Annotated in this window: 51 protein-coding genes (2 of these 51 only partly in view); 27 read left to right on the plus strand and 24 right to left on the minus strand. The window is 66.9% G+C overall.

Annotation, left to right across the window (positions count from 1 at the left end; all coding sequences use genetic code 11):
* Positions 1–1,193, minus strand: the 5' portion of a protein-coding gene (locus OEJ36_RS03530; protein WP_263400398.1) for a multiheme c-type cytochrome. Its footprint begins 1,132 nt before the window's first position; the window shows 1,193 of its 2,325 coding nt (coding positions 1–1,193); the start codon lies at positions 1,191–1,193; the stop codon falls past the left edge of the window.
* Positions 1,194–1,317: 124 nt separating this feature from the next.
* Positions 1,318–1,590 carry a hypothetical protein gene (locus tag OEJ36_RS03535; RefSeq protein WP_263400399.1) on the minus strand — a complete coding sequence of 91 codons (273 nt, stop codon included), beginning with the start codon at positions 1,588–1,590 and terminating at the stop codon, positions 1,318–1,320.
* 359 nt (positions 1,591–1,949) lie between these two features.
* Between OEJ36_RS03535 and OEJ36_RS03540 the strand changes: the two genes are divergently transcribed.
* Positions 1,950–2,657, plus strand: coding sequence for an XRE family transcriptional regulator (locus tag OEJ36_RS03540; RefSeq protein ID WP_263400400.1), 708 nt, complete (start codon positions 1,950–1,952; stop codon positions 2,655–2,657).
* A 57-nt stretch (positions 2,658–2,714) separates the two neighbouring features.
* On the opposite strand, the gene OEJ36_RS03545 is transcribed toward OEJ36_RS03540, so the two are convergent.
* Positions 2,715–3,644 (minus strand): LysR substrate-binding domain-containing protein, encoded by a 930-nt coding sequence (locus tag OEJ36_RS03545; protein ID WP_021218231.1) that lies wholly within the window; start codon positions 3,642–3,644, stop codon positions 2,715–2,717.
* Between the two features lie 188 nt (positions 3,645–3,832).
* Between OEJ36_RS03545 and OEJ36_RS03550 the strand changes: the two genes are divergently transcribed.
* The 9 genes from OEJ36_RS03550 (at position 3,833) to OEJ36_RS03590 (ending at position 14,242) form a co-directional block, all read left to right on the plus strand.
* Complete coding sequence (locus OEJ36_RS03550; protein WP_263400401.1) at positions 3,833–5,437, plus strand: 5-guanidino-2-oxopentanoate decarboxylase; 1,605 nt, start codon at positions 3,833–3,835, stop codon at positions 5,435–5,437.
* 31 nt (positions 5,438–5,468) lie between these two features.
* Entirely contained in the window at positions 5,469–7,049 is a 1,581-nt protein-coding gene (locus OEJ36_RS03555; RefSeq protein ID WP_263400402.1) for an amidohydrolase, read from the plus strand.
* A 14-nt stretch (positions 7,050–7,063) separates the two neighbouring features.
* On the plus strand, positions 7,064–7,867 hold the full coding sequence (locus tag OEJ36_RS03560; protein WP_263400403.1) for an ATP-binding cassette domain-containing protein: 804 nt from the start codon (positions 7,064–7,066) through the stop codon (positions 7,865–7,867).
* Positions 7,868–8,047: 180 nt separating this feature from the next.
* The gene (locus OEJ36_RS03565) at positions 8,048–8,824 is read left to right on the plus strand and encodes a transporter substrate-binding domain-containing protein (protein WP_263400404.1); all 777 of its coding nucleotides are present in this window, start codon (positions 8,048–8,050) and stop codon (positions 8,822–8,824) included.
* A 34-nt stretch (positions 8,825–8,858) separates the two neighbouring features.
* A complete protein-coding gene (locus OEJ36_RS03570; protein WP_263400405.1) occupies positions 8,859–9,572 on the plus strand; it encodes an ABC transporter permease in 714 nt (237 codons plus the stop codon).
* A gap of 8 nt (positions 9,573–9,580) precedes the next feature.
* On the plus strand, positions 9,581–10,270 hold the full coding sequence (locus OEJ36_RS03575; RefSeq protein WP_021218237.1) for an ABC transporter permease: 690 nt from the start codon (positions 9,581–9,583) through the stop codon (positions 10,268–10,270).
* 40 nt (positions 10,271–10,310) lie between these two features.
* Complete coding sequence (locus OEJ36_RS03580; protein WP_263400406.1) at positions 10,311–11,492, plus strand: pyridoxal phosphate-dependent aminotransferase; 1,182 nt, start codon at positions 10,311–10,313, stop codon at positions 11,490–11,492.
* A gap of 84 nt (positions 11,493–11,576) precedes the next feature.
* The gene (locus tag OEJ36_RS03585; RefSeq protein ID WP_263400407.1) at positions 11,577–13,322 is read left to right on the plus strand and encodes an amidohydrolase; all 1,746 of its coding nucleotides are present in this window, start codon (positions 11,577–11,579) and stop codon (positions 13,320–13,322) included.
* Positions 13,319–14,242 (plus strand): CobW family GTP-binding protein, encoded by a 924-nt coding sequence (locus OEJ36_RS03590; RefSeq protein WP_263400408.1) that lies wholly within the window; start codon positions 13,319–13,321, stop codon positions 14,240–14,242. The genes OEJ36_RS03585 and OEJ36_RS03590 overlap by 4 nt, the downstream gene beginning before the upstream one ends.
* Before the next feature lie 5 nt (positions 14,243–14,247).
* Here OEJ36_RS03590 and OEJ36_RS03595 read toward each other — a convergent pair whose 3' ends face one another.
* Positions 14,248–15,306, minus strand: coding sequence for a polyamine ABC transporter substrate-binding protein (locus tag OEJ36_RS03595; protein ID WP_263400409.1), 1,059 nt, complete (start codon positions 15,304–15,306; stop codon positions 14,248–14,250).
* Between the two features lie 197 nt (positions 15,307–15,503).
* On the minus strand, positions 15,504–16,880 hold the full coding sequence (locus OEJ36_RS03600) for a glutamine synthetase family protein (protein WP_263400410.1): 1,377 nt from the start codon (positions 16,878–16,880) through the stop codon (positions 15,504–15,506).
* 276 nt (positions 16,881–17,156) lie between these two features.
* Between OEJ36_RS03600 and OEJ36_RS03605 the strand changes: the two genes are divergently transcribed.
* From OEJ36_RS03605 to OEJ36_RS03645, 9 genes are all read left to right on the plus strand, one after another.
* Positions 17,157–17,909 carry a gamma-glutamyl-gamma-aminobutyrate hydrolase family protein gene (locus tag OEJ36_RS03605; RefSeq protein ID WP_263400411.1) on the plus strand — a complete coding sequence of 251 codons (753 nt, stop codon included), beginning with the start codon at positions 17,157–17,159 and terminating at the stop codon, positions 17,907–17,909.
* 42 nt (positions 17,910–17,951) lie between these two features.
* Positions 17,952–19,310: a glutamine synthetase family protein gene (locus tag OEJ36_RS03610; RefSeq protein WP_263400412.1), complete on the plus strand. Its 1,359-nt coding sequence runs from the start codon at positions 17,952–17,954 to the stop codon at positions 19,308–19,310.
* Between the two features lie 64 nt (positions 19,311–19,374).
* Positions 19,375–20,745, plus strand: coding sequence for an aspartate aminotransferase family protein (locus OEJ36_RS03615; RefSeq protein WP_021218247.1), 1,371 nt, complete (start codon positions 19,375–19,377; stop codon positions 20,743–20,745).
* A gap of 148 nt (positions 20,746–20,893) precedes the next feature.
* Entirely contained in the window at positions 20,894–21,994 is a 1,101-nt protein-coding gene (locus OEJ36_RS03620) for a polyamine ABC transporter substrate-binding protein (protein WP_263400413.1), read from the plus strand.
* A gap of 58 nt (positions 21,995–22,052) precedes the next feature.
* The gene (locus OEJ36_RS03625) at positions 22,053–23,147 is read left to right on the plus strand and encodes a polyamine ABC transporter substrate-binding protein (protein WP_411860958.1); all 1,095 of its coding nucleotides are present in this window, start codon (positions 22,053–22,055) and stop codon (positions 23,145–23,147) included.
* Positions 23,148–23,221: 74 nt separating this feature from the next.
* On the plus strand, positions 23,222–24,313 hold the full coding sequence (locus OEJ36_RS03630; protein WP_263400414.1) for a polyamine ABC transporter substrate-binding protein: 1,092 nt from the start codon (positions 23,222–23,224) through the stop codon (positions 24,311–24,313).
* Positions 24,314–24,459: 146 nt separating this feature from the next.
* Entirely contained in the window at positions 24,460–25,602 is a 1,143-nt protein-coding gene (gene potA, locus OEJ36_RS03635) for a polyamine ABC transporter ATP-binding protein (RefSeq protein ID WP_111263689.1), read from the plus strand.
* Between the two features lie 23 nt (positions 25,603–25,625).
* Positions 25,626–26,507, plus strand: coding sequence for an ABC transporter permease subunit (locus OEJ36_RS03640; RefSeq protein WP_263400441.1), 882 nt, complete (start codon positions 25,626–25,628; stop codon positions 26,505–26,507).
* Complete coding sequence (locus OEJ36_RS03645) at positions 26,504–27,388, plus strand: ABC transporter permease subunit (protein WP_021218253.1); 885 nt, start codon at positions 26,504–26,506, stop codon at positions 27,386–27,388. The genes OEJ36_RS03640 and OEJ36_RS03645 overlap by 4 nt, the downstream gene beginning before the upstream one ends.
* Positions 27,389–27,535: 147 nt before the next feature.
* Here OEJ36_RS03645 and OEJ36_RS03650 read toward each other — a convergent pair whose 3' ends face one another.
* From OEJ36_RS03650 to OEJ36_RS03705, 12 genes are all read right to left on the minus strand, one after another.
* Positions 27,536–28,372, minus strand: a complete 837-nt coding sequence (locus OEJ36_RS03650) for an ABC transporter ATP-binding protein (RefSeq protein ID WP_263400415.1) — start codon at positions 28,370–28,372, stop codon at positions 27,536–27,538.
* On the minus strand, positions 28,360–29,163 hold the full coding sequence (locus OEJ36_RS03655) for an ABC transporter permease (RefSeq protein WP_021218256.1): 804 nt from the start codon (positions 29,161–29,163) through the stop codon (positions 28,360–28,362). The genes OEJ36_RS03650 and OEJ36_RS03655 overlap by 13 nt, the downstream gene beginning before the upstream one ends.
* Before the next feature lie 11 nt (positions 29,164–29,174).
* Positions 29,175–30,158, minus strand: coding sequence for an ABC transporter substrate-binding protein (locus OEJ36_RS03660; protein WP_263400416.1), 984 nt, complete (start codon positions 30,156–30,158; stop codon positions 29,175–29,177).
* 415 nt (positions 30,159–30,573) lie between these two features.
* The gene (locus tag OEJ36_RS03665) at positions 30,574–31,956 is read right to left on the minus strand and encodes an aspartate aminotransferase family protein (protein ID WP_263400417.1); all 1,383 of its coding nucleotides are present in this window, start codon (positions 31,954–31,956) and stop codon (positions 30,574–30,576) included.
* 16 nt (positions 31,957–31,972) lie between these two features.
* Positions 31,973–33,406, minus strand: a complete 1,434-nt coding sequence (locus OEJ36_RS03670; protein ID WP_263400418.1) for an APC family permease — start codon at positions 33,404–33,406, stop codon at positions 31,973–31,975.
* Between the two features lie 122 nt (positions 33,407–33,528).
* Positions 33,529–34,581 (minus strand): ABC transporter substrate-binding protein, encoded by a 1,053-nt coding sequence (locus OEJ36_RS03675; RefSeq protein ID WP_263400419.1) that lies wholly within the window; start codon positions 34,579–34,581, stop codon positions 33,529–33,531.
* 146 nt (positions 34,582–34,727) lie between these two features.
* Positions 34,728–36,218 (minus strand): aldehyde dehydrogenase, encoded by a 1,491-nt coding sequence (locus OEJ36_RS03680; protein ID WP_263400420.1) that lies wholly within the window; start codon positions 36,216–36,218, stop codon positions 34,728–34,730.
* A 577-nt stretch (positions 36,219–36,795) separates the two neighbouring features.
* Positions 36,796–37,263: a GNAT family N-acetyltransferase gene (locus OEJ36_RS03685; protein ID WP_263400421.1), complete on the minus strand. Its 468-nt coding sequence runs from the start codon at positions 37,261–37,263 to the stop codon at positions 36,796–36,798.
* 98 nt (positions 37,264–37,361) lie between these two features.
* Positions 37,362–38,525 (minus strand): acetylornithine deacetylase, encoded by a 1,164-nt coding sequence (gene argE / locus OEJ36_RS03690; protein WP_263400422.1) that lies wholly within the window; start codon positions 38,523–38,525, stop codon positions 37,362–37,364.
* Positions 38,518–39,195 (minus strand): DUF1028 domain-containing protein, encoded by a 678-nt coding sequence (locus tag OEJ36_RS03695; protein WP_263400423.1) that lies wholly within the window; start codon positions 39,193–39,195, stop codon positions 38,518–38,520. The genes argE and OEJ36_RS03695 overlap by 8 nt, the downstream gene beginning before the upstream one ends.
* Positions 39,196–39,205: 10 nt before the next feature.
* Entirely contained in the window at positions 39,206–39,634 is a 429-nt protein-coding gene (locus OEJ36_RS03700) for a RidA family protein (protein ID WP_021218265.1), read from the minus strand.
* Positions 39,634–40,980, minus strand: coding sequence for a flavin-containing monooxygenase (locus OEJ36_RS03705; protein ID WP_263400424.1), 1,347 nt, complete (start codon positions 40,978–40,980; stop codon positions 39,634–39,636). Before OEJ36_RS03705 ends, OEJ36_RS03700 begins: the two co-directional genes overlap by 1 nt.
* Before the next feature lie 375 nt (positions 40,981–41,355).
* Between OEJ36_RS03705 and OEJ36_RS03710 the strand changes: the two genes are divergently transcribed.
* A complete protein-coding gene (locus tag OEJ36_RS03710) occupies positions 41,356–42,285 on the plus strand; it encodes a LysR substrate-binding domain-containing protein (RefSeq protein WP_263400442.1) in 930 nt (309 codons plus the stop codon).
* A gap of 124 nt (positions 42,286–42,409) precedes the next feature.
* On the opposite strand, the gene OEJ36_RS03715 is transcribed toward OEJ36_RS03710, so the two are convergent.
* Genes OEJ36_RS03715 through OEJ36_RS03735 form a run of 5 tightly spaced genes read right to left on the minus strand, consistent with a single transcriptional unit; the run spans position 42,410 to position 47,494 of the window.
* Positions 42,410–43,507: a P1 family peptidase gene (locus OEJ36_RS03715; RefSeq protein WP_263400425.1), complete on the minus strand. Its 1,098-nt coding sequence runs from the start codon at positions 43,505–43,507 to the stop codon at positions 42,410–42,412.
* Complete coding sequence (locus tag OEJ36_RS03720) at positions 43,500–44,363, minus strand: ABC transporter permease (RefSeq protein ID WP_263400426.1); 864 nt, start codon at positions 44,361–44,363, stop codon at positions 43,500–43,502. Before OEJ36_RS03720 ends, OEJ36_RS03715 begins: the two co-directional genes overlap by 8 nt.
* Positions 44,360–45,265, minus strand: coding sequence for an ABC transporter permease (locus OEJ36_RS03725; protein WP_263400427.1), 906 nt, complete (start codon positions 45,263–45,265; stop codon positions 44,360–44,362). The genes OEJ36_RS03720 and OEJ36_RS03725 overlap by 4 nt, the downstream gene beginning before the upstream one ends.
* Before the next feature lie 11 nt (positions 45,266–45,276).
* Complete coding sequence (locus tag OEJ36_RS03730) at positions 45,277–46,392, minus strand: ABC transporter ATP-binding protein (protein WP_263400428.1); 1,116 nt, start codon at positions 46,390–46,392, stop codon at positions 45,277–45,279.
* 43 nt (positions 46,393–46,435) lie between these two features.
* The gene (locus OEJ36_RS03735; protein WP_263400429.1) at positions 46,436–47,494 is read right to left on the minus strand and encodes a spermidine/putrescine ABC transporter substrate-binding protein; all 1,059 of its coding nucleotides are present in this window, start codon (positions 47,492–47,494) and stop codon (positions 46,436–46,438) included.
* Between the two features lie 197 nt (positions 47,495–47,691).
* Between OEJ36_RS03735 and OEJ36_RS03740 the strand changes: the two genes are divergently transcribed.
* The 7 genes from OEJ36_RS03740 to OEJ36_RS03770 all read left to right on the plus strand — a co-directional run bounded on the left by OEJ36_RS03740 (position 47,692) and on the right by OEJ36_RS03770 (position 55,241).
* Positions 47,692–48,525, plus strand: a complete 834-nt coding sequence (locus tag OEJ36_RS03740; protein ID WP_021218273.1) for a MurR/RpiR family transcriptional regulator — start codon at positions 47,692–47,694, stop codon at positions 48,523–48,525.
* A 202-nt stretch (positions 48,526–48,727) separates the two neighbouring features.
* Positions 48,728–49,777 carry an ABC transporter ATP-binding protein gene (locus OEJ36_RS03745; protein ID WP_263400430.1) on the plus strand — a complete coding sequence of 350 codons (1,050 nt, stop codon included), beginning with the start codon at positions 48,728–48,730 and terminating at the stop codon, positions 49,775–49,777.
* The gene (locus OEJ36_RS03750; RefSeq protein ID WP_263400431.1) at positions 49,774–50,688 is read left to right on the plus strand and encodes an ABC transporter permease; all 915 of its coding nucleotides are present in this window, start codon (positions 49,774–49,776) and stop codon (positions 50,686–50,688) included. Before OEJ36_RS03745 ends, OEJ36_RS03750 begins: the two co-directional genes overlap by 4 nt.
* On the plus strand, positions 50,685–51,473 hold the full coding sequence (locus tag OEJ36_RS03755; protein WP_021218276.1) for an ABC transporter permease: 789 nt from the start codon (positions 50,685–50,687) through the stop codon (positions 51,471–51,473). The genes OEJ36_RS03750 and OEJ36_RS03755 overlap by 4 nt, the downstream gene beginning before the upstream one ends.
* 17 nt (positions 51,474–51,490) lie before the next feature.
* Complete coding sequence (locus tag OEJ36_RS03760; RefSeq protein WP_263400432.1) at positions 51,491–52,534, plus strand: extracellular solute-binding protein; 1,044 nt, start codon at positions 51,491–51,493, stop codon at positions 52,532–52,534.
* Positions 52,535–52,811: 277 nt separating this feature from the next.
* Positions 52,812–54,170, plus strand: a complete 1,359-nt coding sequence (locus OEJ36_RS03765) for an APC family permease (RefSeq protein ID WP_263400433.1) — start codon at positions 52,812–52,814, stop codon at positions 54,168–54,170.
* A 39-nt stretch (positions 54,171–54,209) separates the two neighbouring features.
* Entirely contained in the window at positions 54,210–55,241 is a 1,032-nt protein-coding gene (locus OEJ36_RS03770; RefSeq protein ID WP_263400434.1) for a histone deacetylase family protein, read from the plus strand.
* Positions 55,242–55,399: 158 nt separating this feature from the next.
* On the opposite strand, the gene OEJ36_RS03775 is transcribed toward OEJ36_RS03770, so the two are convergent.
* Complete coding sequence (locus tag OEJ36_RS03775; RefSeq protein WP_263400435.1) at positions 55,400–55,747, minus strand: NirD/YgiW/YdeI family stress tolerance protein; 348 nt, start codon at positions 55,745–55,747, stop codon at positions 55,400–55,402.
* A 92-nt stretch (positions 55,748–55,839) separates the two neighbouring features.
* Positions 55,840–56,468 carry the 3' portion of an SdiA-regulated domain-containing protein gene (locus OEJ36_RS03780; RefSeq protein ID WP_263400436.1) on the minus strand. 289 nt of this gene lie beyond the right edge of the window, so 629 of the gene's 918 nt are visible here — the last part of the coding sequence; its start codon lies beyond the right edge, outside the window; its stop codon occupies positions 55,840–55,842.

Here is a 56,468-nt window from a genome sequence, read left to right on the forward strand (position 1 = left end):
TCCACGCATTGGGAGCCAGGCTGGCCGGCGGCATGGTGCAGGTGCTCGGGGGCCTCGTAGTCGCGGGCCTTCAGGCCCTTGTCGTCGATGCCGGCCACGGTGCTCTTGCCGCTGGGGTTGTGGCATTGGGTGCAGAGGCCGTTGCCCTCCACTCGTACGCCGCCGCTGTGGGGGGCGTGGCAGGTGCTGCAGCTGAGCCCGCGCGCGTACATGCGGCTCTGGGTGAAGGAGCCGTACTCGTAGACCTGTTCCTTGAACTTGCCGTCCAGCTCGTACAGCTCGCGGGTCAGCGCGCTGGGCAGGTAGTCGTCCATCAGGCGCTTGCCGAAGGCGTGGTCGCCATCCAGGGGCACGCGGCGGGCGTGGCAGCGGGCGCAGGTTTCCACCTGCAGGCGGTTGCTGGTGCGGGCCAGGTCCAGGGTGAAGCCGGCCTGGGAGTGCAGGCCCTTGAAACGCGCCCATTCCAGGTGCAGGGAGGCCGGGCCGTGGCAGGCCTGGCAGCCGACGCCGGGGGCGGCCCAGTGGCTGGCGTAGGTACCGGTGGCGTCGTCATAGCCACGGACGTAGCCGGTGCTGTGGCAGTCGATGCACTGGAAGTTGGCGTTCTGCGACGGCTTGCTCCAGTGCTGCGGGTTGCGGAAGTCGACGCCCTGGCCGGACGCGAGGTGGAACCAGGCCTTCTTCTGCGTATCCCAGGCGATGCCGAAGGCTTGCAGGCGCCCGCCGGGGAGCTCCAGCAGGTACTGCTGCAGCGGCTCCACGCCAAAGGCGTAGGCCACCTTGAAGTCCGCCGGCTGGCCGTCGGGGCCGGGGGTGTTGACCCAGTAGCCGTCGTCCTTGCGGAAGAAGCGCGTGCTTTCCCCTTCGGCCTCGAAGCGGGCGTCGTCGAAGTCCCCCTGCACCGAGCGCGGCGAGGCGTCCTGCATCGCCAACTGATGGTGCGAGCCCTTCCAGGCTTTCACCTGGGGCGAGTGGCAGGTGCCGCATTGCTGCTCGTCGACCATCTGCGCCGGTCCCTGGTCCGCCAGGCTCGGCCCCGGGCCCCGCGTCGGCACGTAGGGCTTGCCGCCCTGCACCCACAGCCAGCCGCCCAGGCCCACCAGCAACAGCAGCGCGGCGAGCACGGGCAGGACGTAACTGGGGCGGCTGGGCGGAATCGCGGGGGAATCGGGGGCGTTCGGGTGTTTCGGCATGCAGACGTCCGCTGTGGTGCATGGACTCACGGAAGCACGCAGCTTCCGTGAATGCGCCCGAAGCTGTCAAACCAGCGCAAGGCGTGCGGCGCTGCGCTTCGTCGTTCTGCAGCCTGGGCGCTGCTCAGTGGCAGAGCCCCAGCAGATGCGGCCGGTAGTGGCTCCCGGGCTCCGCGCTGATAGTGCAGAGAAAACTCAGCGTGGCCGGGGCGTTCAGCCAGGTCATCTGCTCGAACAGGCGAGGGTCGGCGGTCACCTGCTGCACCAGGTAGCCCCGGTGCTGGTCACGCTCATCCTCGTTTTCGGGCTGCCGGGCAATGACCGCAAAACACTGGTCCTGCCCCTCGACGACGTGGCGATAGAGGCCGAGGCAAAGAACGGTGAGTTGAAACTGCATGTCGCATCTCCTTATTGCGCGAGGGTGCCTTTGGGCACCTGCCCATCCGGGCCGATAGCATGTAAAAAACCTCCCTCCGCCCTGCGCGTCCATGTGGGGGCCATTGGACCGAGCCGACGGCCTGCGCTCTTTCTGGCGCTTGGCCGTTCTGGCGGCCGGGCCACAAGTGGATCATGGCCGCGCGCTCGGGCGGAGGGAGGGAAACCCGGGGCATCCCGCGAGCCACCTTCGGAGCGGCGTCCGAACGCGGGTGCAGAGGAGTGCCCTGGGTGCGAATAATACATAGGGTATTTGCGTCCTATGGCTTGTATTACACTGGGTCACTGGCCGCCGGCAATACGGCGCGTAATGTCGCGCCCATGAAGAAATGGAACCTGCTGGCCAAGGCCAGGATGAAAGATCTCGGTGTCACCCAGGAGCAATTGGCCGAACGCCTGCACGTGACCCAGGGCGCCGTGGCGCACTGGCTGGGAGGGCGGCGGGAGCCCGGGTTGACCCGTATCAACCAGATACTCGGCGCGCTGCACATGCCTCCGCTTAGCATTGGCGGGCAGGCCGTGCAATCGTCCACGGCGCCCGACGATGGCAGGCAGGACGCAGACGCCCCGGATGGCGTGGCCCCTATGACCATCAGAGAATCGGATTCATCCCGCTACGAGTACGAGATCGAGCTTCCGCTGCTGCGCGAGGCCGAGGGCGATTCGGACCCGCTCAACGCGCTAGAGGAACTGGACTACTCGGGAATTCGCTTCAGCCGACATGCCTTGAAGCAGCGGCAGATAGAACCGGAACAGGTGGCCTGCGTCATCGTCAGCGGCGACAGCATGGAACCTGTCTTTCCCGACGGCGCGGTCCTCGGCATCGACCGTGGGCGTTGCGAGGTGGTGGATGGCAAGGTCTATGCCCTGGTCGACGAGGGCATGCTGAGGATCAAGGTCCTGCACCGTCTTCCGGCCGGGCAGATCCGCCTGCGCAGCTACAAGCGCGAGGAATACCCCGACGAAGAGCGCCCCCAGGCCGGCATCAAGGTCATCGGGCAGGTGTTCTGGTCCTCGGTGCTCTGGTAACCCGTTCGCCCGCCCATCCTTCCCAACCGTTGCGCCTCCCCCGCGCCCTGGCCTGCCTCAGCGGGCGTGATCCAGCAGCGCGTCATTGCGTTTCTTCAGCCCCGGGATACTGACCTGCAACTGGTGCTTCACCCAATTGCTGAAGGCCTGCACGGCGGGGCGTTCGGCTTTCAGCGGGTCGGCCACCAGGTAATAGCCGCGGTGGGAGTCGATGCTGGTTTCGAAGGGGCGCACCAGCAGGCCACGGGCCAGGGCGTCGCCGCTGAGCAGGTTGTCGCCGATGGCCACGCCCTGGGCGGCGATGCAGGCCGACTGCGCGCAGTGGGCATCGGAGAAGACGATGCCGGTGGAGGCGTCGATGTTCGAGGCGCCCGCCGTGGCCAGCCAGACCCGCCAGTCGGTGTGATCGTTCATGTGCAGCAAGGGCAGGGCACCCAGTTCCTGGGGGCTCTTGAGCCCGCCCTGGGCGTTGATCAGGCGCGGGCTGCACACCGGGAAGAAGCGCAGCGCGACGATCTGCTCCACCCACTGGTCCGGCCAGTCGCCGATGCCGTAGGCGATGAACAGGTCGGCACTGGTGTTGCTGGTGTCGTCTGGCGCCCGGGGCGAGATCACCTGCAGCTGCACCTGGGGGTATTGGCGGTGGAAGGCGCCGATGTGGTGGCACAGCCAGTAGGTGGCGAAGCCCGGGTTGCAGCTCACGCAGAGCCGGCCGGAGACCTGCTGCTCGTCGAGCCCCAGGGCCGCCTCCTGAAGCGTGGAGAGCGCCCGGTGCACTTCCCGGGCGTAGCGCACGCCCTGGTAGGTGAGGCCGATGCCACGGCCGATGCGCTCGGTCAGGGCGAAGCCGAGGCTCTGCTCCAGGCTGCTGACCTGGTGGCTGATGGCACTGCGGGTGAGGCTCAGCTCGCGGGCGGCGGCGGAGACGCTGCCCAGCCGGGCGATGGCGTCCAGCGCACGGATGGCGGTCATCGAGGGGAAGCGCATGGGGTCTCCTTTCGGGAGCGTGGCCAGGGGTTTGAATGTTGAGCTGAATTGAACAATACGGCAAAAACAATTCGATTGTTGTAGCGCGAGATTCACCAATACTGGGGGCCATTCCGCCGCGCCTTTTTGGCCCGGCCAGCCCTCCGGCCCTGCGCCGGGAGCCCATACCAATAACAAGAGGTGCTCGCATGACCAGTTGCGCCCAGGCGCTCGTCCAGTTGCTCGAAGGCTATGGCGTGGAGACCGTTTTCGGCATCCCCGGCGTGCACACGGTGGAGCTCTATCGCGGCCTCGACGGCAGTCGCCTGCGTCATATCAGCCCGCGCCACGAACAGGGCGCCGGCTTCATGGCCGACGGTTACGCCCGTGCCAGCGGCAAGCCGGGGGTGTGCTTCATCATCACCGGCCCAGGCATGACCAACATCCTCACCGCCATGGGCCAGGCCTATGCCGACTCGGTGCCGATGCTGGTGATCTCCACCACCAGCCGCCGCGAGCACCAGCGCCTGGGCCATGGCTTCCTCCACGAGCTGCCGGACCAGCGCGCCATGGTCGCCGGCGTCTGTGCCTTCAGCCACACCCTGCAGCGCCCCGCCGAGCTGCCGGAAGTGCTGGCCCGGGCCTTCGCCCTGTTCCGTTGCGCCCGGCCCCGCCCGGTGCATATCGAAATCCCCCTGGATGTGCTGGAGCTGCCCGCCGACGGCCTCGACCTGCGCCCCCGTGCGCTGCCCCAGGCCGCCGCCCCGGCGCCCGCTGCCGTGGCCGAAGCCGCTGCCCTGCTGCTGCAGGCGCGCAAGCCGCTGATCCTCGCCGGGGGTGGCGCGCGCGGTGCCGGCGATGCCCTGCGCACCCTGGCGGAGCGCCTGCAGGCGCCGGTGGCGCTGACCACCAATGCCCGTGGCCTCCTGGCGCCGACCCACCCGCTGCTGCTCGACGGCGTGCAGTCATCCGCCCATGGCCGCGCCCTGTTCGCCGAGGCGGATGTGGTGCTGGCGGTGGGCACCGAACTGGGGGAGACCGACTACGACTTCTTCGGCCTCGGGCCCTTCTCGCTCGCGGTGCCGGTGATCCGCCTGGACATCGACCCGTTGCAGATCCTCGGTGTGCAGCGGGCCGAAGTCGGCCTGCTGGGGGATGCTGCTCTCGGCCTGCACGCGCTGCTGGAGGCGCTGCCCGAAACCCTGCGCGACAGCGACTGGGCCCTTGCCGGCGTGCGCCGGGTGAATGCCGCTGAACGGGAGGGCTGGAGCCCCCGGCAGCGAGCCATGCAAGCGCTGCTCGATACCCTGCGTGACAGCCTGCCGGCCCCGGTGCTGGTGGGTGACTCCACCCAGCCGGTGTACCAGGGCGCCCTGGGTTACCGCGCCCCGGCTCCCGGCAGCTGGTTCAACGCCGGCACCGGCTACGGCACCCTCGGCTACGCCCTGCCGGCGGCCATCGGCGCCAAGCTGGCGCTGCCCGCGCGCCCGGTGCTGGCCTTGGCCGGCGATGGTGGCGTGCAGTTCTCCAGCGCCGAGCTGATCGCCGCCCGCGAGGCGGGGATCGGGGTGCTGCTGGTGCTGTGGAACAACCACTGCTACGGCGAAATCCGCGACCACATGGTGGCCCGCGAGGTGCCGCCCCTGGGCGTCGACATCCTCGCCCCGGACTTCCCCGCCCTGGCCCGGGCCTGCCACGTGCAGCACCACGCGGTGCGCAGCCTGGATGGCCTGCGCGAGTTGCTCGGCAGCCTGGCCGACACCCGCGAACCGCACCTGATCGAGCTCGACGCCGCCGACTTCCTGCCGGCCTGAGCCCGTCGCCCTGACAACGAGGATTCCGCACATGCCCCACAAGCAGTTCGCCCTGGATTGGGTCGAGCGCCACGGCCAGCAGCTGTCCGACTGGCACCAGGTGATCTGGCATTTCGCCGAGCCGGCCTTCCGCGAGTACAAGTCCTGCGCCTGGTACGTCGAGAAGCTGCGCGAGGAAGGCTTCACCGTGGAAGAAGGCAGCGGCGGCATGCCCACCGCCTTCTGCGCCACCTTCAGCCATGGCGAGGGCCCCCTGCTGGCGACCTACGCCGAGTACGACGCGGTGCCGGGCAACTGCCAGGCCGCCACCACCCGGCAGATGCCCAGGGACGGCCTGTCGCGCTTCGCCCCCGGCCACACCGACCCCCATTCGGCGCTGGGCATCAGCGCCCTGGGTGGGGTCCTGGCGGCCAAGGCGGCGATGCTGGAGTTCGGCATCCAGGGCACCCTCCGCTTCTTCGGCGAGCCGGCGGAAAAGCTGCGCGCCTCCAAGCCGGTGCACGCCGCCAAGGGCTATTACGACGACCTCGACGCGGCCATCAGCTTCCACCCCACCTACATGCTGCCGCTGAACAACACCACCACCTGGGACACCCACTGCGGCATCGCCTACGCGTACATCTACAGCTTCACCTGCGCTGACCCGCAGAACTGGATCGCCGCCGACAGCTACAGCCCGATCCCGCAGAACCACCTGGCCGCGCGGGCGCCGGGCGCCAACGACGCGCTGGTGCACTTCTACACCCTGAACGAGAGCCTGCGCCGCTCGACCCTGCCGTTCACCGGCCTGTGGAGCTACAACGAGGCGATCCTCACCGCCGGCCAGGCCACCGCCGACAACCTGCCGCCGCACCTGGCGCAGATCCAGTACCTGCTGCGCTGCGATTCCATCGAGCAGGCCGAGACCGTCGCCAAGGTGATGGACAACAACGCCGCCGCTGCCGCGCTGGCCACCGGCTGCCAGTGGAAGAAGACCTGGGTGTGCAAGTCCCGTGGCGGCCTGGCCAACCACGTGCTGGCCCAGGCCACCTACGACAACCTCGCCGCCATCGGCGCGCCGCGCTGGGGCGAGGAGGCCATAGCCGTGGGCCGCGAGATCCAGGCCAACCTGGGCCTGGAGCCCATGGACCGGCCCTTCCTCCCGGCCACCGAGGAACTGATCGAGCCCCAGGAATGCGAGCGCCAGCTGCGCCTGCAGATGCCGGCCTGGCAGAAGCACCTGACCTCGGACGACTACCCCGAATACACCTGGCATTGCCCCACCGTGCGCCTGCTGGTGGCCCGGCCGATGCTCTCGGCCCCTGCGGGCTACGTCTACCCGGACTGGGTCGCCAACGCCCTGGGTGGCATCCGCGAAACCATCGACCCGATGGTCCAGGTGGCCGCCAGCACCATCGCCGCGACCCTGGTCGACCTGTTCACCCGGCCCGAGCTGTTGGCGGCGGCCAAGGCCGAGTTCGAGCAGCGCACCGGCGGCGGCATCGGTGGCGAGCAGTGGCAGGCGCCGCTGCTGCCGAAGGACTTCCAGGCACCCCATCGCTTCCGCTGGCCGGAGTACATCCGCACGGTGCGGGGCGAAGAGTGGTGGATTCCCGCACGAGACGACGAATGATGGGGAGCAACGAGATGAACACGATACCTGCCGCCGCCCTGGCGCCGACTTCACCCGTGGTCGCCATCGACGACCTGCACAAGAGCTACGCCGAGCACCATGTGCTCAAGGGCATTTCCCTGGAGGCCCGCGAGGGCGACGTGGTGTCGCTGATCGGCGCCAGCGGCTCGGGCAAGAGCACCCTGCTGCGCTGCATCAACCTGCTGGAAATCCCGGATGCCGGCAGCCTGCACATCAACGGCGAGAAGGTGGCGCTCAAGCGTGACCGCGCCGGCCACGGTCGCATCGGCGACCCGCGCCAGGTGGAGCGCCTGCGCACCCGCCTGAGCATGGTGTTCCAGAACTTCAACCTGTGGCCGCACCGCACGGTGCTGGAGAACGTCATCGAGGCGCCGGTGCATGTGCTCGGCGAGAAACGCCAGGACGCCATCGGCCACGCCGAGCAACTGCTGGAGCGGGTGGGGCTGGCGGAGAAGCGCGACGTCTACCCGGCCTTCCTCTCCGGTGGCCAGCAGCAACGCGTGGCCATCGCCCGGGCGCTGGCGGTACGGCCGCAGGTGCTGCTCTTCGACGAGCCGACCTCGGCCCTCGACCCCGAGCTGGTGGGCGATGTGCTGCGGGTGATCCGCGGCATCGCCGAGGAGGGCCGCACCATGATCCTGGTCACCCACGAGATGGCCTTCGCCCGGGACGTTTCGAGCCAGGTGGTGTTCCTCCACCAGGGCCGCATCGAGGAACAGGGCCCGCCTTCCCAGGTGCTGCTGGACCCGCGCAGCGAGCGCTGCCGGCAGTTCGTGATGGCGCAGGACAACCGCTGAACCCTTTTTGCAGGCCGTTGAAAAACGTAGACGAGGCAGCCGATGCAAGGCGAAAACGGCCGAGAAAGCGCAGTTTACGTGAGGTAAATGAGCATTTTGAGGGCGTTTTCAACGCCGCAGCGGCCACGCAGTTAGTTTTTCAACAGCCTGCCAACAATAAACATAACGAGGGACCCCCCCATGAAAAACAGCCTTCTCGCTTTTTTACAGGCCGCCTTGCTGGCCAGCGTCGCCAGCGCCGCCGTGGCCCAGGAAAAGATCGTCTTCGGCATCGCCCTGGAGCCCTACCCACCCTTCTCCTTCAAGAGCGGCAAGGGTGAGTGGAGCGGCTTCGAGCCGGAGCTGATCCGGGCCGTGTGCGAACGCCTGCAGGCGCAGTGCCCGCTCAACGAGATGGCCTGGGACGGCCTCATTCCCGCGCTCAAGGCGCAGCAGGTGGATGTGGTGCTGAACTCGCTGTCGATCACCCCCGAGCGGCGCCAGGTGGTGGACTTCAGCGAGCCCTATTTCTTCACGCCCGCCCTCTGGGTCGCCGACAGCAGCCTGGACGTGCAGCCCACCCCCGAAGGCCTGAAGGGCCTGATCATCGGCGTGCAGGGCTCGACCACCCACTCCGCCTACGCCAAGCAGTACTTCGGCAAGGACTCCACCGTGCGCTACTACAACGACCAGGACGACATCCTCGCCGACCTGCGCAGCGGCCGCATCGACATCATGCTCGCCGACCAGTTGGCCGTGGAGCCGCTGCTCGACCTGCCGGACAATTCGATGCTCGCCAGCAAGGGCGTGGCACCCCATGACCCGCTGTTCGGCGAGGGCGTGGGCGCTGCGGTGCGCAAGGGCAACGATGCCCTGCGCGAGCGCCTGAACCAGGCGCTGCAGGCGCTGCGCGACGACGGCACCTACGACGCCATTCGCGGGCGCTACTTCAAGGCCGACATCTCGGCCCGGCAGTGATGCGCACTCGGCCCTTTTCCTCGCAGGTGCATTCATGACCGCTATCGAAATCCAACGGCTGCTGTTCGCCGATGGCTGGCTGCAGGCCCTGGCCCAGGGCGCCGTGAAGACCCTGGGCATCTCGGTCGGGGCCTTCGTGCTCGGCCTGTCCCTGGGCCTGGTCGTCGCCCTGGTCAAGCTCTGGGGGCCGCGCTGGCTGGTGATCTGGGCCAACTGCTACACCACGCTGTACCGCGCGGTGCCCGAGCTGCTGCTGATCCTACTGCTGTACTACGCCGGCTCCGACCTGCTCAACCTGCTGATGGCCGCCATGGGCCAACCGCCGGTGGAGGTCAATGGCTTCCTCGCCGCCATCGTGGTGCTGGGCATCGTCCAGGGCGCCTATTCGGCGGAGATCATCCGTGGCGCCATCGAGGCCATTCCCGTGGGCCAGATCGAGGCCGGGCGGGCCTACGGCATGAAGCCCTTCATGGTGCTGCACCGGGTGCTGGTGCCGAGCATGCTGCCCCACGTGGTCGCCGGCCTGTCCAACCTGTGGCTGGTGCTGGTCAAGGACAGCGCGCTGATCAGCGTGGTGGGTTATAGCGAGCTGCTGGGCGCCGGTCGCCAGGCTGCTGCGTCGACCAAGCACTACCTGATGTTCTACCTGGCGGTGGCGGCCTTCTACTACCTCATCACGCTGGTCTCCAGCCTGGTGTTCCGGCGCTTCGAGGCACGCTTCGAACGCTGGATGCCCCGGCTCGCCTAGGAGGGCTCATGGACTTCACCTGGTTGAATGGCTTTACCGGTGAGCTGACGCGCGGCGCGGTGCTGACCCTGCAGTTGCTGCTGATCTCGGCCTTCTTCGGCTTCCTGCTGGCGATGGCCGTGGCCCTGGCGCGGCTGTCGCGCAACCCGCTGCTGTCGGGTGGTGCGCGCTTCTACACCAGCGTGCTGCGGGGCACGCCGCTGCTGGTGCAGATCTACATCCTCTACTACGGCGTCGGCAGCGTCTTCGCCACTTTCCCGCTGATCCGCCATAGCCTGCTCTGGCCCTACCTGCGCGAGGGCTTCTGGTACGTCGCCTTCGCCCTGACCCTGAGCGTCGGCGCCTATGTCGGCGAGGTGTTGCGCGGCGGCCTGCGCGCGGTGCCGCGGGGCGAGCTGGAGGCGGCGCGGGCTTATGGCATGCGCCCCTGGCAGGTGCTGCGCCGGGTGTGGATGCCCCGCGCGCTGCAGATGCTGCGCCCGACCCTGGCTGGCGAGAGCGTGATGTTGCTCAAGTCCACCGCCCTGGCCTCCACCGTGGCGGTCACCGACCTGCTCGGCGCGGCCAACCTGGTCCGCTCGCAGACCCTGCGCGTCTACGAGCCGCTGCTGGTGGTGGCGGTGGTCTACATCGTCCTGGCCTTCCTTATCGAACAGGGCTTCGCGCGCGTCGGCAGGACGCCGCAGCGCCAGGCCTGAACCCATTTGCACGCCGGCGCGAGCCGGCGAGGAGCACTGCATGAACTACTCATCCCTGGTCCAGCGCATCAGTGGCGAAACCGTCAGCGCCTGGGATATCCACTACGCCGCCTGTGAAGCCCAGGAGCGGGGCGAGGACGCCATCGTGCTGAGCATCGGCGACCCGGACTTCGCCACCGCCGAGCCGATCTGCGCCGCCGCCGTAGAGGCCCTGGGCCAGGGCGACACCCACTACAGCGCGGTGATCGGCCGCACGCCGCTGCGCGAGGCCATCGCCGCCAAGCAACGCACGCTGCTGGGCATCCCCGTTAAAGTGGACAACGTCGCAGTGGTGGCCGGGGCGCAGAACGGCCTCTACGCCACCGCCATGTGCCTGTTCGAGGGCGGTGACGAGGTGCTGGTGCCGGAGCCGATGTACCTGACCTACGCCGCCAGCATCCAGGCGTCCGGCGCCCGCCTGGTGAGCATCGCGCAGCCGGCGGAAGGGGACTTCCGCCTTACCGTCGAGGCGCTGGAGGCGGTGCTTACCGAACGCACCCGGGGCATCGCCCTGGCGACGCCGAACAACCCCACCGGCAACGTCTACACCCTGGAGGAGCTGGAGGCAGTGGCGGAGGTCGCCCGGCGCCATGATCTCTGGGTGCTGTCCGACGAGGTCTACGGGCAGCTCACCTACGACCGCCCGCACCGCAGCATCGCCACCCTGGAGGGCATGGCCGAGCGCACCGTGGTGCTCAACAGCCTGTCGAAATCCCACGCCATGACCGGCTGGCGCGTGGGCTGGGTGGTGGCCCCGAGCGAGCTGATCGGCCACCTCGACAACCTGATGCTGTGCATGATCTACGGCCTGCCGGGCTTCATCCAGGCCGCCGCGCTGAAGGCCCTGGAGCTGGACGAGGAGATCGTCGGCGCGGCCCGCACGCTGTATCGCCGCCGCCGCGACCTGGTGGCCAGCGCGCTGGCCGATGTGCCGCTGCTGCACTGCAAGGTGCCGGAGGCCGGCATGTTCATGCTGGTGGACGTGCGCGGCACCGGCCTCTCGGGGATGGACTTCGCCTGGCAGCTGTTCCGCGAGACCGGGGTCTCGGTGCTCGACGCCGAAGCCTTCGGCGCCAGCTGCCGGGGCTTCGTGCGGCTCTCGTTCACCGTCTCCGATGCCGAGCTGGAAGAGGCCTGCCGACGCATCGCCGGCTTCATCGAGCGCCTGCAACGCCAGCGCTGACCCACCGCAACCCCTGACCGAACCAGGCTCACGGCGCATTCCTGCGCCGGGCCTGGCCACGCCCGAAAATCACAAGGTGCCGCCATGACTGACGCCGACAACTTCACCTCGACCCATTCGGCCACTGGCCATTTTGCCGACCTGATCCTCGATAACGGTCGCATCTGCACCATGGACCCGGCGCAGCCCTGGGCCGAGGCGGTGGCCATCCGCGATGGCCGCCTGCTCGCCGTGGGCAGCCGCGCCGCCGTGCAGGCCTACAAGGGACCGGCCACCCGCGTGCATGACCTGGGCGGCGCCTTCTGCATGCCCGGCCTGCACGACATGCACACCCACCCGGACCTGGCCCTGGCGCCGCGCTACAGCGATGACCTGGACGTCGGCATCGAAGACCCGACGCCCGCGCAACTGGAGGCAGCAATCCGTGCCTATGCCGATTCCCACCCCGGCGATGGCTGGATCCACGGCCAGTACTGGGTGCGCTACACCTTTCGCGAGGCGGGGCTGGTGCCCGGGCGGGCCTGGCTCGACCAGGTAATGCCGGACCGCCCGGTGGCGCTGCTGGACCGCATGTGGGGCACCATGATGGTCAACTCCAAGGCCTTGCAGCTGGCCGGCATCGATCGCCACACCCCCGACCCGCGCAACGGCTACCTGGAGCGCGATGAACTCACCGGCGAACCCACCGGCCTGATGATCGATGGCGCCTACGCGATGATCCACGCCGCCATGCCGCCGACTCCGGTGGCGGTACTGCGCCGGGCCTACCGCGATGGCGTGCATTTCCAGAGCACGCGGGGGGTGACGGCGAGCAAGTACGTGCATGTCTGCGAACACCGTTTGCAGGCGCTGAAGGAACTGGATGACGCCGGTGAGCTGACGGTGCGCATCGAGGCGGCGATCAGTTGGCAGGACGATATCTTCCCGGTGCGCCGGCGCTGGGAGCTGCTCAGCGGCGAGCGTCACTACTACCGCAGCGCCCGCCTCAGCGCCAACGCGGTGAAGTTCCACTTCGACGGCACCGTGGAGCCGCGCTCGTCCTTCCTGCTCACGCCCTGGCCGAACGAGTCGGACTGGCGCGGCAAGCTCAACCTCACCCCCGAGCACATCACCGACATGCTGGTGGACATGGACAGCCGGGGCATCCGCGTGATCGCCCACTGCACCGGCGACGGCGCCTCCGACGTGTTTCTCGATGCGGTGGCCGAGGCGCGGCGGCGCAACGGTTTCAGCGGCGTGCGCCACCAGTGCGCCCACAGCACGCTGCTGCACCCCGGCAACCTCAAGCGCTTCCAGGAGCTGCAGGTGATCGCCGAATTCTCGCCCGCTGCCTGGTACCCGACGCCCTTCGCCACCGGCGCCCGTTCGGGCTATGGGCAGGAGCGCCTCAAGCGCATCTACGACTTCAAGGGCGTGCTGGAGGCGGGCGGCACGGCGGTGTTCGGCACCGACTGGCCGGTGGCGTCCATCGACCCCTGGCTGGCGCTGGAAACCATGGTCACCCGGCAGAACCCCTGGAACGACGACCCGGCCTGCTTCGGCGAGCCGATCACCCTGCAGCAGGCGCTGCGCGTAGCCACCAGCAACGGTGCCATCGCCATGGGCCTGGAGGGCAGCACCGGCAGCCTGGAAGCGGGCAAGGCGGCGGACCTGATCGTGCTCGACCGCGACCTGTTCGCCCAGCCGGCGCGCAACTACATCCACCGCACCCAGGTGCAGCTGACCTTCGTCGAGGGGCAACTGGTCTACGACCGCGAGGAGGCGCTGGCCGGGCTTGGCCTGAAGGCGGTCTGGAGCGGCGAGCCGCCGGTGATCGAGGCACAGCAATGATGGACGAGCGCATCGCGGTCACGGTGGTGGCGGGCTTTCTCGGCGCCGGCAAGACCACCTTGCTCAATCGCATGGTGCAGCGCGCGGGGGATAGCCGGCTGGCGGTGATCGTCAACGACTTCGGTGCGCTGAACATCGATGCGGCGCTGGTGGCCGAGGTCACCGATGCGGTGTACAGCCTGCAGAACGGTTGCATCTGCTGCACGGTGCAGGAGGACCTGCTGGCCCAGCTCGCCAGCCTGGCGCGGCTGCAGCCGCGCCTGCAGCGCATCGTCATCGAGTGCAGCGGCGTTTCCGACCCGCAACGCATCGTGCAGACCCTGGCTTATCCACAGCTGCGCAGCCTGCTGCGGCTGGACCTGGTCATCACCCTGGTGGACGCCACCCGGCACCTGGAACTGGACGGCGAATACGCGCGGCTGGCCCGTGCCCAGGTAGCGGCAGCCGATGTGCTGCTGCTGAACAAGACCGACCTGGTGGACGCGGAGGAACTGGAACGCCTGCGCGAAGCACTGCCGGCGCGGGCGTTGCTGCATGTCGGGGTGCAGGCCGATCTGCCGGATGCGCTGTGGCTGGACGCTGGCGCGCCGAGCCGTACGCCTGGCGCACTGACGCGGGTGGCGACGGCGGACCATGGGCAGTTGTTCGAATCCTGGGTCTGGGAAGGCGAGGGGCGCTTCGAGTCCCAGCGCCTGAGGGCCTGGCTGGCGGGCCTGCCGGACGCGCTGTTCCGCCTCAAGGGCTGGGTGCGCCTGGAGGCTGGCGAGGGGCCGTTGTGGTTGCAGCAGGTGGGCCGGCGCAGCCAGTTCAGCCCGGTGAGCGGGGCGGTGGACGACGGCATGCGCCTGGTGTTCATCGCCCGGCGTGGGTTCGCCGGGCGCGAGGCGCTGGAGAGCGGCTTGCGCGCCTGCCTGCGCTGACGGGATCAGTGGCCGTCGCGGAACTCGGCCCAGACCTGGTCACGGGTGGCGCCAAGCTTGTCGGGCAGGGACTCCAGGGCGAACAGGCGGCGCTTGGTTTCCTTGTCCGGGTAGAGGCCGGGCTGGTCACGCAGGCCGGCGGCGAGGAATTCGCGGGCGTCGGCATTGCCGTTGGGGTAGAGGGTTTCAGTGGTGATCTGCGCGGCGACCTTGGGCTGCATCATGAAGTCGATGAAGCGGTGGGCGAGGTCGGCGCGGTTGGCGCTGGTGGGGATGGCGAGGTTATCGATGAACAGCACCGAGCCCTCGTCAGGCACCACGAAACGCACTGGCTGGCCGGCGGCCGCAGCGTTGAGGGCGTCGCCGACCCAGGCCATGGCGACGCACAGCTGGCCCTTGTTGAGGTCTTCGATGTAGCGCTCGCTGTCGATGTAGCGCAGGTTCGGGCGCAGGCCGGTGAGCAGCTCGGCGGAACGCTTGAGGCGGCTGGGGGCGGTGCGGGCGAGGGTGCGGCCCTGGTAGGTCATGAGGATGGACAGGGCCTCGTCCGGGGCGTCGAGCACGCTCATGCCGCAGCTGGCCAGGCGCTTGCTCTGCTCCGGCTCGAAGAGCACGCTCCAGCTCGGCGGCAGCGGGCCGCCATAGGCCTTCTCGGCCTGGGGCGTGTTCACCGCGAGGCCCACGGCGCCCCAGAGGTAGGGCACGGCGTGCTGGTTGTTGGGGTCGACGGCGGCGAGCTTGCTCAGCAGCTGCTTGTCCAGGTGCTGGCGGTTGGGCAGGCGGCTGAAGTCCAGGGCCTGCAGGCGCCCGGCCTTGATCAGTTCGGGGAGGTTGTTGTGGGAGGGCACGACGATGTCGATGGCCTCGCCGCTTTCCATGATCTTCTGCAGCTCTTCGGCGCTGGAGAAGGTGTGGTAGTCCACGCGGATGCCGGTCTGCTGCTCGAAGTCCTTGAGCACCTGGGGGGCGATGTAGTCGTTCCAGTTGTAGACGCGGATCGTGTCTTCAGCGTTGGCCAGGGTCGGCAACAACGCGAACAGCAGCGGTGCGAGGAAGCGGGGCATGGAGTCCTCCCTGATGGTTGACGCCGCATTATTGCGGCGTGAATGTTTCAGCAGGTTGATGCATGTCAGCGGCTGGGCCTCTCTGGATCGGGCCTTTGCGCGGTTCTCACAGCGCCCTTCCGAGATCGCGGGTGGGAGGAAGGGGTGAATCGCAGGCAAAAAAACGCCGGCCCTGGGGCCGGCGTCTTTCGACTCGCTTACACGGTATGCAGATACCAGTTGTATTCGAGGTCGGAGATGGAGTGTTCGAATTCCTCCAGCTCGCTTTCCTTGCACGCGACGAAGATGTCGATGTAGTCCGGGCTGATGTACTTGGCCAGGATTTCGCTGTCGTCCAGCTCGCGCAGGGCATCGCGCAGGTTGTTCGGCAGGCTCTGCTCCAGCTGCTCGTACGAGTTGCCTTCGATGGGGGCGCCGGGTTCGATCTGGTTGGTCAGGCCGTGGTGCACGCCCGCCAGGATCGACGCCATCATCAGGTACGGGTTGGCATCGGCACCGGCTACGCGGTGTTCGATACGCACCGCATCCGCACTGCCGGTGGGCACGCGCAGGGCGACGGTACGGTTGTCCAGACCCCAGCTCGGTGCGTTCGGCACGTAGAACTGCGCGCCGAAGCGGCGATACGAGTTCACGTTCGGGCAGAGGAAGGCCATGGAAGCGGGCAGGGTCTCGAGCACACCGCCGAGCGCATGGCGCAATGCGGCGTTCTGCTCGGGATCCTCGCTGGCAAAGATGTTCTTGCCATGCTTGTCCAGCAGCGAGATATGGACGTGCAGACCGTTGCCGGCCTGACCCGGGTAGGGCTTGGCCATGAAGGTGGTGTCCATCTCGTGGTCATACGCGATGTTCTTCACCAGGCGCTTGAGCAGCACGGCGTAGTCGCAGGCCTTGATCGGGTCCGCCACGTGGTGGAGGTTGACCTCGAACTGGGCCGGGGCGCTTTCCTTGACGATGGCGTCGGCCGGGATGCCCTGGACCTTGGCGCCTTCGAGGATGTCCTGCAGGCAGTCGGCGTATTCGTCGAGGTCATCGATGAGGTACACCTGGGTGGACTGCGGACGCTTGCCGGAGATGGGGGAGCGCGGCGGCTGCGGACGGCCGTTCACGTTCTCCTGGTCGATCAGGTAGAACTCGAGCTCGAATGCAGCGCAGATGGTCAGACCGAGTGCGTCGAATTTCTCGACGACCTGGCGCAGGACTTCACGCGGGTCGGCGAAGAAGGGCTCGCCTTCCATTTCGTGCATGGTCATCAGCAGTTGCGCGGTGGGGCGCTTCTGCCAGGGCTCGTCGCACAGGGTGCCGGGGATCGGGTAGCAGATGCGGTCGGCGTCGCCGATATCCAGGCCGAGGCCGGTGCTCTCAACGGTGGAACCGTTGATATCGAGGGCAAATAAGGAAGCGGGGAGGTTGATGCCTTTTTCGTAAACCTTGTGGAGGCTGGCGCGTTCGATTCGCTTGCCTCGTACTACTCCATTCATATCTGCGATCAGGAGGTCGACGAACTGGACCTCAGGATGTTCCTTAAGGAACTCGTTCGCTTCTTGAAGCTGAACGGCACGCGGGGGTACCGACATGATGCAACACCTTTCTTGTTAAAAATATCAATCACACGTTCGCTGGGGTGTGAGTCAATCGGAAACCCCTAACGATGTCAATAGCGCCCCATTTTGCCCTAAAACAGGGCCATATGGCCAATTTTGGGGCGTTTAGAGGGCTTGGAACCCCTCTCGGGACCATGGGCGGCGGGGCGCTCAGCGAGGTGTGTTCGATTTTTTACAGCCCTATTGTGTAAAAAAATGAACAACGCTAAGCTCGGTCGCAACCCATAACAGCAATAAAACGGGTGTCTCATGTCTCGCCTGCCGTTCATCGGCGTCACCGCCTGCACCAAGCAGATCGGTCTGCATCCCTACCATATAGCGGGTGACAAGTATCTTCGTGCGGTAGCCCTTGGCGCCGGCGGGGTTCCGCTGATTATTCCGGCTCTCGGCGAGCTCCTCGACACGACATCCCTTCTGGCCAGTCTAGACGGCTTGCTGTTCACCGGTTCACCTTCCAACGTCGAACCCCATCTTTATTCAGGCCCGGCCAGCGAGCCCGGCACCCTCCACGACCCGCAGCGCGATGGCACCACGCTTTCGCTGATGCGCGCCGCCGTGGACGCCGGTGTGCCCGTGCTTGGCATCTGCCGGGGCTTCCAGGAAATGAACGTGGCCTTCGGCGGCACCCTGCATCAGAAGGTGCATGCGGTTGTAGGCTTCATGGATCACCGCGAGCCGGCCGATGAGCCGCTCGAGGTGCAGTATGCAACCCGCCACCCCGTGCAGATCCAGCCGGGCGGCATCCTCGCGGGCATCGGCTTGCCTGCGGAGATTCTCGTAAATTCCATTCATGGCCAGGGCGTTGAACGTCTGGCGCCGGGCCTTCACGTAGAAGCGCTGGCGCCTGACGGGTTGGTCGAATCCTGCTCGGTCGTCGGCGCGAAGAGTTTCGCGCTCGGAGTACAGTGGCACCCCGAGTGGCAGGTTCGTTCCAATCCCGATTATCTCGCCATCTTCCAGGCCTTTGGTGAGGCTTGCAGGAAGAGGGCGGGGCAACGCTGAGCTCAGCTATACCAGTTGCAGCTCTCACACCCTGAGGTCTTTATGACTACCAAGTTGGACCAGCTCACAAGCTGGTTGAAAGAACGCAAAATCACCGAAGTTGAATGCTTGATCAGCGATCTTACCGGCATTGCCCGGGGCAAGATTTCGCCGACCAACAAGTTCCTCGACGAGAAGGGCATGCGCCTCCCCGAGAGTGTGCTGCTGCAGACCGTCACCGGCGACTATGTCGAGGACGACGTTTATTACGAGCTGCTGGACCCTGCCGACATCGACATGGTCTGCCGCCCGGACGAGAACGCCGTGTTCCTCGTGCCCTGGGCGCTGGAACCTACCGCGATGGTGATCCACGACACCTTCGACAAGATGGGCAACCCCATCGAGCTGTCGCCGCGCAACATCCTCAAGAAGGTGCTCAAGCTCTACGCCGACAAGGGCTGGCGCCCGATCGTCGCGCCGGAGATGGAGTTCTACCTGACCAAGCGCAGCGACGACCCCGACTACCCGCTGCAGGCGCCGATCGGTCGTTCCGGCCGTCCGGAAACCGGCCGCCAGTCCTTCTCCATCGACGCGGCGAACGAATTCGACCCGCTGTTCGAGGACATGTACGACTGGTGCGAAGCCCAGGACCTGGACCTGGACACCCTCATCCACGAGGAAGGCCCGGCGCAGATGGAGATCAACTTCCGTCACGGCGAAGCCCTGTCCCTGGCCGACCAGATCACCGTGTTCAAGCGCACCATGCGCGAGGCCGCGCTGAAACATAACGTCGCCGCCACCTTCATGGCCAAGCCGATCACCGACCAGCCGGGCAGTGCCATGCACCTGCACCAGAGCGTGGTGGACATCAAGACCGGCAAGAACATCTTCTCCAATGAAGATGGCTCCATGAGCGAGCTGTTCCTGCACCACATCGGTGGCCTGCAGAAGTTCATCCCCGAGCTGCTGCCGCTGTTCGCCCCGAACGTGAACTCCTTCCGCCGCTTCCTGCCCGACACCTCGGCGCCGGTGAACGTGGAATGGGGCGAGGAGAACCGCACCGTGGGCCTGCGCGTTCCCGATGCCACCCCGCAGAACCGCCGCGTGGAGAACCGCCTGGCCGGCGCCGACGCCAACCCCTACCTGGCGATCGCCGCCAGCCTGCTGTGCGGCTATATAGGCATGGTCGAACAGATCAAGCCGAGCGCACAGGTGAAAGGCCGTGGTTACGAGCGTCGCAACCTGCGTCTGCCGCTGACCCTCGAAGACGCCCTCGAGCGCCTGGAGAACTGCAAGGCCCTGGAGAAATTCCTGGGTGCCAAGTTCATCAGCGCCTACGTCGCGGTGAAACGCGCCGAGCACGAGAACTTCAAGCGGGTCATCAGCTCCTGGGAGCGTGAATTCCTGCTGCTTTCCGTCTGATCCAAACGGCGTGCCGCGTTCGTGGCGCGGCACGCCAACCCAGATTTGCATAGAGGTGTAGATAATGAAGAGCCAAGTGACCAACCCCCAGACCCTTGAGTGGCAGGCACTCAGTCGCGACCACCACCTGCCGCCGTTCACCGACTATCAGGCGTTGAATGCCAAGGGCGCGCGGATCATCACCAAAGCCGACGGCGTCTACATCTGGGACAGCGAGGGCAACAAGATCCTCGACGCCATGGCCGGCCTGTGGTGCGTCAACGTCGGCTACGGCCGCGAGGAACTGGTGCAGGCGGCCACCCGCCAGATGCGCGAGCTGCCCTTCTACAACCTGTTCTTCCAGACCGCCCACCCGCCCGTCATCGAACTGGCCAAGGCCATTTCCGAGCTGGCGCCCGAGGGCATGAACCACGTGTTCTTCACCGGTTCCGGTTCCGAGGCCAACGACACCGTGCTGCGCATGGTCCGCCACTACTGGGCGACCAAGGGCCAGCCGAAGAAGAAAGTGGTCATCGGCCGCTGGAACGGCTACCACGGCTCCACCGTCGCCGGCGTCAGCCTCGGCGGCATGAAGGCGCTGCACGAGCAGGGCGACCTGCCGATCCCGGGGATCACCCACATCGCCCAGCCCTACTGGTTCGGCGAGGGTGGCGACATGGCCCCCGAAGAGTTCGGCGTCTGGGCCGCCGAGCAGTTGGAGAAGAAGATTCTCGAAGTCGGCGAGGAGAACGTCGCCGCCTTCATCGCCGAGCCCATCCAGGGCGCGGGCGGCGTGATCGTGCCGCCGGAAACCTACTGGCCGAAGATCCGCGAGATCCTCGCCCGCTACGACATCCTGTTCATCGCCGACGAAGTCATCTGCGGCTTCGGCCGTACCGGCGAGTGGTTCGGCAGCCAGTACTACGGCAACGCCCCGGACCTGATGCCCATCGCCAAGGGCCTGACCTCCGGCTACATCCCCATGGGCGGCGTGATCGTCCGTGACGAGGTGGTCGAGGTGCTCAACCAGGGCGGCGAGTTCTACCACGGCTTCACCTACTCCGGTCACCCGGTGGCCGCTGCGGTGGCGCTGGAAAACATCCGCATCCTCCGCGAAGAGAAGATCGTCGAGAAAGTGAAGGCGGAAACGGCACCGTATTTGCAACAACGCTGGCAGGAGCTGGCTGACCATCCCCTGGTTGGCGAAGCGCGTGGGGTCGGCATGGTTGGCGCCCTGGAACTGGTCAAGAACAAGAAGACCCGTGAGCGTTTCACCGATCTGGGCGTGGGCATGCAGTGCCGCGAGCACTGCTTCCGCAATGGCCTGATCATGCGTGCGGTTGGGGACACTATGATTGTTTCGCCGCCGCTGGTGATCAGTAAGGACGAGATCGACGAACTGGTGACCAAGGCCCGCAAGTGCCTCGATCTCACCGCGAGTGCAGTTCTGGGTTGAGCAATTGGGCGAGTTTGCAAACAATCGCATCCCGCGAGCTGTTGTAAGCGCGCCCCTGACCTTGCCAGACTGCGCCAGTGCGTTGGCCAGGCTCACCGGGCGGTGGCAACGCCGCTCGGACACTTAAACAACAAATGGAGCTACCCGCATGTTCAAAACCTTCGGCAAGACCTTGCTCGCCATGACGCTCGCTGGCGCTGTGGCCGGTGTGGCGCAGGCAGAAGACAAGGTGCTGCACGTCTATAACTGGTCTGACTACATCGCTCCGGAAACCGTCGAGAAGTTCACCAAGGAAACCGGCATCAAGGTCGTCTACGACGTCTTCGATTCCAACGAAACCCTTGAAGCCAAGCTTCTTGCCGGCAAATCCGGTTACGACATCGTGGTGCCGTCCAACAACTTCCTGGCCAAGCAGATCAAGGCCAAGGTCTATCAGCCGCTGGACAAGTCCAAGCTGCCGAACTGGAAGAACCTGGACCCGGACCTGCTGAAGACCGTTGAAGTGTCCGACCCGGGCAACCAGTACGCCTTCCCCTACATGTGGGGCTCCATCGGCATCGGCTACAACGTCGACAAGGTCAAGGCCGTGCTCGGCGACAAGGCTCCGGTGGACTCCTGGGACCTGCTGTTCAAGCCCGAGAACATCGAGAAGCTGAAATCCTGCGGCGTCTCCTTCCTCGACTCGCCGACCGAGATCCTGCCGATCGCCCTGCACTACCTGGGCTACAGCCCGGTCAGCCAGGACCCCAAGCAGCTCAAGGAAGCCGAGGCGCTGTTCCTCAAGATCCGTCCGCACGTGACCTACTTCCACTCCTCCAAGTACATCTCCGACCTGGCCAACGGCAACCTCTGTGTGGCCGTGGGCTACTCGGGTGACGTGTACCAGGCCAAGTCCCGCGCCGACGAGGCCAAGGCTGGCGTGAAGGTCGCGTACAACATTCCGAAGGAAGGTGCCGGCACCTTCTTCGACATGGTCGCGATCCCCGCCGACGCCGCCAACCCGGACGCCGCCTACGCCTTCATGAACTTCCTGATGAAGCCGGAAATCATGGCCGAGATCACCAACTTCGTGCAGTTCCCGAACGGTAACGCCGCCGCCACCCCGCTGGTGGACGAGGCGATCCGCACCGACCCGGGCATCTACCCGAGCAAGGAGACCATGGCCAAGCTCTACGCCTTCCCGGACCTGCCGGCCAAGGTGCAGCGCGTGATGACCCGTACCTGGACCACCATCAAGTCGGGCAAGTAAGCCGCCACCCACCCTCCGGCGCTCGCCGGAGGGTGAACCACCCCAAGAGGACCTCCTCATGCGCAATCGCCCCTGGCTGTACGGGTTGCTGGCCAGTTTCTTCGTCGTGTCCATGACACAGGCGCAGGAGCGTGTCGTGCATGTGTACAACTGGTCCGATTACATCGCCCCGGACACCCTGGAGAACTTCCAGAAGGAAACCGGGATCAAGGTGGTCTACGACGTCTTCGACTCCAACGAAACCCTCGACGGCAAGCTCGCCACCGGGCAATCCGGCTACGACGTGGTGGTCCCCACCAACCACTTCCTGGCCAAGCAGATCAAGGCCGGCACCTACCAGAAGCTGGACAAGTCCAAGCTGCCGAACCTCTCCCACCTGGACCCTGCCGTGCTGAAGAACCTCGCAGGCGGCGATCCGGGCAACGAATACTCCGTGCCCTACATGTGGGGCACCAACGGCATCGGCCTCAACGCCACCAAGGTGCGCGCCATCCTCGGTGCCGATGCCAAGCTCGATTCCTGGTCGCTGCTGTTCGACCCCGACGTGGTCAAGCAGCTCACCCCGTGCGGCGTCGCCCTGATCGATTCCGGCGATGAAGTCATGCCGCAGATGATCAACTACCTCGGCGGCTCGCCCCATACCCACGAGCGTGCCGACTACGACAAGGCCACCGCCCAGCTGCTCAAGGTGCGCCCGTACATCACCTACTTCCACTCCTCCAAGTCCATCGGCGACCTGGCCAACGGCGACATCTGCATCGCCTTCGGCTACTCCGGCGACATGCTCCAGGCCGCCAGCCGCGCCGAAGAGGCCGGGCGCAAGGACGAGATCATCTACGTCATCCCCAAGGAAGGCACCGCCATGTGGGCGGACATGCTGGCCATCCCCCGGGACGCCAAGCACGTGGAAGAGGCGCATATCTTCATCAACTACCTGATGCGCCCGGATGTGATCGCCAAGATCAGCGACTACGTTTCCTATGCCAATGCCAACAAGGATGCGACCGCGCTGGTGGATGCCAGCGTGCGCGAGAACCCCGGCGTCTACCCCTCGCCGGAAGTGATGGCCAAGCTCTACGTGGCCCGGGAGCGCCCGCGCGATGTCCAGCGCTGGCTGACCCGTGACTGGACCCGGATAAAAAGCGGTCGTTGAAGCGACAACCCGATAAGAAACTCCGCAGCGCGCCCCGGTGCGCCAGCGGCCCGGCATATCAAGAGGATTAAAGTGTGCGAGTTTCCTTCTGCAAAACCCTGATCACCGCCGCCGTGCTGACCCTGGCTTCACAGGCCCACGCCGAGCAGACGGTGCACATCTACAACTGGTCCGACTACATCGGCGAGACCACCCTGGCGGACTTCCAGAAAGAGACCGGCATCAAGCCCGTCTACGACGTCTTCGACTCCAACGAAACCCTCGAAGGCAAGCTCCTGGCCGGTCGCACCGGGTATGACGTGGTGGTCCCCTCCAACCACTTCCTCGGCAAGCAGATCAAGGCCGGCGCCTTCCAGAAACTGGACCGCAGCCAGCTGAAGAACTGGGACAACCTCGATCCCGCGCTGCTCAAGCGCCTGGAAGCCAACGACCCCGGCAACCAGTACTCCGTCCCCTACCTCTGGGGCACCAACGGCATCGGCTACAACGCCGAGAAGGTCAAGGCCGTGCTCGGCGTCGACAAGATCGACTCCTGGTCGGTGATCTTCGAACCCGAGAACATCAAGAAGCTCAGCCAGTGCGGCGTGGCCTTCCTCGACTCGGCCGACGAAATGATTCCGGCCATGCTCAATTACCTGGGCCTGAACCCCAACAGCAAGAACCCGGACGACTACAAGAAAGCCGAGGCCAAGCTGATGGAGGTACGCCCCTACATCACCTATTTCCACTCCTCCAAGTACATCGGTGACCTGGCCAACGGCGACATCTGCGTCGCGGCGGGCTTCTCCGGTGACATCTTCCAGGCCGCCGCGCGCGCCGAGGAAGCCGGCAAGGGCGTCGAAATCGCCTATGCGATCCCGAAAGAGGGCGGCAACCTGTGGTTCGACATGGTCGCCGTGCCGGCCGATGCCGCCAACGCCAAGGAAGCCCACGCCTTCATCGACTACCTGCTGCGCCCCGAAGTCATCGCCAAGGTCAGCGACTACGTGGGCTACGCCAACCCGAACACCAAGTCGGGCGAATTCATGAATCAGGAAGTGCGTGACGACGCGTCCGTGTACCCGCCACAAGCGGTGCTGGACAAGCTGTACGTCTCGGAGGAACTGCCTCCGAAGGTGCAACGGCTGATGACCCGTAGCTGGACCAAGGTCAAGTCGGGCAAATGATCGGGGGCGGGCCGCGCGGCTTGGGGTTGCGCGGCCCCGCACCAGAGCGGGCGACGAGCGGGTCAGGACGCGCGTCTCGCGCCTAACGAGCGATACTCAACGCAACCGGCCATAATGGTCGGCTAGCAAGAATTGGGAGTGTGGTAATGGCAATAGCCTCCGGTGCCTACAAGAAAGCCCTCGAGGGCAACCAGCAACCCAAAGAGGTGCTGGTCAAGATCGACCGGGTGACCAAGCAGTTCGACGAGACCCTTGCGGTGGACGACGTTTCGCTGACCATCAACAAGGGCGAGATCTTCGCCCTGCTGGGTGGTTCCGGCTCGGGCAAGTCGACCCTGCTGCGCATGCTGGCGGGTTTCGAGCGTCCGACTGAAGGTCGCATCTTCCTCGACGGCGTCGATATCACCGACATGCCGCCCTACGAGCGGCCGATCAACATGATGTTCCAGTCCTATGCGCTCTTCCCGCATATGACTGTTGCGCAGAACATCGCCTTCGGACTCAAACAAGACCGTCTGCCCGCCGCCGAGATCGACGAGCGCGTCACCGAGATGCTCAAGCTCGTGCAGATGACCCAGTACGCCAAGCGCAAGCCGCACCAGCTGTCCGGTGGCCAGCGTCAGCGCGTGGCCCTGGCCCGTTCGCTGGCCAAGCGTCCCAAGCTGCTGCTGCTCGACGAGCCCATGGGCGCCCTGGACAAGAAGCTGCGTTCGCAGATGCAGCTGGAACTGGTGGAGATCATCGAGCGCGTCGGCGTGACCTGCGTCATGGTGACCCACGACCAGGAAGAGGCCATGACCATGGCCCAGCGCATCGCCATCATGCACCTGGGCTGCATCGAGCAGATCGGCAGCCCGGTGGACATCTACGAAACCCCCATCAGCCGCCTGGTGTGCGAGTTCATCGGCAACGTCAACCTGTTCGACGGCGAAGTGGTGGAAGACCTCGAGGCCCACGCCCTGATCGCCTGCCCCGAGCTGGAGCGTCCGATCTACGTCGGCCACGGTGTGACCACCTCGGTGCAGGACAAGCGCATCACCTACGCCCTGCGCCCCGAGAAGCTGCTGGTCACCACCGAGCAGCCCACCTGCGAGTACAACTGGTCCCGCGGCAAGATCCACGACATCGCCTACCTCGGCGGTCACTCGGTGTTCTACGTCAAGCTGCCCGGCGGCTCCATCGTCCAGTCCTTCGTCGCCAACGCCGAGCGTCGCGGCGCGCGTCCGACCTGGGACGATGAAGTCTTCGTATGGTGGGAGGACGACAGCGGGGTGGTGCTGCGCTCATGAAAATATCCAGACTGAAGAAACGCCTGCCCACGGGCCGGCACGCGGTGATCGGGATTCCGTTCGTCTGGCTGTTCCTGTTCTTCCTGCTGCCCTTCGCCATCGTGCTGAAGATCAGCTTCGCGGAAGCGGACGTGGCGATCCCGCCCTACACCGAGATCTACACCTGGGCCGACAACCAGCTGCAGCTCGTCCTCAACCTCGGCAACTACTTCATGCTGAGCGAGGACGAACTCTACCTGGCCGCCTACCTGGGCTCCCTGAAGATGGCCTTCTTCAGCACCCTGCTGTGCCTCCTGATCGGCTACCCGATGGCCTACGCCATCGCCCGTGCCGGCAAGGAAGCCCAGACCGTGCTGCTGCTGCTGATCATGATGCCGACCTGGACCGCCATCCTCATCCGCGTCTACGCCTGGATGGGCATCCTCAGCAACAACGGCCTGCTCAACAGCTTCCTGATGGGCATCGGCCTGATCAGCGAGCCGCTGCAGATCCTCAACACCAACACCGCGGTCTACATCGGCGTGGTCTATTCCTACCTGCCGTTCATGATCCTGCCGCTGTTCGCCAACCTGGTGAAGCACGACCAGAGCCTGCTGGAAGCCGCCTCGGACCTCGGTTCGAGCAACTTCAACAGCTTCTGGAAGATCACCGTGCCGCTGTCCAAGAACGGCATCATCGCCGGCAGCATGCTGGTGTTCATCCCGGTGGTGGGCGAGTTCGTCATCCCCGAACTGCTCGGCGGCCCGGAGACCCTGATGATCGGCAAGGTGCTGTGGCAGGAGTTCTTCAACAACCGCGACTGGCCGGTGGCGTCCGCGCTGGCAGTGGTGATGCTGGCGATCCTCATCGTCCCGATCATCCTGTTCAACCGTAACCAAGCCAAGGAACTGGAGGGCAAGGTATGAAGCGCTTCAGTTTCTCCAACGTGATGCTCTGGGTCGGCCTGCTGTTCATCTACCTGCCGATGCTCATCCTGGTCATCTACTCGTTCAACGCCTCCAAGCTGGTAACGGTCTGGGGCGGCTGGTCGGTGAAGTGGTACGTCGGCCTGCTGGACAACTCCCAGCTGATGAACTCGGTGATGCGCTCCCTGGAGATCGCCTGCTATACCGCCATCGCGGCGGTGGCGCTGGGCACCCTGGCGGCCTTCGTCCTGACCCGTATCCCGCGCTTCCGTGGCCGCACGCTGTTCGGCGGCCTGGTCACCGCGCCGCTGGTCATGCCCGAGGTCATCACCGGTCTGTCGCTGCTGCTGCTGTTCGTGGCCATGGCGCAACTGATCGGCTGGCCCCAGGAGCGTGGCATCGTCACCATCTGGATCGCCCACACCACCTTCTGCTCGGCCTACGTGGCCATCGTGGTGTCGGCGCGCCTGCGTGAGCTGGACCTGTCCATCGAGGAGGCCGCCATGGACCTCGGGGCGCGTCCGTGGAAGGTGTTCATCCTGATCACCATCCCGATGATCGCGCCGTCGCTGGCGGCGGGCGGCATGATGTCCTTCGCCCTGTCCCTGGACGACCTGGTGCTGGCGAGCTTCGTTTCCGGCCCCGGTTCCACCACCCTGCCGATGGAAGTGTTCTCCGCCGTGCGCCTGGGTGTGAAACCGGAGATCAACGCCGTGGCCAGCCTGATCCTGCTGACCGTGTCGCTGTTCACCTTCTTCGCCTGGTACTTCAGCCGCCAGGCCGAAGAGCGTCGCAAGCGCGCCATCCAGGAAGCCATGGAATCCATGGCCGCCGAAGCCGCGTCCAGCAACAAGCGCGGTGGGGCCAGCCAACCGGCCTGAGCCTCGCGGTAACGGAAAAGGCCACCCTCTGGTGGCCTTTTCATTTCCGCTTCCGTATTCAGCGACAACCGTAGCCCGGGCTTCAGCCCGGGAGCGCCAGGTGAACTGGCGCGCCGCCTCTACTTCGGTTTTCCTGATCCCGGGCGGTCAGTGCATCTCTTCGAGGTCGTCGTGGAGCAGGCCGAGGATCTCGCGCTTCATCTCGATGAAGGCGCGGTCCATCACCATGTCCAGCTCGCGCGGGCGGGGGATGGGCACGTCGAGCTCGCGCTTGATGTGGCCGGGGCGGGCGCCCATGACGTAGATGCGGTCGCCCAGCAGGATGGCTTCGTCTATGTCGTGGGTGACGAACACCACGGTCTTCTTGCTGTGCTCCCACACCCGCAGCAACAGCTTCTGCATCTGCATGCGGGTCTGGCTGTCGAGGGCGCCGAAGGGCTCATCCATCAGCAGGATCTGCGGGTCGTTGGCCAGTGCGCGGGCGATGGCCACGCGCTGCATCATGCCGCCGGAGAGCTGCTTGGGGTAATGCCCGGCGAAGGGCGCCAGGCCCACTTCGGCCAGGTAGAAGTCGACGATCTCCTGGCGCTCGCCCTTGGGCATGCCCTTGCGCTTGAGGCCGAACTCGATGTTCTCGCGCACGTTGAGCCAGGGGAACAGGGTGTAGCCCTGGAACACCATGCCGCGATCGGCGCCGGGCCCGTCGACCCGCTTGCCGCCGACATGGATCTCCCCCGACGTGGGTTCGGCCAGGCCGGCGGTGAGGTACAGCAGGCTCGACTTGCCGCAGCCGGAGGGGCCCACGAGCACGGCGAACTGCTGGTCCGGCACGCTCAGGGAGACGTTCTCCAGCGCGGCGAAGGTCTTGCCGCCCGGGCTCTGGTAGCGCAGGCAGACGTTCTCCACCCGCAGGCGTTCGTTGGGGGTTGCGGCCGCAGCGGGGGCGGCCATGGCTTGATCGTGCATGGCTGCTACTGCGCCCATGAGGCCACCTTCAGTCGGAGGAGTCGGAACAGTTGATCGGTCACCAGCCCGAGCAGGCCGATGATGGCGATGGCGAGGAAGATCACGTCCACCTGGAAGCCGCGCATGGCCTTCAGGCTGATGTAGCCCAGGCCGCTGCTGGCGGCCACCAGTTCGGCCACCACCAGGTAGGTCCAGGCCCAGCCCATGGTCACCCGCAGGGTGTCCAGCACGCCGGGCAGGGAGGCCGGGCCGAGCACGTGGAGCACCACGTCGCGGCGGCTCGAACCCAGGGTGTAGGAGGCGTTGATCAGATCCCGCGAGACGCCCTTGGAAACGTCCGCGATCATCACCAACTGCTGGAAGAACACGCCGAAGATGATCACCGTCACCCGCTGCTCCAGGCCGATGCCGATCCACAGGATGAACAGCGGCACGAAGGAGGTCACCGGCAGGTAACGAACGAAGTTCACCAGCGGTTCGAGGAAGGCCTGGACGATGCGGAAGCTGCCCATCAGCAGCCCCAGCGGCACCGCCACCAGGGACGACACCGCGAAGCCGATGAGCACCACCTCGACACTCGCCAGCACGTGCTTGCCGAGGGTGCCGTCGCCGGCCAGCCGCGCGGCCGCTTCCAGCACCGCGCCCGGGGTGGGCAGGAACATCGCCGGCACCACGCCGCCGTAGGAAAGCCCGGCCCAGAGGCCGAGCACCAGCAGCCAGCCGAGGCTGCCCGCACCGAGTATCAGCTTCGCCGGCAGCTCGACCTTGGGGGTCAGGCAGCGGTTCAGCCAGGAGTGTCGAGAAGGCATGGTCGGCTCCCTTACTGGCTGACGAAGCGGGTGTCGACGAGGTCGTCGTAGCTGACCTCGTAGCGCTTGCCCTGCAGGGCACTCCAGGTCTCGTTGGCCAGGCGGATCACGCCCTTGATGTCACCGGGCTTGCCGGGCACGCCAAGCAGCTTCTCGCTCATGGCCTGGTCATAGAAGCGCACGCCCTTGGCGGCGTTGGACAGCTCCACCGGATCGGCCAGGTAGCCGCCGACGCCCTTGGCCATGATCTCGTGGGCCTTCTCGGGGTTGTCCTGGGTGAACTGCACGGCCTTGTACAGGCCCTTGACCAGCGCCTTCACGTCCTCGGGCTGCTTGTCGATCACATCGCAGGACAGCGCCACCACGTCGACGATCACGCCGGGGGTCGTGCTGCTGTCCACCAGCACCTTGCCTTCGCCCTTCTGGCGCACCAGCGACAGGTGCGGCTCCCAGGTCACGGCGGCGGGCACGCGGCCGGCGATGAAGGCGGTGGCGGCGTCGTCGGCCGTCATGTTCTGGATGTCCAGGTCGGCCATGGTCATGCCGTTGTGCTTGAGCAGGTACGACAGCCAGAACTGCGAGACCGAGCCCTCGTTCACCGCCACCGACTGGCCCTTGAGGTCCTTCAGGCTGGTGACGTCCTTGCCCACCAGCACGCCGTCGCCGCCGTAGCTTTCGTCCAGCGCGGCGACCGCCTTGAAGCAGAAATCCTTGGAGCGGTACTTGAGCACCTCGTCGATGGTGGAGGCCGAACCGGACAGCTTCCCGGAGGCCTGGGCCGCCATGTACATCGAGGCTTCCTCGATGGTGGTCAGTTCCAGGTCCAGGCCCAGCTCCTTGAAGTAGCCCAGGTCGCGGGCCAGGTACAGCGTGCCGTAGCCGACCCAGGTGGTATGGCCGATGGACAGGGTGCCCGCCTGGGCGCCGGCGGCGCCGACCGCCAACGCGGTGCAGGTGAGGGGAAGGGTGAAGCGACGTAGCAAGGACTTGATCATGGAACACTCCCGCATTAGTTGTTGGAATTGCTGGGCAGTACGGGCCATTGGCCGAATTCGTTCCGCGCCCCGGGCCTGCATGGGCTCGGGGTCCTGTTCTGCTGCGGCCCCTTCCATGGGCCCTGTGTCGTTCGGTGCGTCTGATGCGGCGCATCGCCGTGGAGCGGGACCGGGTCATCGCGGCGCCGGCCTCGAGGGCCGCCACCTACGCTGTACTCGGTCGTAGGGTGGGCTTCAGCCCACCGTTTCCTCCTGCACCGGGGCCTGGAGATGGCCCCGGTTTATCTAGCCGTTGGGAAGGACGGGGCACGGCTGTGGCTCCGTCGCGGGTCAATACATCGCTGGTGGGCTGAAGCCCACCCTACGGTGCTGAAGCGGAGCGCCGCCCGGCCCACCCTACGGTGCTGTCTAGAGGTCAGCCGCGGCCGATCTCCTGGGCCGTGCGCTCCACCGCGCGGCGGGTCTTGTCGATCAGCTCGTCGATGTCCGCGCGGGTCGCCACCAGGGCGGGCGCCATGATCATCCGGCCCAGGGTGGAGCGGATGATCACGCCCTCCTCGAAGCCGAGGGTGCGGCAGCGCCAGGCGATGTCGTTCTCGTTGTCGAAGCGCTTGCGCGTGGCCTTGTCCTCGACGAACTGCAGGGCCGCCACCAGGCCGGTGCCCTGGATCTCGCCGATCAGCGGGTGCTTGCCGAACACCTCGCGCAGGCACTGCTGCAGGTAGGGGCCGGTGTCGTTCTTCACCTGGGTGACCACGCCCTCGTCGCGCAGCGCCTTGAGGTTGGCGATGGCCACGGCGGCGGCCACCGGGTGCCCGGAGTAGGTCAGGCCGTGGGCGAACACGCCGCCCTGTTCCACCAGCACCTCGGCGATGCGCTTGCCCAGCACCAGGCCACCCATGGGGATGTAGCCGGAGGTCAGGCCCTTGGCGATGGACAGGGTGTCGGGCTGGAAGCCGAAGTGCTGGTGGGCGAACCATTCGCCGGTGCGGCCGAAGCCACCGATCACCTCGTCTGCGCACAGCAGCACGTCGTACTGGCGGCAGATGCGCTGGATCTCCGGCCAGTAGCTCTCCGGCGGGAAGATCATCCCGCCCGCGCCCTGGAAGGGCTCGGCGATGAAGCCGGCGACATTGTCGGCACCCAGTTCGAGGATCTTCTCCTCCAGCTGGCGGGCGCAGCGCAGGCCGAATTCGGCTGGGGTCAGGCCGCCGCCCTGGGCGAACCAGTAGGGCTCGTCGATGTGGGCGACGTCGGGGATCAGCCCACCCATCTCGTGCATGAACTTCATCCCGCCCAGGGCGGTGGCCGCCAGGGTGGAGCCGTGGTAACCGTTCCAGCGGCCGATCATCACCTTCTTCTGCGGCTTGCCGAGGATCTGCCAGTAGCGGCGCACGGTGCGGATCAGCACCTCGTTGGCCTCGGAACCGGAGTTGGTGTAGATGGCGTGGCTGTAGTGGGCCGGCAACAGGCTGAAGAGCAGCTCGGAGAGCTCCACCACTGCCGGGTGGGTGGTGTGGAAGAACATGTTGTAGTACGGCAGTTGCTCCAGCTGGGCGCTGGCGGCCGCGGCCAGGTCCTTGCGGCCGTAGCCCAGGTTGGTGCACCACAGGCCGGACATGCCGTCGAGGTAGCGTTTGCCGTCGTTGTCCCACAGGTGCAGGCCTTCGCCGCGCACCATCACGCGCGGGCCTTCGGCGTTCAGCGCTTTCTGGTCGAGGAAGGCGTGGATGTGGTGCGCGGCATCGGCTGCCTGGTAGTCCTCGGTGCTGCGCTGCGGGGTGGTGGGAGCGTTCATGGTCTTCTCCTGCTCGTCAAAGGGGTTCGGGGGAAAGGGCGGCGCGGATGATCGGCGCCGGCTCGGAAGGGGTCAGCGGCTCGGGCACGAACAGCGGCTTGCGCATCACCAGCTTGATCCAGGCGATGGCGATCACCGAGATCAGGCCGAGCACCACGCCGGCGGTGCCGAAGATCCTCGCGGTCATCTCCGGGGCCGGGGAGACGTGGTAGATGGCAAAGAGCATGCCGACGATGCCGAGCACCTGGGGCCAGGGGTAGAAAGGCGAGCGGAACGGCCGGGCCATGTGCGGGTAGCGGCGGCGCAGGGCGATCACGTCGACGTGCACGATGATGTAGGCCAGCAGCCAGGCCAGCGCGGCGGACAACAGCAGCAGGCTGATGGAGTCCGGGTCCTGGCCCAGCAGGAGGATCGGCAGGCCGGTGATGCCGGCGATGAACAGCACCGCCACCCAGGGCGTGCGGGTGCGCTCGCCGAGGCGCTTGAACTGCGGGAAGGCCTGGCCGTTCTGGGCCATGCCGTAGAGCATGCGCGGCAGGGCGGCGAGGGAGGAGTTCACCGTGCTGCAGGTGGCGGTCACCGCGGCGGCCACCAGGAACAGCTTGCCGGCCTCGCCGAACACCGAGGTGGCGAAGAGGAAGTGCGGCAGCGGGTCGGCGGCCAGTTGCTCGCGGGGGATGCACAGCAGCGCGCCCAGGCAGTAGAGGATGATGATGCCGAAGATCAGGGTCAGGCCGATGATCATCGAGCGCGGGATGTTGCGTTCCGGGCGGCGGGTCTCCTCTACCAGCGGGCAGACGAACTCGGCGCCGACGAAGCCCCAGATGGCCATGGCCGCCAGGGTCAGCGCGCCGGCTTCCAGGGGGTTCCAGCCCTGGTCCAGGGGCGTGGCCAGGCTGGCCGAATCGCTGCTGATGGCGCCCATGCCGAGCACCAGCAGGGTCACCACCATCACCAGGGCCAGGGCGTTCTGCAGGCGGGCGAAGACGTCGATGCCCAGCAGGTTGAAGACGGTGAACAGGGCGAGCACGCCGTAGGCCACCAGCATCGGCGGCAGCGCGCCGGGGTAGACCTTGCCGACGATCAGGTCGAGGAGCAGCAGCTCCGCCGAGAGGGCGAACATGGCCACCACCATGTAGCCGGAGAAGGTGGCGAGGATGGCCGGGAAGTGGCCGATGGCGACTTCGGTGTAGCTGCTCAGGCTACCGGCGCGGGGGATCATCAGCGACAGCTCGGAAAACGACAGGGCATAGGTCAGTGCCAGCAGGTAGGCGATGCCCAGGGGGATGATGAAGCCCAGCCCGGCCAGGCCGGCCCCTTGCAGCATCAGCACCATCACGCCCTGGGACACCACCAGGCCGACGGCGACCGCCACCAGCGAGCCCAGCCCGAGGACGCGGCGCAGGCCGCCCGATGGCCCCGTGGCAGGGATGGAAACATTCGCACTCATGACATGCTCCTGATCTTCTTGTTATCCGCCGGTGGCTCAGGGGCTGCCGGCTGGTGTGACGGGTGCACCCGTCGTTCAGCCCCGCCCGCGCACGGCTTCCCCGGCGCGGACGGAGCCATGGCTCAGCGCGCCGCCCAGGCGTTGAAGCGTTCCTCCAGTTCCTCGCCGTGGTTGACCCAGAACTCCGCATCCACCAGCTGCGCTTCGGCCAGGTTCGCCGGCGCGGTGGGCAGTTGCGCCTGGGTGGCGGCGGGCAGCTGCGCCAGGGCGTCCTTGTGCACCGGGCCATAGGGGATCTGGCTGGAGAAGCTCTTCTGCGGCTCGGCCTGGCTGGCGAAGGCGATGAAGCGCTCGGCCAGGGCCTTGTTCGGGCTGCCACGGACGATGGCCCAGTGGTCCGGGTCGTAGAGGTTGCCGTTCCACACGATGGCGAGCTTGGAGCCCTCCTTCTGCACGGCGGCGATGCGGCCGTTGTAGGCGGCGGACATCACCACGTCGCCGGCCGCCAGCCATTGCGGCGGCTGGGCACCGGCCTCCCACCACTGGATGTTCGGCTTGATCTGGTCGAGCTTGGCGAAGGCGCGGCTGACGCCTTCCGGGGTCGCCAGCACGGTGTAGAGGTCCTCGCGCTTCACCCCGTCGGCCAGCAGCGCGGCTTCCAGGGTGTACTTGGCGCCCTTGCGCAGGCCGCGCTTGCCGGGGAAGCGCTGCACGTCCCAGAAGTCGGCCCAGGAGGTGGGCGCCGCCGCCAGCTTGCCGGCGTCGTAGGCCAGCACCATGGACCACACGTAGCTGGCCACGCCGCACTCGCTGAGGGTGCCGGGGATGAAGTGCGCGGCATCGCCGAGCAGGGCCGGGTCGATGGGTTCGAACAGGCCCTCCTCGCAACCGCGCAGCAGTTCGGGGCTTTCCACTTCCACCACGTCCCAGCTGACCTGGCCGATGTCGACCATGGCCTTCACCTTGGACAGCTCGCCGTTGTATTCGCCGGCCACCACCTTGGCCGCGCCGCTCTGTTCGAAGGGGCGGAAATAGGCGGCGTCCTGGGCGGCCTTGGTGGCGCCGCCGAAGGAGATCACGGTGAGCTTCCCGGGCTGGGCCTGGGCCGCGCCGACCGTGGCCAGCAGGGCGAGGCCGAGGGTGGCGGACAGGGTGGTACGCAAGGATCTGGACATGAGAACTCCCTCACTACTTTTCAGTTGTGTTCAGTTGTCGAGGCAGTTGTGGCCTTGGGGCCGGGTATCCGCGCGTGCACGGGCGCGGATGGTTTTCTTGTCATGGCGGCCGCGCGGCGAGGCGCGGCCGGGTCGTCATCGCGACCTCAGCGCAGCTGGAACCAGGTGGTCTTCAGCTGGCTGTACTTGTCGAAGGAATGCAGCGAAAGGTCGCGGCCGAAGCCGGATTGCCTGCCGCCGCCGAAGGGTACGGTGACGTCCAGCGCGTCCACGGTGTTCACCGATACGGTGCCCGCCTTGAGCGCGCGGGCGACACGGTGGGCGCGGTGCAGGTCGTCGCTCCACAGCGAGGCGGCCAGGCCGTAGACGCTGTCGTTGGCGAGGCGGATGGCTTCCTCCTCGGTGTCGAAGGCGCTGATGGCCAGCACCGGGCCGAAGACTTCCTCGCGGGCCAGGGTCATGTCGCCGCGCACGTCGGCGAACAGGGTGGGCTCGACGAAGTTGCTCGAGCCGTTGAAGGTCAGGCGCCGGCCACCGGCCAACAGGCGTGCGCCCTCGCCCTGGGCGCCTTCGATGAAGCCCATGACGCGGCCGGTCTGCGCGGCGTCGACGATGGCGCCGGCGCGGCTGGCGGGGTCCAGCGGGTCGCCGGGCATCCAGTCGCGGGCCTTGGCCAGCAGGCGTTCGATGAATTCGTCCTGGATGGAGCGCTGCACGTAGAGGCGCGAGTTGGCGGAGCACACCTCACCCTGGTTGAAGAAAATGCCGAAGGCGGCCTTCTCGGCAGCGAGGTCGAGGTCGCGGCAATCCTCGAACACCAGGTTCGGGCTCTTGCCGCCGCACTCCAGCCACACCTGCTTGAGGTTGGACTGGGCCGAGTAGCCCATGAAGTACTTGCCCACCTGGGTGGAGCCGGTGAACACCAGGCAGTCCACGTCCGGGTGCAGGCCGAGGGCCTTGCCGGCGCTTTCGCCCAGGCCCGGCACCACGTTGAGCACGCCCTCGGGGATGCCGGCCTCCAGGGCCAGTTCGCCCAGGCGCAGGGCGGAGAAGGGCGACTGCTCGGCGGGCTTGAGCACCACGCTGTTGCCGGCGGCCAGGGCCGGGGCCAGCTTCCAGGCGGCCATGTCGAGGGGGAAGTTCCAGGGCACCACGGCAGCGACCACGCCCAGCGCTTCGCGGGTGATGGTGGCCAGGCTGCCGGGGGCGGTGGGGGCCACCTGGTCGTAGAGCTTGTCCAGGGCCTCGCCGTACCAGGCGAAGACGTTGGCGGCGCCGGGCACGTCGATGTTGTAGGCGTCCATCACCGGCTTGCCCATGTCGAGGGAGTCCAGCAGGGCCAGCTCCTCGCGGTGGGCCATCATCAGCTCGGCGAGGCGCAGCAGCACCTTCTTGCGTTCCACCGGCGCCATGCGTGCCCAGGGGCCCTGGTCGAAGGCGCGGCGCGCACTGCGCACGGCCAGGTCCACCTCGGCCTCGCCGCAGGCGGCGACGCGGGCCAGCAGCTGGTTGGTCGCGGGGTTGATGGAGTCGAAGGTGGCGCCGGATGCGGCCGAGACCTGATGGCCGCCGATCAGTGCCTTGTCGATGAATGCCTGCCGGGCGGCGCGCTGCCGCCAGTAATCGAGATCGAACACGCTGCACTCCCACTCGACCGTCTTCGCGGTCTGGTTGTTATTCGTGACTGGGCTTGATGGTGCGACAGAGTTCGGCTGAGGAAAATTATTAAAAATATGCTCGGTGGATAAGAAAAAGCTCGGTAGCGGAAGCACGCATGCAGCGCCCTCCCGCCCTTGGCTCCAGCCTGGGGCGGCGGGCCTGCAGGGTGCGCCATAGGGGTGCAGAAACGCCGGAAAAAAGGACGCCTGTAGGGGCGAATTCATTCGCCCGCCGTTCCACCCCGCGCGCGCAGGCCGCTTCTTTTTTGTGGGAGCGGATTCATCCGCGATGGTGCTCGTCGACGCATCGCCGGTGGGCTGAAGCCCACCCTACGGTCTGCTTCAACTTCTGCGTTCGACCTATCACATCGGCGTGCGCATGGGCTTTCGTAAGGTGGGGCGGGCGGCGTTCCGCGAGCGGAGCGAAACCCACGCGGTGGAGGTGGCTGACTCACTCGCCCGCAGCCCACAGGCTGCCCTGTGGGAGCGGATTCATCCGCGATGAGCTCACCGACGCATCGTCGGTGGGCTGAAGCGGAGCGCCGCCCGGCCCACCCTACGGTCGTGCCTGGCCCGGCCTGGCGACCGGCAGTTCCATGGGCTGGTAGGTGAGCCCGGCGAACTCACCGGGTTCACCGCTGCACTGGAAGCCGTAGCGCAGGTATGCCCCCACCGAGGTCAGCGAGGCCCGGACCGTGATCGGATCCACCCGGGCGTGCGCGGTCATCGCCGTCACCAGTGCCTGGCCGATGCCCTGGCGCTGGTGCTCGGGGTCGATGAACAGCATGGCCAGGTGGCGGCCCTCCTTGAGCTCGAGAATGCCCCTGAGCGAGCCGGCGTCTTCGTAGACCAGCATCAGGTTGTCGCCCTGCAAACGCTGCAGGAAGGCCTCGGCAGCCGCCACCTTGGCGAACGTCTCGATGCCTTGCGCGGGCAGCGTGGGCGCGACCGAAGCATTGAAGGCCGCCATGCACAGCGTGCTGACCGCATCGATGTCCGCCGGCACCATCTTCCTGATTGCCATCCTCCGCTCCTTCGTCCTTGTGGCATGGCCGGCCACGTTAGCACCGGGCGTTATCCGGGCTGAAGCCTTGTGTCGGAGCGGTGCGTGCTGCAGGTGGATCAGCCCGGGTTCTCCAGGTAGTCGGCCAGGCGCAGGAGCATGGCGTCGCAGGCGTGGAGCTGTTCGAGGCTGATGAATTCGTCGGGCTTGTGCCCCTGGTCCATGCTGCCGGGCCCGCAGACCACGGTGGGGATGCCGGCCTGGTCGAACAGCCCGCCCTCGGTGCCGAAGGCGACGGTGCCGAACGCGCTGGAGCCGGCGATCCGCGCCAGCAGCCGCGCGGCGTCGCTGTCGGGTGGGGTGGCGAGGCCGGGGTAGGCGCTCAGGGGCTGCAGCTGGATGCCGGTGTCGGCCTGCACCGCCTGCATCTGCGGCAGCAGCTCGCCTTCGGCGTAGCACTGCAGCTCGTCCGCCACCTGCTGGGCATCGAAGCCGGGCAGGGCGCGCACTTCGAAGTCGAACTCGCATTCCGCCGGGACGATGTTCAGCGCCCGGCCGCCCTTGATCACCCCGGTCTGCACCGTGGAGAAGGGTGGGTCGAAGCGCGGGTCATGGTGCTCGACATGGGCCAGCCGCGTGCCGATATCGCCCAGCTTGCCGATCAGCCGCGCGGCGTATTCGATGGCGTTGACCCCATAGGGCGCGTAGGCGGAATGGCAGGCGGCGCCGCGCACCTGGCAGCGCATGGCCAGCTTGCCCTTGTGGCCGAGCACCGGCTTGAGCTCGGTGGGCTCGCCGATCAGGCACAGCAGCGGCTTGTGCGGGCGCTTTTCCAGCTCCGCGAGCATGGGGCGCACGCCGAGGCAGCCGATCTCCTCGTCATAGGAGAAGGCCAGGTGCACCGGCAGCTTCAACGGGCGTTCGAGGAAGCGCGGCACCGCCGCCAGCACCGAGGCGATGAAGCCCTTCATGTCGGCGGTGCCGCGCCCGTACAGGCGGCCGTCGCGCTCGCTGAGGCGGAACGGCTCCACCGTCCAGGCCTGGCCATCCACCGGCACCACGTCGGTGTGGCCGGACAGCACCACGCCGCCCCGGTCGCGGGGACCGAGGGTGGCGAAGAGGTTGGCCTTGGTGCCTTCGGGGTTGTGGAACAGCTCGCTCTCCACCCCGTGCGCGGCCAGGTAGTCGCGGATGAAGGCGATCAGCTCCAGGTTGGAATCCCGGCTGACCGTGGCGAAGCCGATCAGCCGCTCCAGCAGGTCGCGGCTGTTCGTCTCATTCATCGCCGGGCACCCCGTAGCTGGGCGCTGCGGTGGGGTCCAGGGCGCGGGTCACGTAGTCCTGCATCTGCGGGCGGTAGGCTTGCCAGAGGCCGTCGAGCTGGCCGATGGGGTCTTCGTCGGCCCAGTCCACGCGCAGGTCGACGATGGGCCAGGTGAGGTCATCCACCACCTTGAGCGCCGCCGAGTGCACCGGCCCGGCTTCGCCACCGGCGGCCATCGCCGCGTGCATGGCCGCCAGCAGGCGTTCGGCGAGCAAGCCCGGGGTCTGCTCGAAGGCGTGGACCATGGCGTCGATCACCTCGGTGCCGGAGAGCAGGTTGCCGGCCGCCACGCACTGTTCGCCGGCCACGGCGTTGTGCAGGCCGAGGGCCTCCTTGCCGCTGAACAGGGCGGTGCGCCCGGCGCCGTCGATCACCGTCACCTGGCGGTACTGGCTCCAGCCGTTGCTCCCGAGCGCCTTGCTCAGGGCTGCCTGCGGCTCCAGGTGCTGGTGCTCCAGCAGGTCGAGGATCTGCGGGCCTAGGGCCGGCAGGGTGATGTTCTGGGTGGCCACGGCGCCGACGCCGGCGCGCACCCAGGGGCAGCGGGCGCCGACGGCGATGCTGGAGGAGCTGATGGCGATGCCCAGCTGCCCGGTTTCCGCGCAGCGGCCAACGATGGAGAAGGTCATGGTTCGCTCCTCAGCCCTTGGGCTGCCAGTCGTCCGGGATCACCGCGATCACATCGATTTCCATCAGCCACTGGGGCTGGCCCAGGGCCGAGACCACCAGGCCGGTGGAGATGGGGAACACGCCCTTCAGCCATTTGCCCACTTCCTGGTACACCGGCTCGCGGTAGCGCGGGTCGATCAGGTAGGTGGTGGTCTTGACGATGTGCGAGAGGTCGCTGCCGGCTTCCTCCAGCAGCTGCTTGAGGTTCTTCATGGCCTGCTCGGTCTGGGCGCGCGGGTCGCCCAGGCCCACCAGGTTGCCCTCGAAATCGGTGCCGACCTGGCCGCGCACGTACACGGTATTGCCGGCACGCACGGCCTGGCAGAGGTCGTTGTCCAGGGTCTGGTTGGGGTAGGTGTCCTTGGTGTTGAACATGCGGATGCGGGTATGGGTGGGCATCAGCTGACTCCCATGATGCTGGCTTTAGGGGTTTGCGGCTCGCGGTAGCCGTCCTGGCTGCTGCCGTTGAGGCCGGCGTCTGCCTGGCGCTGCGAGGCGTCGCGGTATTCGAGGTACTTGCGTTGCGTGGCGATGTGGCCGGCGATGTGCTTGGCGTCGTGCCACACGCCCCAGATGAAGGTGGAGCCCCGGCGCGACAGCCAGGGCAGGCCGAGGAAGTACACGCCCGGCTCGCTGGAGACGCCGCGCTGGTGCTTAGGCTTGCCCTTGTCGTCGAAGGCGTTCACCTGCAGCCAGCTGAAGTCCACGGCGTAGCCGGTGGCCCAGATGATCGAGGTGATGCCGGCCTCGGCCAGGTCCAGTTCGAGGATCGGTCGGGTGATGCATTCCGGGTCCGGCAGCGTGCGCCGTGCCTCCGGCTCTTCCGGCAGGTCGAGGCCGTTGCGGGCGATGTAGGCGTCGGCGGCGTCCAGCAGCGACAGGTAGTTCTCGTCGCCCCGGGCGATGTTCTCCGCCAGGTCCGCCTGGAAGCGCACCTTGCCGCCCGCGAAGGACTGGGTCAGGCCGACCAGGGTGATGCCTTGCTGGGCCAGGGCGCGGAAGTCCACGGTGTGGCCGCCGCGGGCGCCGCTGACGGCGATGGTGACGTGCTCGCGACCCGGCTGCGCGGCTTCCGCGTCCCACAGGCCGAGCACCCCCAGCCACCAGCAGAAGTCGCGGTTGCGGTAGGAGCGCGGTGGGCGGTCGTGGGCGCCCACCGAGAGGTAGACCTGGCGCCCGGCGCGCTGCAGCTCGTCGGCGATCTGCACGCCGGAGGAGCCGGCGCCCACCACCAGCACGGCGCCGGCGGGAAGCTGTTGCGGGTTGTAGTAGGCGGCCGAGTGGAGCTGGTGGATGCTGCCTTCCGCCGGTGCGATGGCGGGGATCACCGGGCGCTGGAAGGGGCCGGTGGCGGAGACCACGCGGTTGGCCTGGATCACGCCGATGGAGGTCTCGACGGTGAAGCCGGGGCGGTCGGGGTTGCGCACCACCTTCTTCACCTCGACGCCGGTGCGGATCGGCGCGTTGATCTGTTGGGCATAGGCGACGAAGTAGTCCGCCACCTGCTCCTTGCCGGGGAAGTCGTCCGGGCCGACGTCGAATTCGCGTCCCGGGAAGCGGTCGTGCCAGGCCGGGCCGTTGGCCACCAGGGAATCCCAGCGGCCCGTGCGCCAGGCTTCGGCGATGCGCTTGCGCTCCAGCACCAGGTGCGGCACGCCGAGCTTGCCAAGGTGTTCGCTCATGGCCACGCCGGCCTGGCCCGCGCCAACCACAAGCGTATCGATTTCTATGGTTTCAACTGTCATGTCTCTGTCCTTCTGCAGGCGATTCGCGGTTGTCGGGTCGGTGCTGCGTGCACGCTGTTCAGTGCCGGAAGCGGGTTCGACGGTGACGCGGGCCGGGGGCGGAAGGAACGACGGGGCGCGGGTGGGGGGCATGCTGCACGTCCTCGTCGACCGTCTGCGCGGTCCAGGCTTTGTGAGTCGAGTGCAGTGGATGGTGCGATAGAGCGGTGCCGAGGAAAATTATTAAAAATATGCTCGCTGGATAAGAAAAAGCTCGGCAGGGCAGACCCTTCCGCAGCGGCGCCTGGGGTATGTTTCACCGAGGGATTGCTCCCACCCATAAGAACCAGCCGCACGGCCATGACCGAGGCGGCGAGCGACATGCCGAGGTGCCTCGTGGCGAACTACACCCTGCGACAACTCAAGTACTTCGTGACGACGGTGGAGTGCGGCAGCGTGGCCGAGGCCTCGCGCAAGCTGTACATCGCGCAGCCGTCCATCTCCACCGCCATCAAGGGGCTGGAGGAAAGCTTCGGCGTGCAGCTGTTCATCCGCCACCACGCCCAGGGCGTGTCGCTGACCCCCAGCGGCTCGCGCTTCTACCGCAAGGCCCAGGACCTGCTGCGCATGGCCTGGGAGTTCGAGCAGAACGCCCTGGCGGTGAACGACGTGGTGGCCGGGCAGATCGACATCGGTTGCTTCGAGACGGTGGCGCCGCTGTACCTGCCGGGGCTGATCGCGGGCTTCCGCGAGCGCTACCCGGGGGTGGAGATCCGCATCGGCGACGGCGAGCAGCAGGAGCTGGTGCAGGGGCTCACCGCCGGGCGCTTCGACCTGGCGATCCTCTACCAGCACGAGCTCGACGCCACCATCGAGACCGACCCGCTGATGCCGCCGCAGCGGCCCTATGCGCTGCTGCCGGAGAACCACCGCTTCGCCCGCCAGGCCGAGGTGTCCCTGCGTGACCTGGTGCTGGAGCCGATGATCCTGCTGGACGTGCAGCCCAGCCGGACCTACTTCGTCAGCCTCTTCGAGGAGCTTGGCCTGAGCCCCAACATCGGCTTCAGCTCGCCCTCCATCGAGATGGTGCGCGGCATGGTCGGCCAGGGCTTCGGCTTCTCGGTGCTGGTCACCCGACCCCATTCCGAATGCACCTACGACGGCAAGAAGGTGGTGATGGTGGACATCGCCGAAGCCGTGACCGGCTCCGGCCTGGTGGCCGCCTGGCTCAAGCGTGCCCAGCTGACCAAGCCGGCGCAGATGTTCGTCGACTACTGCAAGGAACACCTGCCCGGCGGCAGCGCGCCGGTGCCTTCCCCGGATTGACGGCCGGGCGCGAAAGCGGCGGCATTTGATCGAGAAGGCGTGCCCGGGATTGGTTGCGAGGCACCCCGCATCAGGTGAGCGTGGGAGCGAATTCATTCGCGAAAGCGGCCCGCAGGGCCGCCCGTCACGCCTCAACCCGCCCCGCATCCTCCAGCAACGCCTTCAACCGCTCGCCGTCCAGCGCTGGGCAGATGCCTTGCGGCTTCTGCATCACCGCATCCTCGGCGGCGAGCATGGCGTTGAGGATGGCCTCGTCCGTGCTTTCCACCGCCGCCAGGTAGAGGGCGTCGATGTGCTCGTCGTTGAGGCATTCCAGGCTGAAGCGCCCGCCGGGGGTGAGCTGGGGCAGGGCGCGCGGGTTGGCGACGCTGAAGGCGAGGAAGATATCCCCCGAGTTGTTGCCCCCCGGGGTGCCGCCCAGGCCGACGCCGAGGCCGGCGCGCTGGGCCAGGCGGCGCAGTTGGTGGGGCAGTAGCGGGGCGTCGGTGGCGAGCACGACGATGATCGAGCCGCGCTCGCGGTCCAGCCCCTGGGGCTGCTCGCCCAGGGCCTTGCCCACTGGCACGCCGAGCACCTTGAGCCAGTCGCGCTGGCCGTGGTTGGCCTGCACCAGGGCGCCCAGGGTGTAGGTCTGGCCGTCGATCTCCAGCACCCGCGAGGCGGTGCCGGTGCCGCCCTTGAAGCCGTAGCAGATCATGCCGTTGCCGCCGCCGACGTTGCCCTCGGCGATGGCGCCGTCGCGGGCGTCGGCCAGGGCGGCCAGGGCATCGGCCTCGGTGACGTGCTGGCCGTTGATGTCGTTGATCACCCCGTCGTAGGTCTCGGCCACCACCGGCATCGCCCACAGGTGGTTGGCCTCCCAGGCGCCGGCGTAGTGGTCGATGGTCCAGCGTGCGGCGGCGTGGTGGACGATGCCGACGCTGTGGGAGTTGGTGATGCACAGCGGCCCGACGAAGTAGCCGCCGTGCTCGATCCAGTGGGTGCCGGTCATCTCGCCGTTGCCGTTGAGGGCGTGGAAGCCGGCCCACACCGGCTGCGGCTCGGGCTCCAGGCCACGGGGGAGGATGGCGGTGACCCCGGTCTTGATGGGCTTGCCGTTGGCGGCGACGCCGTCGAGGGTGCGGTAGCCGACGCGCACGCCGGGTACGTCGGTGATGGCGTTGTTGGGGCCGGGCCGGCCGGGGACGGCCAGCCCGAGTTCACGGGCGCGTGGTTTAGCCATGGGCATTCTCGGCAGGGGAAGTGGCGGGCTTGCGGTTGCGCAGGTAGAGCCCGAGGGAAGCGATGACCAGCGAGGCGATCAGCAGCAGGGTGGCGATGGCGTTGATCTCGGGCTTGATGCCGCGGCGGATCATTCCGTAGATGAAGACCGGCAAGGTGGTGGAGTCGACCCCGGAGATGAAGTAGGTGATCACCAGGTCGTCCATCGAGATGATGAAGGCCAGCAGCGCACCGCCGAGCACGCCGGGGAGGATCTGCGGCAGGGTGATGCGGCGGAAGGTGATCCAGGGCGAGGCGCCGAGGTCGGCCGAGGCTTCTTCCAGGCGCGTGTCCATCCCCGCCAGGCGGGCGCTGACGATGAGGAACACGTAGCTGATGAGGAAGGTGCAGTGGCCGATGATGATCGATGTCTTGCCCAGGGGGATGCCGCTGTTGACGAAGAAGATCAGCAGGGCGATGCCGAGGACGATGTCCGGCATCAGCATCGGCAGGAACAGCAGCACCCGGTAGAAGCCCTGCAGGCGGAAGCGGTAGCGCGCCAGGGCGAGGGCGGTGAGGGTGCCGATCAGGGTGGAGATCACCGTGGTGCTCAGGGCCACCGTGAGGCTGGTGCGCAGGGCGGCCACCAGCTGGTCGGTGGATTCCACGTAGAGCGCGTTCTCGTTCAGCGAGCTGGAGAAGCCGAACAGGGTGCGGTACCAGTCCAGGCTGGCGCCGCTCCAGATCATCATGTTCACCGGGTTGGCGTTGAACGAGTAGGCGACGATCAGGGCGATGGGCAGGTACAGGAAGGCGAAGAAGGCCAGGCTGTAGCCGCCGAGCAGGCCGCGCCCCAGGCGGGCGATGAGGGCATTCATACCAGCCCCTCCTTCACCTGGGCGCGTGACTGCCAGCGCACGTAGAGCAGCAGGAACACCAGCATCGCGGCCATGATCAGCATCGCCAGGGCGGCGCCGAAGGGCCAGTTGCGCGCGGCGAGGAACTGCTGTTCCACCAGGTTGCCGATCATCACCACCCGCGCGCCGCCCAGCAGCGAGGGCACGATGAAGTTACCCAGGCTGGGGATGAAGACGATGATCGAGCCGGCGGCGATGCCCGGCAGGGTCAGCGGGAAGACGATGCGCCAGAAGCTTTGCCAGCGGCTGGCGCCGAGGTCGGCGGAGGCTTCCAGGAGCTTGCGGTCGAGCTTCTCCACGCTGGCGTAGATGGGCATGAACATGAAGGGAATGAAGATGTAGGTCATGCCGATCAGCACGGCGGTTTCGCTGTAGATCAGGTTCAGCGGCTGGTCGGCCAGGCCCAGGGCCTGCAGCGCCAGGTTGAGGAAGCCGGTGGGGCGCAGGATCAGCACCCAGGCGTAGAGTCGCACGATCAGGCTGGTGAAGAACGGCAGGGTAATGAGGAAGAGGAAGAAGTTGCGCCGCCGTTCCGGCTGCCGCGCCACCCAGAAGGCCGCCGGGTAGCAGACCGCGAGGGTCAGCACGACGGTCATCGCCGCCAGCTTGAACGAGCGCAGCAGGATCTCCAGGTAGACGATGTCGAACTCTTCGTTGCTGCCGTCGGCCCAGCCGAGGATGCGGCCGAAGTTGTCCGGGTAGAAGGACCATTCCACGCCGCCGTACATGCCCGGCTCCAGCAGGCTGTAGAGCGCCATGATGGCCATGGGCACGAGGAAGAAACCGACGATCACCAGGGTCGCCGGGCTGAGCAGGCCGACCAGGCGCAGGCGCGTGCGGGCCGCGAGGGAAAGCGAAGTCATGGGCGGTTCTCCTAGGCCAGCAGCAGGTGCGGTGCGTCGGTGGCGTACCACAGCTGCACCCGGGCACCGGCTTCGAGCTTGCCCATCAGCTCCCGCGAGGGTGCGCGCAGCACCGCCTTCACCGGGCAGCCGTGCTGGGTGCGCACGCTGAGTTCGAAGTCCTTGCCGATGAACACCTGTTGCAGCACGCGGCCTTCGAGGCAGGCGTGGCGCGCCGGGTCGCCCGGGCAGGCGAGGTGGAACTGCTCGGGGCGCAGCATGGCCTGGAGCTTCTGCCCCGGCGCCAGGTCGGCGCGGCGCAGGCGCAGGGTGTCGCCCTGAGCGGTGAGGAGCTCCACGGCGTCGCCGTGGTGGCGGGTGACGCTGCCGTCGAACAGGTTGCTCTCGCCGATGAAGCCGGCGACGAAGGCGTTGGCCGGGCGGTCATAGATGTCTTCCGGGCTGCCCAGCTGCTGCACGTGGCCGCCGTTGAGCACGACGATGCGGTCGGACATGGTCAGCGCTTCTTCCTGGTCATGGGTGACGAAGACGAAGGCGATACCCAGTTCGCTCTGCAGGTTCTTCAGCTCGCGCTGCATGCTCTGGCGCAACTGGCGGTCGAGGGCCGAGAGCGGCTCGTCGAGCAGCAGCAGGGCCGGCTTGTTGACGATGGCGCGGGCCAGGGCGATGCGCTGCTGCTGGCCGCCGGAGAGCTGGCCGGGCTTGCGCTTCTCCAGCCCGGCCATGCCCACCAGCTCCAGGGCATCGGCCACCTGGCGGTTGCGCTGGGCCTTGGCGACGCCACGGATGTCCAGCGCGTAGCCAACGTTGTCGCCGACGCTGAGGTGGGGGAACAGGGCGTAGTTCTGGAACACCGTGTGCACCGGGCGCAGGTGCGGGGGCACCTCGTTCATCAGCTGGCCCTGGATGCGCAGCTCGCCACCGTCGAGGGCCTCGAAGCCGCTGATCACCCGCAGCAGGGTGGTCTTGCCGCAGCCGGAGGGGCCCAGCAGGGTGACGAATTCATTGCCGCCGACGCACAGGTCGACGCCATCGAGGGCGCGCACGGCGTGGCCCTCCGGGGCACGGTAATGCTTCACCGCAGCGGTGATCTGGACCACCGGTGCACTGTTGACGATGCAGGTCATGGAGAACTCCGGCGGGTGCTGGCGCACCCGCTCTCTTGCTGGCTCAGTTGGCGGTGCGCACGCGGGTCCAGGCGCGGTCGAATTTCTTCAGGTCCTTGCCCAGGTCATTGAAGATCTGCAGCTTGGCCATGACGTCGGCCGGCGGGTTGACCTGCGGGTTGTCGCGCAGCTCGGCCGGCAGCAGTTTCAGGGCTTCGCGGTTGGGCGTGCCGTTCATCTGCTGCTGGGTGTTGAGGGCGGCGATCTCGGGGGTGAGGAAGAACTCCATGAAGCGCTTGGCGTTGGCCTTGTTCGGCGCGCTCTTGAGTACGCACATGTCTTCCTGGTACATCGTCGCGCCTTCCTTGGGGATGACGTAGGCGAGGTTTTTCGGGTCCTGCTTCACGTACATCATGGCGCCGACGAAGTAGTGTGCGGCGGCCACGTCGCCCGACTGCACCATGGGCACGCTGTCGTAGGTGAAGGCCGAGACCAGCGGCTTGCGCTCCAGCAGCCACTGCTCGGAGACCTTGAGGTCGGCGGCGTCCGTGGTGTTCACCGACTTGCCGTTGACGATCAGGCCGACGCCGAGGGTTTCGCGCATGTCGTCGAGCATGATGACCTTCTTGCCGGACTCGGCCAGGGCGAAGAAATCCGCCCAGGACTCGATCGGCCGATCCACCTTGGTCTTGTTGTAGAAGATGCCGACGGTGCCCCAGGCGTAGGGCAGGCACTGCTCGCCCTTGGGGTCGGACTTGGCGCGGAGGAAGGCCGGGTCGATGTTGGCGAAGGCCGGGCTGGCGCCGATGTCGGTCTTCTCCAGCAGGCCCAGGGCGGACATGGTGTCGTGCATGTGCACCGAGGGGAATACGATGTCGTAGCCGGTGGCACCGGCCTGCAGCTTGGCGAGCATCTCCTCGTTGCTGCCGTAGGTGTCCAGTGAGACCTTGACGCCGGTTTCGGCGGTGAAGCGCTTGAGGACTTCGGGGTTGATGTAGTCACCCCAGTTGTACAGGTGCAGTTCTTCGGCGGCGTAACTGCTGCCGGCGGCCAGCAGCAGGGAGCCTGCGAGCAGGCGTGACGCGAGGCGTCGCAGGGGGTGGCGCGAGGTTGGAGCGGGCATGTTCCTGTTCTCCGTTCTGGGCCCTGCGCGGTTTGGCTCGGGCCTGGCTGGGGCAGCTCTTGCATGGCCTTGCGGCCGAAGTGAAAGCGGAAGAATCGGTGTTTTTATTTTTTGCCTCGCCGTGGAGCATAAAGTATGTTTCTTCCATTGATCAATACGTTGACATTAATCTTCCAATAATCGACAGGGAACCGGGCATGCTGGACAGCAAAGTGGAGCAGATCGACGGCAAGCTCACGCCGAACGAACGCACCCTGTGGGCCTATATCCAGGCGAACCTGGAGACCATCGCCTTCGAGAGCGGCGCCAGCCTGGCGGAGAAGAGCGGGGTCAGCCCCAACACCGTCAGCCGCTTCCTGCGGCGCCTCGGCTACAAGGGGCTGAAGAGCCTTAAGGAAGAGCTGCGCGACGACATCCGCGTGCAGTCGCTGCTCAACACCACGCTGATCGAGCGGGTGGAGAAGCAGCCGGACGACCTGCTCGCCCACCTCAACGAGGAGATCGATGCGCTGGTCAGCTTCGGCAGCCAGCTCAACAGCCAGCACTGGCAGGACATCGTCACCCGCGTGGCCGGCGCCGAGCGCGTGTTCGTCTGCGGCTTCCAGACCATCCGTGGCCTGGCCGAGGACTTCGCCAGCCGCCTGTCCCTGGTGCGCTCGGGGGTGGAGTTCCTCGACCTCTACCGCGGCGTGCTGGGCCAGTGGGTGGACAGTCGCGACGAGCGCTGCTGCGTGGTGCTGATCGATATCGCGCCCTATGCCGATGTCGGCATCGCCTTCGCCAACACCCTCAAGGAGGACACCGACCTGGTGGTGTTCACCGACGAATACGGCATCGCCCGGCACATCTCCACGCCCTGGATCGTCACCATGAAGACCAAGACGGGGTTGATCCTCGAATCCACCGGCGGCCTCACCAGTGCCCTCAACGTGCTGTTGCACTGCGTCGCCGCCCAGCGCAAGGGCGAGCTGAAGGAGCGCCTCGGCGCCTATCGCGCACGGGTGGAAAGCCTGCAGCTGTACCGCACCTGATACCCCGCTCGCCCGAGCCGGGCACGGCTCACCCCGGCTGGCGCCCAGCCGGGGGCTTGCACAAGTTGTCCGGAATTATCCCCTTTTGTCCGTTTATATCGTTCTGCCCCTTCGCCCCCGCTGACAGAATCAAAGGCGTCGAGGGCCTTTGCGCCATGCGAAAAAGCCCAATAAGAACAATCTCTTAGAGCTTGCGATAAGCATGTCCAGTGCGATCAGCATCGACCGTGTCTGCATGGAGTTCGGCGATCCGGGGCAGGGCGTCCGCGCCCTGGACGAGGTTTCCCTGGAAATCCGCGCCAACGAGTTCTTCACCCTTCTCGGCCCCTCCGGCTGCGGCAAGACCACCCTCCTGCGCCTGATCGCCGGCTTCGAGCAGCCCAGCTCCGGCGCCATCCGCCTCTACGGCGAGGAGATGCAGGGCCTGCCGCCCTTCCGCCGCCCGGTCAACACCGTGTTCCAGAGCTACGCGCTGTTCCCGCACATGACGGTGGCGCAGAACATCGGCTTCGGCCTGGAGATGCAGGGCCGCCCCAAGGCCGAGATCGAGGCGACGGTGCAGCGCATGCTGGAGCTGGTGAAGCTGCCGGACGTGGGCCGGCGCCGCGCCGACCAGCTCTCCGGCGGCCAGCAGCAGCGCATCGCCCTGGCCCGCGCCCTGGCCAGCCGACCCAAGGTGCTGCTGCTGGACGAATCCCTCTCGGCGCTGGACCAGAAGCTGCGCAAGGACATGCAGATCGAGCTCAAGCGCCTGCAGCACGAGACCGGCATCACCTTCATCTTCGTCACCCACGACCAGGAAGAAGCCCTGACCATGTCCGACCGCATCGCGGTGATGCACAAGGGGCGCATCCTCCAGGTCGGCAGCCCGACCGAGATCTACGAGGCACCGGTGGACCGCACCGTGGCCGACTTCATCGGCGAGACCAACTTCCTCGATGCCGAGGCGCTGGATAACGGCGTGCGCCTGGCCGACGGGCAGGTGCTCGATGCTCCCGGCGAGCGCCGTGGCCCGGTGACCCTGGCCATCCGCCCCGAGCGCATCGCCATCGACCTGGACGGCAACCTCGAAGGGGAGGTGGAGACGGTGGTCTACGTCGGCACCGACACCCTCTACCTGCTGCGCGTGGCCGGGCAGAGCGGCTTCCGCGTGCGCCGGCAGAACCGCGACGGCGCCGGTGGCTGCCTGGAGGCCGGCACCCGAGTGCGCCTGCAGGTGCCCGCCAGCGCGGTGCGGGTGCTGCCGCGATGAGCAGCCTGCGCGCCCAGGCCGAGGCCCGCCAGCTGCGCCGGCGCCTGCTGCTGGCCGCGCCGGCCATGTTCACCCTGGGCCTGTTCCTGCTGCTGCCCCTAGGCATCATGCTGCTGGTTTCGCTGCTGCAATCGGGGGATTACGGCGGCGTGAAGTGGGGCGAGTACTCGCTGGAGGCCTACGTCAACTTCCTCTACGAGCGCGACCTGGACGACAGCCTGGTGTTCAACACCGACTACCTGCAGATCTTCCAGCGCTCCTTCTGGCTGTCGGTGATGACCACCGCCGGCTGCCTGCTGATCGGCTTCCCCACGGCGCTGTACCTGGCGCTGCAGAACGAGCGCAAGCGCAACCTGCTGCTGTTCCTGGTCACCGTGCCCTTCTGGACCAACCTGCTGGTGCGGGTCTACGCCTGGATCCTGCTGCTGCGCAACGGCGGCCTGGTGGACAGCGGCCTGCACGGGCTGGGGCTGACCGACAAGGCGCTGGGCATCCTCTACACCGACGGCGCGGTGATCATCGGCCTGCTCTACACCTTCCTGCCGTTCATGGTGCTGCCCATCTACACCAGCCTGGAGAAGCTCGACTGGCGCCTGGTGGAGGCGGCCTTCGACCTGGGCGCCAACCGCTTCCAGGCCTTGCGCCGGATCATCCTGCCGCTGGCGATGCCGGGGGTGATGGCCGGGGTGATCCTGGTGTTCATCCCCTCCCTGGGCAACTACATCATTCCCGAGCTGCTGGGGGGCGGTAAGTCGCTGATGATCGGCAACCTCATCCAGCTGCAGTTCGGCGCCTCGCACAACTGGCCGCTGGGCGCGGCGCTGTCCTTCGCCCTGCTCGGCTTCGTGCTGCTGGCGATGCTGCTCTACAGCCTGCGCTTCAAGCCAGGCACCGCCGGAGGCCACCCATGAACCTGCAAGGCCCGCTCTGGCGCTTCACCGGCGTGCGCCCCACTGCCTGGCTGTTCTTCGCCTTCCTCTACGTGCCGATCCTGGTGCTGGTGGCGCTGAGCTTCAACGGCGGCCAGTCGGCGACCATCTGGGAGAGCTTCAGCCTCAAGTGGTACGCGGTGGTGGCCAACGACCCGGAGATCGTCCGCGCGGCGAAGAACTCGCTGCTGGTGGCCACCTTCGCCACCCTGATCGCCACCACCCTGGCCACCCTCGCTGCCCTGGGCATGCGCGGCCGCGCCTTCCGTGGGCAGACCGCCATGAGCGGCGTGCTCGGCCTGCCGCTGCTGGTGCCGGAGATCGTCACCGCCGTGGCGACGCTGATGTTCTTCGCCTTCATCGGCCTGAAGCTGTCGCTGTTCACCATCCTCATCGCCCACGTGGTGTTCTGCATCCCCTTCGCCTACCTGCCGATCCGTGCGCGGCTGGAGGGCATGGACCCGCGCCTGGCCGAAGCCGCCGCCGACCTCTACGCCTCGCCCTGGAAGGCCTTCTGGAAGATCACCTTCCCCCTGCTGATGCCCGGCATTTTCTCGGGGGCGATGCTGGCGTTCATCATTTCCATGGATGACTTCGTCATCACCTACTTCGTCGCCGGGGCCGGCGCGACCACCCTGCCGGTGTACATCTTCAGCTCCATCAGGATGGGCATCTCGCCGAAGATCAATGCGATTTCCTCGATCATCCTGGTGATCTCCATAGCGTTCGTTGCGTTGTCCTACTACATCGGCCAGCGCAAGCGCTGAGCCCCAAGGAGCCCGTCATGACCCGCACCACACCGCTCGCGCTCTCCCTGCTGCTCGCCCTGGGCCTGTCCGGCACCGCCCAGGCCGCCGGCACCCTGCACCTGGCCAACTGGTCGGACTACTTCCCGCCCGAGTTGCTGAAGAAGTTCGAGAAGGACACCGGCATCAAGGCCACCCTGGACGCCTACGACAGCAACGAGACGCTGCTGGCCAAGCTCAAGGCCGGCGGCGGCGCCTACGACGTGGTGGTACCCTCGGACAGCTTCATCCAGATCATGGCCACCGACGGCCTGCTGCAGAAGTTCGACAAGACCAAGCTGCCCAACCTGAAGAACCTCAAGGCCAACTTCCAGAACCTCGACTTCGACCCGGGCCACGACTACAGCGTGCCCTACCTCTGGGGCACCACCGGCTACAGCTACGACAGCAAGCAGGTGCCCGGCGGCAGCCTGGGGGAGAGCTGGAAGCCCTTCTTCGAACCGCCGGCCGAGCTCAAGGGCAAGGTGGTGGCGCTCAACTCCATCGAAGACCTGTACATCGCCGCGTCCCACTACCTGGCCATCGACCAGTGCACCGAGGATCCGAAGGACGCGAAGAAGATCCAGGACCTGCTGCTGGCGCAGAAGCCGCTGCTGGCCATGTACAACAGCGACGGCACCATCGAGCGCATGGCCGCCGGCGAGGTGGCCATGCACATGCAGTGGAACGGCGCCTACCACCGCGCCCACGCCCAGCGCGACAGCCTGGTGTACGTCTACCCGAAGGAAGGCATCCACGTGTTCATCGACAACTTCGTGATCCCCAAGGACGCGGCCAACGTCGAGGAAGCCCACGCCTTCATCAACTGGATGATGCTGCCGGAGAACATCGCCGCGGCCTCCAACTTCGCCAAGTACAACAACGCCATCGAGGGCTCGGCCACCTTCATGGAGAAGGAGCTGTTCGATGACCCGGCGATCAACACCCCGCAGGACAAGCTGGAGCGCCTGAAGACCTTCAAGCTCTGCTCGCCCAAAGCCCTGAGCCTGCGCAGCAAGGTATGGACCAAGCTGAAGAAATGACCGGCTTCCGGCCCGCCGTCGGGCGGGCCGGACCACCTCGAGCCCCCTGGCGCGTCGACGGGAGCGACGCGCCGGCCATCCGCGCCCTCCGGCGCCCATGCACAAGAACAAGAGAGTGAACCGCCATGCCCCGCATCACCTGCCTTAGCGCCATCCCCCGCAGCGGCCGCTTGCCCGCCAGCTGACCCGGGGCCGATACGGCCCGCCCCTCGACGCACGACGCGCCCGACGATCCACCCCTGAGCGCCTGCCTGGCAGGTGCCCGCGAGGTATTTCCATGAGCAAAGCCTTCGACGATTTCACCCACAGTGCCCAGGGCACCCACCTGCGGCGCATCCTCGGCCTGCCCGCCCTGGTGTTCTTCGGACTGGTGTACATGGTGCCGCTGACGGTGTTCACCACCTATGGCGTGGTCACCGAGATCACCGGCGGGCGCACCGCGCTGGCCTACGTGGCCACCCTGGCGGCGATGATCTTCACCGCCTTCTCCTACAGCTTCATGGTGCGCAAGTACCCGGTGGCGGGCTCGGCGTATTCCTATGCCAGCCTGAGCTTCGGCCCGGCGGTGGGCTTCCTCGCCGGCTGGTCGCTGCTGCTCGATTACCTGTTCCTGCCGATGATCAACTACCTGGTGATCGGCCTGTTCCTCAACATCGCCTTCCCCGCCGTGCCGGCCTGGGCCTTCGTGGTGGCGGCGGTGGCCCTGGTCACCCTGCTCAACCTGCGCGGCATCGGCTCGGTGTCGGGCATGAGCAACGCCATCGTCGGCGCGCAGCTGGTGTTCGTGGTGGTGTTCCTGGCGATGTCCGTGCGCAGCCTGGGCGGCGGTGAGGTGGACCTCATGGCGCCGTTGCTGGGCGATGGCACCCAGCCCGGCCTGGCGCCGCTGATGGCCGGCGCGGCGGTGCTGTGCCTGTCCTTCCTCGGCTTCGATGCGGTGTCCACCCTGGCCGAGGAGGCCCGCGACCCACGCCGCGACATTCCCCGCGCCATCGTCATGACCACCGTCACCGCCGGGCTGCTGTTCATCCTCCTGGCCCTGGTGAGCCAGCTGGTGTTCCCCGGCAGCGCCTTCAAGGACCCGGACGCGGCCGCTACCGAGGTGATGCTCAAGGCCGGCGGCAGCCTGCTCGAAGCGCTGTTCACCGCGGCCTATGTGGCCGGCGCCGCCGGTTCGGCCCTGGCGTCCCAGGCCTCGGTGTCGCGCATCCTGTTCAGCATGGGCCGCGACGGCATCCTGCCGCGCCGCGTGTTCGGCCGCCTTTCGCCGCGCTACCGCACGCCCACCCTGTCGATCCTGCTGGTGTCCCTGGTTTCGCTGCTGGCCATCGTCATCGACCTCACCACCCTGGCCTCGATGATCAGCTTCGGCGCCCTGGTGGCCTTCTCGGTGGTGAACCTGGCGGTGATCCGCAGCCACCTGCTGGACGGCCAGCCCCACGGCCTCGGCGACAGGCTGCGCTACGGGCTGATGCCGCTGATCGGCTTCGGCCTGATCGCCTGGCTGTGGACCAGCCTCTCGGCGCTGACCCTGGGCATCGGCCTGGCCTGGTTCGCCGCCGGCTTCATCTACCTGGCCTGGCACACCGGCGGCTTCAGGCGGCCGGCGCCCCAGGTGCAGTTCTCCGAACACTGATCGAACCGACCATTCACCCAGCCTCGCAAGGAGCCGGACATGCTGACCATCTACAGCGACGACCATCACCTGCACCACGGCAAGCACGAACTCATCGGCGGCCAGTTCACCCCCTGCTTCGAGAAGCCCAGCCGCGCCGACATGGTCCTGGACCGCGCCAAGGCCGTGCAGCTCGGCGCCATCCAGGCGCCGCACGACTTCGGCCTGGCGCCGATCCTGCGGGTACACAGTGAAGGCTTCGTACGCTTCCTGCAGAACGCCTGGGCCGACTGGCAGGCCAAGGGCCGCAGCCACGACATGCTGCCCATCGCCTGGCCGACCCGGCGCCTGCGCCAGGTGGAGCCCACCGACATCGACGGCCGCCTGGGCTACTACTCCTTCGACGCCGGCGCGCCCATCACCGCCGGCACCTGGCAGGCCATCACCAGTTCGGCCAACGTCGCCCTCAGCGGTCAGGCCGAACTGGCCAAGGGCGCGCGCGGGGTGTTCTCCCTGTGCCGCCCGCCGGGCCACCACGCCGCCGCCGACTACATGGGTGGCTACTGCTACCTGAACAACGCCGCCATCGCCGTGCAGGCCTTGCTGGACAAGGGCGCCAAGCGCGTGGCGGTGCTCGACGTCGACTACCACCACGGCAACGGCACCCAGGACATCTTCTACGACCGCGCCGACGTGCTGTTCACCTCGATCCACGGCGACCCGCGCTTCGAGTATCCCTACTTCCTCGGCTTCGCCGACGAGAAGGGCGAGGGCGCGGGCAGGGGCTTCAACTTCAACTACCCGCTGGCCGAGGGCAGCGACTGGGCGGTATGGAGCCACGCCCTGGCCGACGCCTGCCGACAGATCGCCGCCTTCGCCCCGGACGCGCTGGTGGTGTCCCTGGGCGTGGACACCTTCAAGGAAGACCCCATCTCGCAGTTCAAGCTCGACAGCCCGGACTACCTGCGCATGGGCGAGATCATCGGCCAGCTCGGCCTGCAGACCCTGTTCGTGATGGAGGGGGGTTATGCGGTGGAGGAGATCGGCATCAACGCGATCAATGTGCTGCAGGGGTTCGATGGCGTGGCGTGAGGGCGTCGCGGCTAAAGCCCCGGATGACCGCTTTCGTAGGATGGCGTAGAGCGAAGCGAAACCCATCATGCACAGGTGCGCCATCCTCTCTTTCGGAACAGCAAATCCCCCAACGAAAAACGGCCCCGTAATGGGGCCGTTTGGAGGACGGGGCTGGATCAGTTGACCCGCTCGACGAACTCGACGTCGATCTCGCGGCCCATCAGGTCGCGGTCCACTTCACCGGTGAGCTTGACCTGGGCCTTGTCGTCGATGGCGTGGGGCGGCCAGTCCTCGTCGTCGATCTCGACCTTGATGGTGCCGGTGGCGTCCTTGAATTCGTAGATATCGCCCTTGATGCGTTTGACGATCTGGCCCTGGAGCACCACGGCGGCGTCGTCGGCGGCTTCCATGGCGGCGGCCACGGTGGTGACCTGGGGCGTGGAGCCGGGGCCGGTGTAGCTGGAGGCCAGGGCGGCGGTGGAGAACAGCGGGGCGATGAGCAGGGCGAGGTACTTGGTGTTCATGGGGTTGATCCCGTTCGATGTGGTTGACGGGATCAGGCTATGGCGCGGCGCTGAAGCCAGGCTTAAAACAGCCTTAAGCGAAGCTGAATGCGTCAGCCGCGCTCGGCGGCATCGGCGCTGTCGGCCTTGCGGAACACGTAGAAGAGGTTGGGCTCGCTGACCATGTAGATGTCGCCGTGCTCGTCCATGGCCACGCCCTCGGCGCGGGGGATACGCCGTTCCAGGCCATTGAGGCCGCCCAGCAGGCTGATGAAGCTCACCGGCTCGCCGCTCTCGTCCAGCTCCAGCAGCAGGTTGGATTGCGCCGAGAGCACCAGCAGGTGGCCGGTGCGCGGGTCGACGCTGAGGGCCGAGAGGTTGCGCATGCCCAGGCCGTAGCCCGGCAAGGGGCGCAGGCTGCCTTCCAGGTGGCGGCTGCCATCGCTGTTCAGGCTGAACATCTCCGGGGTGCGTTCCTTGCCCAGCAGCAGGCGGCTTTGCGCCGGGTCCCAGGCGATGCCTTCGAAGCCCTTGTTGCCGGAATCCGGGAAGCCCAGGTCGAACTCGTCGCCCTGGGTCACGTCCAGCTCGCGGGTCAGCGGGTCGAGGCGGAAGATCGACAGGCTGCGGCGGCGCTCGTCGGTGACCGCGACATTGCCGTTCTCCAGCACCGCCACGCCTTCGGGGTTGGAGAAGCCCTTGAGCGGAATGCGCCGTAGCACGTCGCCTTCGCGGGTCAGTT

Origin of the sequence: Pseudomonas sp. PDM13 (assembly GCF_025685765.1) — a bacterium.
In the GTDB taxonomy this organism is placed as follows: Bacteria; Pseudomonadota; Gammaproteobacteria; order Pseudomonadales; family Pseudomonadaceae; genus Metapseudomonas; species Metapseudomonas solani.

Coding starts and splice junctions, on each gene's coding strand:
- OEJ36_RS03535 (WP_263400399.1), bottom strand. CDS start 1,590: ATGCAGTTTCAACTCACCGTTCTTTGCCTCGGCCTCTATCGCCACGTC.
- OEJ36_RS03540 (WP_263400400.1), top strand. CDS start 1,950: ATGAAGAAATGGAACCTGCTGGCCAAGGCCAGGATGAAAGATCTCGGT.
- OEJ36_RS03545 (WP_021218231.1), bottom strand. CDS start 3,644: ATGCGCTTCCCCTCGATGACCGCCATCCGTGCGCTGGACGCCATCGCC.
- OEJ36_RS03550 (WP_263400401.1), top strand. CDS start 3,833: ATGACCAGTTGCGCCCAGGCGCTCGTCCAGTTGCTCGAAGGCTATGGC.
- OEJ36_RS03555 (WP_263400402.1), top strand. CDS start 5,469: ATGCCCCACAAGCAGTTCGCCCTGGATTGGGTCGAGCGCCACGGCCAG.
- OEJ36_RS03560 (WP_263400403.1), top strand. CDS start 7,064: ATGAACACGATACCTGCCGCCGCCCTGGCGCCGACTTCACCCGTGGTC.
- OEJ36_RS03565 (WP_263400404.1), top strand. CDS start 8,048: ATGAAAAACAGCCTTCTCGCTTTTTTACAGGCCGCCTTGCTGGCCAGC.
- OEJ36_RS03570 (WP_263400405.1), top strand. CDS start 8,859: ATGACCGCTATCGAAATCCAACGGCTGCTGTTCGCCGATGGCTGGCTG.
- OEJ36_RS03575 (WP_021218237.1), top strand. CDS start 9,581: ATGGACTTCACCTGGTTGAATGGCTTTACCGGTGAGCTGACGCGCGGC.
- OEJ36_RS03580 (WP_263400406.1), top strand. CDS start 10,311: ATGAACTACTCATCCCTGGTCCAGCGCATCAGTGGCGAAACCGTCAGC.
- OEJ36_RS03585 (WP_263400407.1), top strand. CDS start 11,577: ATGACTGACGCCGACAACTTCACCTCGACCCATTCGGCCACTGGCCAT.
- OEJ36_RS03590 (WP_263400408.1), top strand. CDS start 13,319: ATGATGGACGAGCGCATCGCGGTCACGGTGGTGGCGGGCTTTCTCGGC.
- OEJ36_RS03595 (WP_263400409.1), bottom strand. CDS start 15,306: ATGCCCCGCTTCCTCGCACCGCTGCTGTTCGCGTTGTTGCCGACCCTG.
- OEJ36_RS03600 (WP_263400410.1), bottom strand. CDS start 16,880: ATGTCGGTACCCCCGCGTGCCGTTCAGCTTCAAGAAGCGAACGAGTTC.
- OEJ36_RS03605 (WP_263400411.1), top strand. CDS start 17,157: ATGTCTCGCCTGCCGTTCATCGGCGTCACCGCCTGCACCAAGCAGATC.
- OEJ36_RS03610 (WP_263400412.1), top strand. CDS start 17,952: ATGACTACCAAGTTGGACCAGCTCACAAGCTGGTTGAAAGAACGCAAA.
- OEJ36_RS03615 (WP_021218247.1), top strand. CDS start 19,375: ATGAAGAGCCAAGTGACCAACCCCCAGACCCTTGAGTGGCAGGCACTC.
- OEJ36_RS03620 (WP_263400413.1), top strand. CDS start 20,894: ATGTTCAAAACCTTCGGCAAGACCTTGCTCGCCATGACGCTCGCTGGC.
- OEJ36_RS03625 (WP_411860958.1), top strand. CDS start 22,053: ATGCGCAATCGCCCCTGGCTGTACGGGTTGCTGGCCAGTTTCTTCGTC.
- potA (WP_111263689.1), top strand. CDS start 24,460: ATGGCAATAGCCTCCGGTGCCTACAAGAAAGCCCTCGAGGGCAACCAG.
- OEJ36_RS03645 (WP_021218253.1), top strand. CDS start 26,504: ATGAAGCGCTTCAGTTTCTCCAACGTGATGCTCTGGGTCGGCCTGCTG.
- OEJ36_RS03650 (WP_263400415.1), bottom strand. CDS start 28,372: ATGGGCGCAGTAGCAGCCATGCACGATCAAGCCATGGCCGCCCCCGCT.
- OEJ36_RS03655 (WP_021218256.1), bottom strand. CDS start 29,163: ATGCCTTCTCGACACTCCTGGCTGAACCGCTGCCTGACCCCCAAGGTC.
- OEJ36_RS03660 (WP_263400416.1), bottom strand. CDS start 30,158: ATGATCAAGTCCTTGCTACGTCGCTTCACCCTTCCCCTCACCTGCACC.
- OEJ36_RS03665 (WP_263400417.1), bottom strand. CDS start 31,956: ATGAACGCTCCCACCACCCCGCAGCGCAGCACCGAGGACTACCAGGCA.
- OEJ36_RS03670 (WP_263400418.1), bottom strand. CDS start 33,406: ATGAGTGCGAATGTTTCCATCCCTGCCACGGGGCCATCGGGCGGCCTG.
- OEJ36_RS03675 (WP_263400419.1), bottom strand. CDS start 34,581: ATGTCCAGATCCTTGCGTACCACCCTGTCCGCCACCCTCGGCCTCGCC.
- OEJ36_RS03685 (WP_263400421.1), bottom strand. CDS start 37,263: ATGGCAATCAGGAAGATGGTGCCGGCGGACATCGATGCGGTCAGCACG.
- argE (WP_263400422.1), bottom strand. CDS start 38,525: ATGAATGAGACGAACAGCCGCGACCTGCTGGAGCGGCTGATCGGCTTC.
- OEJ36_RS03695 (WP_263400423.1), bottom strand. CDS start 39,195: ATGACCTTCTCCATCGTTGGCCGCTGCGCGGAAACCGGGCAGCTGGGC.
- OEJ36_RS03700 (WP_021218265.1), bottom strand. CDS start 39,634: ATGCCCACCCATACCCGCATCCGCATGTTCAACACCAAGGACACCTAC.
- OEJ36_RS03705 (WP_263400424.1), bottom strand. CDS start 40,980: ATGACAGTTGAAACCATAGAAATCGATACGCTTGTGGTTGGCGCGGGC.
- OEJ36_RS03715 (WP_263400425.1), bottom strand. CDS start 43,507: ATGGCTAAACCACGCGCCCGTGAACTCGGGCTGGCCGTCCCCGGCCGG.
- OEJ36_RS03720 (WP_263400426.1), bottom strand. CDS start 44,363: ATGAATGCCCTCATCGCCCGCCTGGGGCGCGGCCTGCTCGGCGGCTAC.
- OEJ36_RS03725 (WP_263400427.1), bottom strand. CDS start 45,265: ATGACTTCGCTTTCCCTCGCGGCCCGCACGCGCCTGCGCCTGGTCGGC.
- OEJ36_RS03730 (WP_263400428.1), bottom strand. CDS start 46,392: ATGACCTGCATCGTCAACAGTGCACCGGTGGTCCAGATCACCGCTGCG.
- OEJ36_RS03735 (WP_263400429.1), bottom strand. CDS start 47,494: ATGCCCGCTCCAACCTCGCGCCACCCCCTGCGACGCCTCGCGTCACGC.
- OEJ36_RS03740 (WP_021218273.1), top strand. CDS start 47,692: ATGCTGGACAGCAAAGTGGAGCAGATCGACGGCAAGCTCACGCCGAAC.
- OEJ36_RS03745 (WP_263400430.1), top strand. CDS start 48,728: ATGTCCAGTGCGATCAGCATCGACCGTGTCTGCATGGAGTTCGGCGAT.
- OEJ36_RS03750 (WP_263400431.1), top strand. CDS start 49,774: ATGAGCAGCCTGCGCGCCCAGGCCGAGGCCCGCCAGCTGCGCCGGCGC.
- OEJ36_RS03755 (WP_021218276.1), top strand. CDS start 50,685: ATGAACCTGCAAGGCCCGCTCTGGCGCTTCACCGGCGTGCGCCCCACT.
- OEJ36_RS03760 (WP_263400432.1), top strand. CDS start 51,491: ATGACCCGCACCACACCGCTCGCGCTCTCCCTGCTGCTCGCCCTGGGC.
- OEJ36_RS03765 (WP_263400433.1), top strand. CDS start 52,812: ATGAGCAAAGCCTTCGACGATTTCACCCACAGTGCCCAGGGCACCCAC.
- OEJ36_RS03770 (WP_263400434.1), top strand. CDS start 54,210: ATGCTGACCATCTACAGCGACGACCATCACCTGCACCACGGCAAGCAC.
- OEJ36_RS03775 (WP_263400435.1), bottom strand. CDS start 55,747: ATGAACACCAAGTACCTCGCCCTGCTCATCGCCCCGCTGTTCTCCACC.